This is a genomic window from Paenibacillus aurantius (genome assembly GCF_032268605.1).
Classification (GTDB): domain Bacteria; phylum Bacillota; class Bacilli; order Paenibacillales; family NBRC-103111; genus Paenibacillus_AO; species Paenibacillus_AO aurantius.
Genome location: NZ_CP130318.1, coordinates 1,484,222 through 1,539,410, shown reverse-complemented (window position 1 = coordinate 1,539,410; position 55,189 = coordinate 1,484,222). Strand labels below are relative to the sequence as shown.

Below are 55,189 nucleotides of genomic sequence, written 5' to 3'. Positions count from 1 at the left end.
CGGTGGAAGAAGAACTATTGCAGCTCCGAGCGGAGAATGCGTTGCTAAAAAAGCTTATCGAACTGCAAAGGGGGGAAGAGAAGAACAACGTCAAACGTACCAAGCCATTGAGGAACTAGCTCCGTCCTATCCGATCACGCTGCTTTGCCGGCTGGCAGGCGTAGCCCGAAGCAGTTACTACAAGTGGGCAGCGCGCAAGCAACACCCTACAGCCAAACAGATCCAGGACGACGAGCTGAAGGCGAAGATCATGGAATGCCACACGCATGTAAAGGGGATCTACGGGTATCCCCGTGTTCGCACATGGCTGAAGAAGACCTATAATCTCCAAGTCAATCACAAGCGAGTTTACCGGCTCATGAGGGAACTCGGCATCCGATCACGGATTAGGCGCAAGAAGCCCTACTTCGGCTCCCGGGAAGCCACCGTTGTGTCTAAGAACGTGCTTAACCGGAAGTTCAGCGCAGCAGCCCCGAACCAAAAGTGGGCAACCGATGTTACCTATCTGCCGATCGGTTCCCGATTCCTATACCTATCGGTTATTTTTGATCTCTATAACAACGAAGTGGTGTCCTACCAAATCGGCCGCCACAACAACTTAAAGCTTGTACTGGATACCGTCGAAGCAGCTGTACACAAGCGCAATGTGAAGAAGCTTTTGCTTCACAGCGATCAAGGGTTTCAATACACCCACAAGCATTACCATACGCTGTTGAAGCGCAAGAAGATAAAGCCAAGTATGTCGCGCAAGGGCAACTGTTGGGACAATGCCTGCATTGAAAGCTTCTTCGGGCACCTCAAGTCGGAGTGTGTTCGCCTACAATCCTTTGCATCTGAAGATGAACTAACAGAGGCCATTGGAAGCTATATTCACTTTTACAATAACGAACGTTTTCAACAGAAACTAAACAACCTTAGTCCGGTTGAATACCGGACCAAGGTCGCTTAGTGGCTTGATATTTACTGTCTACTTGACGGGGGTAAGTTCAATTTCCAGCAGCAGCTTTTATATGGGACAAATATTCAACATCAATAGGTTATAGAGAAATAGGCCCGTTAACGGAACAAGCGGCCGATGATGTCGGCCGCTTGTTGTCGTTACGATATCGTGTCGGTTGGGTTAAGTCTGGGAGTTCAGCGTTTTATCTTGTGCCGACAATGATACATTTGATTTTCTTCGAGTCCACATAACGACAGGTATAAGCAAAAGGGCAAGGCCCCCTCCGGCAAGCGACAGAGTGGAATAACTTGAATGAGCGACGACCATACCGGACAGCGCCCCGCCCGATGCGCCGGCCAACGCGATCAGCACATCGATCCTCCCTTGGGTTCTTGCCCGCGTGGCAGGCCCCGTTGCATCTACGATTATCGCCGTGCCGCTAATCAGTCCAAGGTTCCAGCCGAGACCCAGCAGGGCAAGTGCTGCCGTGAGAAGAAGCATGGAATCTCCAGGCGCAGCGGCCGCAACAAGCCCGGCAATCAGCAAAACAGCACCCGATGCGATTGACATTGCTGTCCGACCGATCTTATCGACAAGGAGGCCTGTCACAAGCGAAGGCAAATACATAGCGCCAATATGGATACCGATTACCAATCCTACATCGCCCAGGCTGTGGCCATGATGTTTCATCTGGACCGGCGTCATCGTCATAATGGCAATCATCACGATCTGCGTCAAAATCATGACGGTGGCCCCGACCAGCAAGCCCCGGGTGTTATTTGTCTTAGCCGAGGCTGCTGACGGTTGAGTCGAGAAGGAGTGGACATTAACCGCTTTTGCAACAAGGAGGGGGTCCGGCTTAAGGAAGAGCAATATGACGATGCCGGCCAGTATATAAGCGGCGGCTCCAAGGAGGAACGGTCCGGCCAAGGCCGGGACGCCGATCGATACCGCAAAGCGTCCCATCACCCCGACCAGGTTGGGTCCGGCCACTGCGCCGAAGGTCGTCGAAACCATCGCAATACTGATGGCGGTTGCCCGCTGTCCGGGCTTAGCCAAGTCTGTACCGGCATAGCGTGCCTGCAGGTTGGTCGCGCTGCCGGCTCCATACAGGAGGAGCGAAGCAAAGAGAAGAGGAATGCTTTGAATGACGGCAGACCCTACTACGCCAATAGCGCCCATACCACCTGATAGAAAGCCCGCAGCGAGTCCCAAGCGTCTGCCGTGACGCTGGGAAAAACCGCCGACCAACCAAGCGGCTGCGGCGGAACCAAGCGTGAGCAAGGCGGCCGGAACACCTGCGTAGCTTTCCGATCCCAACATATCCTGCGCAAGAAGCGCACCCACCGTTACTCCCGCGGCAAGACCTGCACCTCCAAAAATTTGGGAAAGAACGACAATGAACAAAGAACGCCTGTACAGTTTTTGCTGCATCTCCTGAGAGTGGACATAATCTTGAAGTGGATTGTCCTCATTCCGAGGTTCCTGCGTCATCGCCTAGAACCACCTCTCTGATTGTTTTGAACCCATTGCCGCTCAGTCGCCTAACCTCGAGGGGAGCTCCTTCAGTTGGCATGGGACGCTGCGTACTGCTTCCACTCATGCACACCTTCTTCCAATCGAGAGGCGTTTATGCCCTTGCTTCTGAGAAGCTCGACCGCTTGAAGCGACAAGAAACAGTAGGGCCCACGGCAGTACGCCACCATTTCCTTGTCGCTGGGCAAAGAGGATAAATGGTGCTCCAGTTCTTCCATTGGTACGGAAATGGCTCCCGGAATATGACCCACTCTGTATTCTTCCTCGGGACGGACGTCCAACAGGACAACCTCCCCTTTGTCCATCCGTTCCATTAGAGCATCAAAGCCGATGGGTTCCACATCCCTGTAATTCTGGAGAATTTCGGTCTTCAGCCGCTGAATCTCGACGAGCTGATCTTCGCTGAACCGGTGCAGGGAGACCATAAAATCCGCCACGGCCGGTTCGGCGATTTCATAAATGACGTAGTTCCCTTTCTTTTGAAATCGAACTAGCCTGGATTCATGCAGGGTTTGCAGGTGCTGTGACACATTGGCGATACTCATTCCCGTCATCTTGGACAGTTGGTCGACCGACTTAGGCCCTTGAGAGAGGATGTCGATCAGTTCCAACCGTTTTGGGCTGGATAGGCACTTCCCGATCCGGGCAAATTCCTGATAAAGCCGGTCCCTCCATTGACGTTGTATGTACATGTAATAACACCTCAACTATTCAATTAATTACTTGAATAGTTTCAATGTAAAGGCTTCTTCTCTTAGAGTCAAGAAATCTTTTTCGGGGAAAATAGACTGCCATTTACTGCCCTTTAGCAACGACAGAAGGAGCAGCTGCCGTGGCGGCAAGCTGCTCCCTGGATCGCTGAACTAACGTTTCTCTTCTTGAGGCGGAAATCGCTCCCTAGGGAGCCAGTAGCTTCCGGATGTCGGCATTGATCGCCTTCACGTCCGGTCCGGAAGGGCGGGCGTCGGTAACCCCATACTTGGCCTTCAGCTTCAGAATCCGGTAGACGGATTCGTCCAGCCTTTCCTCCGAGAGGGTCCCGTCCGCTGCGGCTTTTCGCAGGGCCTGGATGACGGTAGTCTGCTTCTCGAAATCATGCCCGACAAGGACAATGTCCCCTCCGGCCAGAATGGCTTGAACCGCCGCCTGCCCGATGGAATAGTTTTTGACGACCGCCCCCATCGTCATGTCATCCGTAAAGACCACTCCGCCGAAGCCGAGCTGCTTGCGGAGAACGTCGGTGATGACCGCCTTCGAGAACGAGGCGGGATGCTTGCTATCCAGCTTCGGAAGAAGCAGGTGGGCCACCATTACGGCGTCGGCCCCGTTCTTGACCGCCTCGGCAAAGGGCACGAGCTCCAGCTTCTTCAGCCGGTCCATGTCATACGGGACGACGGGAAGGCCGATGTGCGAATCCACCGACGTATCGCCGTGGCCGGGGAAGTGCTTCACCACGGACAGAATCCCTTCGCTCTGCAGCCCTTTCATCTCCGCCACGCCGAGCCGGGATACCCGTTCGGCACTGCTTCCGAAGGATCGGTCGCCGATGACCGGGTTATCCGGGTTGCTGTTCACATCGAGCACGGGGGCGAAGTCGGTATTAAGCCCGAAGCCGGCCAACTCCCGGCCGATCAGCTTCCCGACCTGGCGGGTGAGGTCACTGCTGTTCTTCTTCCCGAGGCTCCCCATGCTCGGAAATTTCTCGAATTCGTCCGGAAGCCGCGTCACCCGGCCTCCCTCCTCATCTACGCTCATCCACAACGGGATGGAGCTCGAGGCCCGGTTTGTATCCTTCAGGGACGTAAACAGGCGAAGAGCCTGGTCCGTGCCGGTCAGGTTGACCTTGAAGAAGATGAAGCCGCCCACCTTATAGGTGCGGATGAGCTCCTTCGTCTGCGCATTGGTCTCCCTCCCGTCCATGCCAACCAGCACGAGCTGGCCGACCTTCTCCTCCCGCGTCATGGCCCGGAGCTTCTCCCGGATGGCATCAGGCGGCGGAGTCGGCGAAACGGCAGCCGCTGTCGGGGTCGGCCCCGCAGGCGGCGTCGAGGCCGCGGACGGGGTGCTCGTGACGGAGGCGGTGGTCCCGGGCGATGATACGGGAGGCGGAGACGCCGAAGCCGCTCCGGCCCCCTGCCCTCCTCCTTTCGGCCCGCAGCCTCCGGCCGCAAGAAGGCCGGCCAGAAGAACGCAGCCGGCGGCCCTTCTCCAGGCTCTGGCTGCGTTCCTTTTGTAAGTATGATTCGTGGGATTAAGCTTGGTCATGGTATTCCTCCTATCGGCCACCGGACTGCCTTAGTGGGAAGAGGAAGTGGACTCTGCCGAGGAAAGCGCCTGCTGGACCCGGGTTACTCCCTGGGACATGGCATGCCCGCCTCCGACCGCAGCCGCCACCGCCACGGTTTCCATAATCTCCTCGGAGCTGGCTCCTTCCTGGAGCGCTTCGTTCACATGCACAAGCGTGCAGACTTCATTGTTGGCGAACAGGCTGATGCCCAGGGCGATCAGCTGCTTGGTTTTGGCGTCGACGGCCCCTTCCGCGAAGCATTCCCCGGTAAACCGGTTGTAGGCTTCGACCATTCCCGGAGCATGCTCCTGCAGATGGCCTACTCCTATTTTGTACGCCCCTACCTTCTCTTCCGTGAGGTTGTTCGGCATAATCGGTGACACTCTCCTTAACGTTAGTCTACCTTAAAGAGTTCCACCTTTCCTGCAAAATATTCCCTCCCTACTCCTCCCGAAGCCGTAGAAGCAGCCCGTGCAGAATCCGGGCGATGCCGTAGAGACCCAAATAAGCCCCGGCCAGCAGGAAAAGCTCATTCTCGAATACCTTATGTACGTTGGTCATAAAAACGGTTCCATCCCGGCGGATTTCGTAGACCGCCTGAGCCGCGATGATGCCGAAAACCACGGCGGCGACCCAAGCCAGGGCGTCGGACAGCCAGCGGTACCTCCCCGCTATCCACTCCGCGGCAAGCAGCAGAACCGGCCCGAGCACGACTCCCACGGCAAGCAATAGGCTCATTCCCTTCCCTCCCTTTCGAGCGATTGGCCATGCCAATCTATGGTTATAGATTAACCCATTTTCGTTCTTTCCTAATCTTCCCGGCTCCGTTCGTCTTATGAATCCGACTCCCAAGGAAGGGCAATCGCGATAACCACCGCCTCTGCCCATCAAAAAAACCGTCCCCCGTTCAACGACGGGCGGGACGGCTCAAGCCTTACTAACTGTATGCGGGGGGCGTGGGATGAGGAAGCTCATTCAACGGTTAGACACCAGGAAAGCCTCCCTCCTGACCTCTCCCGACCACCCGTTCAGCCATCGAAGGTCCCGTAACGAAGGGAAGGGCACACGCCCTCCCCCCTTACATCTCCCGGTACCCCGTATTCGCCTTCACCAGAATTTCATCGAATTTGGCGCTGGAGGACGGACGGCTGGAGAGCAGGGTTCCGACGATGGCCCCGAGGAAGCCGAGCGGAATGGAAATGATGCCCGGGTTCGTCAGCGTAATGAGCGGATCCCCCGTGAAAATCGCCTTGCCCGCCGGGCTCCAGACGCTCGGGCTTACGGCCACCAGCACGATGGCGCTGATCAGCCCCGTCAGCATCCCGGTCACGGCTCCGGCGGTATTGAAGCGGCGCCAGAAGATCGTGAAGAGAATGACCGGCAGATTCGCGCTGGCCGCCACCGCGAACGCGAGGGAAACGAGGAACGCCACGTTCAGCTTCTGGGCGGCGAGCGCCAGAAGGATCGAGATGACGGAGACCGCTACGGATGCCCAGCGGGCGGCGGTCATCTGCTCCTTCTCCGTTGCGTTCCCGCGGCGGACGATGTGCGTGTAGAAATCATGGGCGAACGCCGAAGCCGCGGAGAGCACGAGGCCGGTCACCACCGCTAGAATGGTGGCGAAGGCGACGGCCGAGATGAACGCGAAGAGGAAGTCGCCGCCAAGCGCCTTGGCGAGCAGCGGAGCCGCCATGTTGCCGCCCGGATCGGCCGCGGTGATCTCCTTCGCGCCGACGAACTGAGCCGCCCCGAAGCCGAGGAATACCGTCATGACGTAGAAGATACCGATCAGCCAGGTCGCATAGACGACGGAGCTGCGGGCGGTCGGGGCGTCCTTGACGGTGAAGAACCGCGTCAGAATGTGCGGCAGTCCGGCCGTGCCCAGCACCAGTGCCAAGTTAAGCGACAAGGTGTCGAGCGGCACCTTGTATTTGTTGCCGGGGTTCAAATATTTTTCTCCGAGCGGGGTAGCCGTCTGGAGCGACTGGAACATCTCGGTCACGGAAAAATGAAACTTCGCAAACACGATCAGCGAGATGATAAACGTTCCTCCCATAAGGAGCACGGCCTTGGTGATCTGCACCCAGGAGGTGGCGGTCATTCCCCCGAAGACGACGTAGAGGGTCATCAGAACCCCGACGATCGTCACGGATGTCAGGTAGTCAAGACCGAGCAGCAGCTTGATCAGCGAGCCCGCCCCCACCAGCTGGGCGATCATGTAGAAAATCGAGATGGTAACCGTGTTCAGGGCGGCGACTCCCCGCACCTTTTTGTCGTCGAAACGGGCGGCGATCATATCCGCCATTGTGTATTTGCCCAGGTTCCTGAGCGGCTCCGCCACCAGATAGAGCACCACCAGATAAGCCACGAGAAACCCTATGCTGTAGAAGAAACCGTCAAACCCCGAAAGGGCGATCGTCCCCGCAATGCCCAAGAAGGAGGCGGCGGACATGTAATCCCCGGCGATGGCAAGCCCGTTCTGGTAGCCCTTCAGCCCACCCCCGGCGGTATAGAAGTCGGAGGTGGAATTTGTTTTTTTGGCGGCAAAATAGGTAATAACGATAGTCAGCAGAACAATGGCCAGAAAGAGCAGAAAGGCGGTCGTGTTAATGGATCCCATAGGTTACCTCCCCATTCCGCGCCGGACGTCCTGCACCATCCGGTCGAATTCGGCCGCTTTCCTCGAATAAAGCACGCACAAGGCCCACGTCATCAGAAATTGGGCGAAGGCAAACACCCATGCCCACGAGACGGGACCGAAGGCCGGCTTGTTGAGAACGGTGGTGTACGAGGTGAGGATCGGCAGCGTGAAATAGAAGGCGAAGAAGAACAGCGTCCACGGCAGGATAAATCTTTTCTTGCTGCTCATCAGCTTCCGGAAGGGAGCCGACCGGGCAACCTCGGTGAAGTCAATTCCTTTTTGAGCCATGGCATACGACCTCCAGCAGTGGAATGGACGGCGGACAAGCTTCGTAAGCGCTTCCACCATCACCCTCATTATAATTCCCGTTCACCAAATCGTCAAAACTACCATTTATTCTTCCTGCCTCCAGGTCCGAAAGAATTCCGGGTGGCTTCCCCTCCTTCTGAACGGACCCTTATGCCGAGAGCCTTCGAGGGATTTCCTTTCCTAAACACACCAAAAAACCGGCCCCCCTTCGTAAAGGGAAGCCGGTATCGGTAAGCCGCGGGCTTTAGGATCTTGAACCCATACGGCGATGAATGAGGAAGACATAGACGAGCACCGAGCCGATATCCGCGGCGGCTATGACCAGTCCCATCGGCAGCGCCGTCCCGCTCCCTCCGAGCCCCACCAGCGGAGCGACCAGCGCTCCGAACAGCAGGGACATCAGTCCGAGCAGGGCCGAGGCACTCCCCGCGGTACGGCCATGATTCTGCATGGCCAGCGAGAAGCCGGCTGTCGATACGATCCCCACGCAGGAGACGACGAGAAACAACGGAGGCAGAATCCAGGGCAGCGGGGCTTTCCAGGCCAGAACGATAAGCAGGCTGACTCCCCCTAGGGCTGCAAGGAGCAGCCCGGCGATCAGCAGGCGCTTCTCTCCCACCTTGGCCGCCAGACGGCCGGTGACCTGTCCCGCCAGAATGATGCCCGCCCCGTTCATGGCGAACAGAAGGCTGAAGCCTTGGGCGGAGACCCCGTAGATCTCCTGAATGACGAAGGGAGATCCGGAAATATAGGCGAACATGGCCGCCGTCACGAGCCCTTGGGCGAGCGCGTAGCCCATGAACACCCGGTCCTTCACGAGGGTGCCGAAGGTGCGCAGCGTGTTGCCGAGTCCGGCCTCCGAGCGAAGCCCGGCCGGCAGGGTTTCGGGCAGGCCCAGCAGCACGCCGGCCAGCATCAAGAGGGAGATGACAGAGAGAACGACGAACAGGCCCTGCCACGGAATCAGCTTCAGCAACTGGCCCCCGGCAATAGGCGCCAGAATTGGCGCGGCTCCGTTCACCAGCATGAGGAGCGAGAAGAACTTTGTCAGCTCCGGGCCTTCATACAGGTCGCGGACGACCGCCCGCGAGATGACGATCCCCGCGGCGCCGGCGAAGCCCTGCAGGAAACGGAGCACGATCAGCAGGCCGACCGACGGGCTCAGGGCACAGAGGAGCGACGCGGCGGCATAGACGACGAGGCCTGTGATAAGGGGCCCCTTTCGGCCGCGGACATCGCTGATCGACCCGGCGAAGAGCTGCCCCACCGACAGGCCGAGCAGGCAGGCGGTCAAGGTCAGCTGGATGATCGAGGTTCCGGCATGAAGTTCTTGTTCGAGTGCCGGCAGAGCGGGCAGGTACAGGTCGAGCGACAGGGGACCGAACGCCGACAGCGAGCCGAGCAGGATCGCCATCCAAGTACGGCGTGAGCGGGCACGCTCTCTGTCGTCGGGTAGAGGTAGGGATTGGGAAGCCGACATGGTGTAGGTTCAAACCTTTCTGAAGAGCATGGCTCCTTAAGTTAGTCATTTTACGTTTCACAGCATACCTCAAAAAACGCCCGAACGGAAGGCCTTCTCCTTCTGTCGGGCGCAAGCGGGATGCTGTTTCTTTTTCCGGTTAGGGTGCCAGCCACCGTTCCTTATTCTGATCGGCCATCTCTTCCATTATGCCGGTGATTCCATACGTTAGCTTCCAATCCGGATAATGGGCTTTAAATTTAGATAAATCCGTTACATACCACATGTGATCTCCTTGCCGGCTGGAATCGGAATATTGATAAGCCATGGGGTTACCCGAAATCTTCTCCGCCAGCTGAATGGCTTCCAGCAGGGAGACGTTGGATTCTCTTCCCCCTCCTAAATTATAGACTTCTCCCCCGCGTCTCGGGCTGCTGTAGAAAGCGTGGAACGCCCTTACCACGTCACGGGAATGAATGACGTCCCTCACCTGCTTTCCTTTATAGCCATAGATGGTATAGGGGGTTCCGGTAACCGCGCATTTCATTAGATAATTGACAAATCCATGGAGCTCCACGCCGGCTTGACGAAACCCGGTCAGCACGCCTCCCCGGAAACAAACCGTTTTGAAATTAAAATACTTCCCATATTCCTGTACCAGCAAATCCGCAGAAAGCTTGGATGCGCCGAATAACGAATGCATGCATCCATCCACACTCAGGTGTTCCGGAATACCCATTTGATAGGGATGGGCGGGATCGATTTCCCAACGGAGCTTCTGTTCTACAAGAGGCAGCCGGTTGGGATTATCCCCGTATACCTTATTAGTCGAGGTGAAGACAAAGACCGCTTCCGGACAATGCTGCCTCATGGCCTCCAGTAAATGAAGGGTTCCCTTCGCATTCACATCGAAATCGACGACCGGATCCCGCGCCGCCCAATCGTGGGAAGGCTGAGCCGCCGTATGAATGATTAAGTCAATCGCGGAACCGTACTTCTGAAAGATTTGGTCCACCGCTTCCTTATCCCGAATGTCGGAAGAATAGTGAACATAGCTCTTCCCTAACAAGGACTCCAAACGCCGCCGGTTCCATAGGGTAGATCCTGAATCCCCGAAAAAGGTCTTCCTCATATCATTATCTATTCCGACAACGGTAAATCCGAGTCCCGCGAAATACTCCACCGCTTCGGAGCCGATTAAACCCGAGGCGCCGGTAATCAAGGCCACTGCCAATGGAACCCCTCCTTTATGTCCTTAGTTTATGTGGGACATAGGGTTGGGGTAACGCAGGCACTTACCCTAATCAGCCGTCTACGGGTGAAGTGCCGTGTCCAAAGTTCGGGTGGACCATAACCTAAACTAACCATGCTTGAAAATAGGGAAACGTAAAGGAGGTCTCCGGATTGAGTACCGAGGTCAGCATTATCATGAATTCCTACAACAAATATCCGATGAATCTATTCAGCTTAATGGCCCTTAAATACCAAACCTTCGATCCTTCCAAGATGGAGGTTATTTTTGTGGATGACGCTTCGTCTGACCGCACCCCTAAGCTTAGCCGTTTCCAAGCTCCCTTTCCTTTCCGTTACATTCGCTCCGATAAGAATTTGGGCCGATCGGCTGCCAAAAATGTCGGCATTGCCGCCGCTTCCGGAAAAATCATCATTATGCTGGATGCCGAAATGCTGGTTCACCGCCGTTATGTGGAAAGGCATTACCGCTACCATTCCCAAGAAGACAATCTTGTAGTAACCGGATGCATGGGCCACAACGGAATGTTCTCCGTCCTTCACCCGGCCTTTAACAAAAAGCAGTTTAAACATTTCTACTCCCTTATCCGCAAACGCCCTCTTCTTCGCAAAAAATGGAGATTGACCTCTTGGAGCAGAAGGAGAAACATCCGGAAGCTGACGGCTCGAATCCAAAAGAGGAGCCGGCCTGTCCGGCTTCTGAAAGAAGAGGCCATTAAGAACAGGAAATTTCATCGCTATACCTTTACCGACCCGCTCCGGCCGGAGGTCCTGCGCAAGTTCGGCAGCCGGTACGAAGGGTATCATCTGCCTTGGTATTGTGTGGTGACCCACAGTCTTTCTTTCCGGAGAAGTCTGTATGAGGAGGTCGGCCCTTTCTATGAAGGGTTCGAGGGCTGGGGATTCGAGGATTGGGAATTCGGCTACCGGTTATACAAGCATGGGGCTAAGTTCCTCGATGACGGCCGCACTCCTATTTATCATCAGGAGCATCCCACTCAACCCTACGCCTCCATTAAGAGCGACAACTACAAAAATTACCGAAAATTTTACCAGCGGCACCGTGACTTTGAAGTGGGCCTTCATACTTTGCTTCTGCTCGGCATCAGGGATTTCGTTTCCATAAACGATCTCGTCTCCGAGTACAAAGAAATGACTTCCGATTCGACGGAGAAGTACCAGGCGTTTCTAAATTCGAGTATGACTTTGTTTGAGAAGATAGCCGACCGTTTGGTAAACGAACAGCCGGTCAAGAATCTGGGCGATGTCCTCTTCGAAGATCAGCCGGGAGCCTATGAGGCTTTCCAAAATGAGCTTTCCCTGCTGAGAGAAGAAGGCCGATTTCCCGGTCTGGTTAAGTCTTTCCAGAAATTATTGGAGAGGTAGGTGATTAGAGAATGACCTTCGACGTCAGCATTATCATCCCGACTTACAACAAAAAAACGGAGGTTAGGTTAACCCTGCATTCTCTCGAGAAGCAAACCTTCGACCTTTCCAGAATGGAGGTTATTCTGGTCGATGACGGGTCAACCGATGGAACGTTAGAGAGTCTGCAAGGCTATTACCCTGCCTATTTTTTGCAGTGTCTCCGCAGCGACTCCAATACCGGACGCTCCGCCTCCCGAAACCGGGGAATTCATGCGGCAAGCGCTCCCCTGCTCATCTTCCTGGACGCCGAAATGATTGTGGAGCCGGATTTTGTCGCCAATCATATGAAATATCAGGAGGGAGCCGATAACCTGGTCGTAACGGGTGTGTTTACCGGCTTCCGAGGCCTTTACTCCATTCTTTCCCCTTCTTTCAAGTATAGCCAGTTCAAACACTGCAGACGGATAGTACGGAAATGGCCATCGATTCGGAAGCACTGCACGACCGCCCGTACTTTGAAGCGATATATAAAGCGAAGTGGCCGGCCCAAACAGCTGGTCAGGCTCGCGCATATCGATTCCGGGCAGTATAAAAAATTGTCGTTCGAGAAGTCGTTCTACTACAAAAAGCATGTCCTCGCCCATTTTGGTCCGGAGTTAAAAGGTTTTCATCTGCCTTGGATCGGTTTTCTTACAGGGAACATTTCGGTAAAGAAAGCATTAGTGGAGAAAGCCGGTTATTTCGATGAGAATTTCCAGGGCTATGGCTTTGAGGACTGGGAGCTCGGCTTCCGTCTATTCCAGAACGGCGCCCGCTTCTATGCCGGTGAAGGGATCGTGTGTTACCACCAGGAGCATCCTTTTTCGGAGTCCGCCCGCAAGGCCCAGCTTACCGGAAATTTATTGAAATTTTATGAGAAGCACCATGACCTAGGAATCGCCCTGATCGCCCTTCATCAAATGGGAAAAATAAATTATTTTGAGATCAACCGGACGATACAGGAATATTACCATTTGAAAGACCGGTTCCCGGATTCCTTCCGCTTATTCAGGGACCGTTTTGTCCGGGCTCTCCATACCCTGCTTATTAAAAGAGCCCGGGGCCGTAAGGTGACGGGCTCCCTGTTGTTCTCCAACAAAAAAAAACCTAAGCTTCTGGAGAAGCTGAGCGCTGAAAGAAAAGCGTTAAGCCGTACAGGGGACTATAAGCAGCTGGCGGCTGTTTTCGGTATCCTCCTTCGTCTATAGATCAGAATCGGCATGGCCCCGCTTATACGAAAATAAAAAGAAAAAATGGCTTGGAGGAAACTCCGAGCCATTTTTTTGAGTTACATGCCGAACCAAGCAATCTCATTACCTCTTGTTACTTCCCGAGCCCTTCATATACATAACCCCATTGAAGCATTTTCCGGGAATCCAGAACATTTCGGGTATCCAGCAAATAGGGAACCTTCATCGCCGGCCGGGCCGATTCCCAGTCCATCGCCAGGTAACAATCCCAGTGGGTGAGAAGGACGGCGGCGTCCGCGCCTGCCAAGACCTGCTCCGGGCTTTCGCAGTATTCCACGGCGAGATCCGGATTGAGCCTTCTGAACATTTCCATCCCCTGGGGATCATGGACTTTGACCCTGGCCCCCAAGCTCTCCAGCTGCCGGGCCATGACCTGAGCCTGCGTCTGCCGGGCATCATCCGTATTCGGCTTGAACGTAAGGCCGAGAAGGCCGACCGTTTTACCCGGCAGGGATTTCAACCGGGACTGAACCTTGCTTACGCAGTAAAGAAGCATGCGGTCATTGGCTTCCACGGCAGCCGCTGTGATCGATTGCTCGCATCCGTATTTGCGGCTTGTGGCAAGAAGCTCGGCTGTATCCTTCGGAAAGCAGCTTCCGCTCCAGCCGCTGGAAACCTCAAGAAATTTATGTCCGATCCGGCTGTCCAGCCCCATTCCTTTCGCGACGTCCGTGACATCGGCACCCAAGGTTTCACATAAACGCGCCATTTCGTTGATGTAGCTGATCTTGACGGCCAGGAAGGCATTGGAGGCATATTTGATGAGCTCGGCGCTTTTGGTGCCCGATTCGAACCATACTGCGGGAGGACGGGTACCCGGTGCAGGGACCGCTCCTCTCAGCATTTCATACCCTTCCCTATTCAGGACGGGTCCATAAAGCGACCTCATGACCGTCTTGGCCCTGCTGCTATCGGTGCCAATGATGATCCGGTCGGGGTAAAAAACATCCTCCACGGCATACCCTTCCCGTAAAAATTCCGGATTGCTCACGACATCGAAGTCCTTTCCGGATGTCAGCCCTGACGTCTCTTCGATAAGAGAACTTACCAGGTCGGCTGTTCCCACCGGCACGGTTGACTTGTTAACAATTACCGTGTAATGATCCGGATTCAAATGTCTGCCTATGGTCCTGGCCGCTTCCTTGACGTAGCTCAAATCCGCCGTTAAATCGGCTTTGGATGGGGTTCCGACGCAGATGAACACAACCGAGGCACGGCCTACCGCGTCGTAATCGTGAGACGCAAACAAGGTCGTTCCCGCGCATTCATGCAGAAGCTCCTGCAGACCCGGCTCATAAATCGGGCTCGTTCCGGCACGTATGGCCTCTATCTTCCGGGGGTCCAAGTCGATAACGGTGACGGTATGGCCCAGAACAGCGAAAGCGGCGGCGGTGACGCTTCCCACGTAGCCTGCGCCGATACAAACGATGTTCATAGCTCCCCCTGCCTTTTTCCTCGAAGGAGTTGGGAATAAGCCTGGATCGTCCGCTTCAATCCTTCCTCCAAAGGGACAAGAGGGCTCCAGCCAAGCACCTGCCGGGCCTTCGTTATATCGGGACGCCGCTGCATGGGGTCATCTTTAGGCAGGTCCTGATAAACAATACGGCTTTCCGAGCCGCTTACCTGTTTGACTTTCCGGGCAACCTCCAGGATGGTGTATTCTTCCGGATTGCCGATGTTTAGGATTTCACCGTCGGCCTTGGATTCCCTCATCATGAGCATCAGCCCCCTTACCGTGTCATCCACATAGCAGAAGGACCGGGTCTGAGACCCGTCCCCATACACCGTGATATCCTGTCCGGTTAAAGCCTGGGTGACGAAATTGGAAATGACTCTTCCGTCGTCATTGCGAAGCCCTGCCGAATAAGTGTTAAAAATTCTTGCCACCTTGACCGGTACCCCGAACTTCGTAAAGTACTCGTAGCAGTAGGTCTCTCCCAGTCTTTTGGCTTCGTCGTAGCAGGCCCGGGGTCCCCACGTATTGACGTTTCCCCGATAGGTTTCGGATTGGGGATGAACGGCCGGGTCTCCGTAAGCTTCACTGGTACTGGTATACAATAGCTTTGCCTTGTTTCTACGGCACAGCTCCAGCATATGGAAGGTTCCCCTCGTATTCACCTCGATCGTTTCCAGGGGATGGCTTTGGTAGAACTTCGGCGATGCCGGAGACGCCAGATGATAAATTTCATCAGCCCGTTGAAGCTCCGGCAGATCCATAACCATAGGCGAGGCGGCGTCCCCCTGAATAAACAGAAACCGTTCCGATCTTTTTAATTTCTTGATATTGTCTTTTTGTCCGGTAGACAGATTATCCAACCCGATCACAACGCAGCCTTCCTTAAGCAGCTGCACCGCCAAATGATAGCCCAAAAAACCGGCGGCCCCGGTAAGGACGACCTTTCTCATGTTACTCACCCCGCTGTGCATTAAGGAATAGTACCTCCGTCCATTATGATATGGCAAAGGCACAAGAACGACCTGTAGGTCTGTCTAACCGACTCCAAAATGGGCATGCCTGGGCAATTACCTATGGGAAAAACAAAAAAACCGGAACCCCTTGCGGGCCTCCGGCTTCTGACACGTTTAATACTATTCCAAATTGCGGAAGGCGTCGGCTGCCTTCACGTCCCCCTTCAGGCTGCCGTTCTTCTTCATCCAGTCGATGACCGACTGCCAGGAGGCTTCGGTCTGGGAGCCGAATTTGTCCTTGCCGTTGTCCATAAGCGGAAGAAGCACCTGGAGGCTCTTCTTCTCGATCTCGGGATCCAGCTCGAATTCCTTGTTTTGCTTGTCGAGCACGGTCTTTAGGGCTTTGTCCGGATTTTTGGCCGTGTACTCCTGCCCTTTGCGGGCCGCCTGCCAGAAAGCCTTGATGGCATCGCCCTTGGATTTGAGCCCATTCTCGCTCGCCGTGAGCACAAGCTCGTAATAGTCCGGCACCCCGAACTTGGCCGGGTCGAGGGCCACCAGCTTGATGCCCTCTTTCTCGAGGAGCAGCTTCTCATGGTTGATGTAGCCGCCGATAATGGCGTCAACCTTGCCGGTGGTCATGGCCGGGATGAGGTCGTAGCCCACGTCGATGAATTGAACCTTGGACGGGTCTCCCCCGTCCGCCTTCACCATGGTGGTCACTTTATCCTGGTCAATCGGGAAGGACGGGTAGCCGACTTTATGCCCGGCCAGGTCCTTGGCGGACTTGATCCCGCTCTTCTCGCTTGCGAATACCTGATTCAGCGGATGGCGGACGATGGAGGCGACGGAGACGATCGGAATGCCCTCGGCGCGCGACAGCGCCACCTGCATCTGGTAGCTGATGGCAAGATCGGCCTTGTCGGCAGCGAGCAGCTTAAGCGCATCGTTCGTGTCGGCCGGGGTCTGCAGGTTAACCTTCAGTCCGGCTTCCTTGAAGTAGCCCTGCTCCTCCGCCGCAAACAGGAAGCTGTGAACCGCATTCGGATACCAGTCGAGCAGGACCGTCAGCTCCGTCAGCGGCTTATCGGCCGGCTTTCCGGCAGGCGTTCCGGAAGCCGCCGGCTCCTCCTTCTTGGCGCAGGCCGCCAGGCCTAAGGCCAGCACGCCGGCCAGCAGGAGCGAGCCTGCTTTTTGTAAATTTTTTCTCATGGGTAACCCTCCACTTTGTATGGTTTCTATTGTCTTTGCCGTATTCCGCTGATTCTAACGCCGCATACGCTTCGTCAGCCGGGCCTCCAGCGCCCAGGCGAGAAGGAAGAGCAGCAGCCCCATGACGGAGAGCAGGAGAATGGCCGCAAACACCTGCTCCGCCCGCAGCATATTGGACGCCCGCTTGCTGAACATGCCGAGTCCCGCCTCGGCTCCGAGCCACTCCCCGATGGTCGCTCCGACTACGCTGAAGGCGGCGGCCATTTTGAACCCGGTGAAGAAGCCCGGCAGGGCCGAAGGAACCTGCAGCTTCAGGAACAGGTCCCGCTTTCGCGCCCCCATCGTCTTCATCAGATCGCGGAGGTCCGGATCGACCGTCCGCAAGCCGTCCACCGTATTGACGGTGACCGGGAAGAAGGTGAAGAGGATGACGACGGCGATTTTGCTCCAGATCGTGTAGCCGAACCACATCACCATGACGGGCGACAACGCCACGATCGGAATCGTCTGGGAGATGACCACGAGCGGGTAGACGGCCCGCCGGGCCAGCTTGGAGCTGTGAATCCAGGCCGCCACCGTCACTCCGAAGAGGACGGAGAGGGCGAGACCCGCGAGCGCCTCCCGAAGGGTGACCACGGAATGCTTAAGGAGCACGTCCCGCTGGTCCCACAGGGCGGCGAGAACGCCGGAGGGCCGGGGCAGGATGAAGTGCGGGATGCGGAAGACGACGGCCGCCGCCTCCCACGCCAACGCTAGCAGCACGAGGAAGAGCAGGGCCGGTCCGTTGCGCCGGATCATCGGTCTTCGCCTCCTTCGGTGCCCGAGCGGACCGGCTGGCTGCCGGAGCCGACGCCGTCCGGCCCGGTGCCGCGAAGCCGCTGCAGCACCTGCTTCTTAAGCTCGACGAAGGCCGGGTCGAGCGTCGTCTCGTAGGTGCGCGGACGCGGCAGCGGCACCCGCACCTCGTGCAGACGCCGGATCGGCGTCTCCTCGACGAGCAGCACGCGGTCGGACAGGAGCAGCGCCTCCTCGATATCGTGGGTGATGAACAGCACCGTCTGCCGGTGCTTCTCCCACATGGCGAGGAGCCACTCCTGCATCCCGACCCGCGTCATCGCGTCGAGGGCGCTGAACGGCTCGTCGAGCAGAAGCAGCTCGGTGCCGCCCAGCACCGCCCGTAGGAACGCGACGCGCTGCCGCATGCCGCCCGAGAGCTCGTGCGGGAGCCGGCCTTCCGTTCCGGCAAGGCCGAACGCTGGCAGCAGCTCCCGCACACGGCGTTCCGCCTCCCGGCGCGGGACGCCCTTCAGCTCGAGCGCGAGCGCCGCGTTCTGCAGCACGGTGCGCCACGGCAGCAGAGCCGCGTTCTGCGGCATGTAGCCGACGCGGCCGAGCAGGCCGGCAGGCGGTGCCGCAGCGGCACCCGAGCGGGCCGCCTGCCGCCCGGCGGAAGCCTGCGCCGGGGCGGACCCGGTCGCGCCGCCAGCGGCAGGCGGGCCGGCGATGGCCGTGCCCGCGCGGCCGCGGAGCGTGATGCCGCCGCTGTCCGGCTCAAGCAGGCCGGAGAGGAGGCGGAACACGGTGCTCTTGCCCGTGCCGCTTGGGCCGAGCAGCGAGACGAACTCGTTGGCCTCCACCTCGAACGAGAGGTTATCTATCAGCGCCGGTGCCGGGGGAAAGCGGTAGCTTACCCCCTCCACCGACAGAATCGGTTCTTTCATTCGTTACCACATCTCTTTCTTGTAAGCCATGTCCCAGAACCGGTATTCATACCGCGAAGCCGTTACGAAGAGCTCCTCCAACCTCCGGAGCGCCGGTTCAGGCAGCCCCTGGGCCAGCCGATTCATCCGGTCGATAAGCCAGTCCGTGATCTTGCCGAACTCCTCGGAAGCGTAGGTTAGAATCCATTCTCCATAGAGAGGATGATCCAGGGCCCCGGGATAGTCCTTGAACAGGACGCCCACTTCCCGGTAGCTCCACATGCAGGGCAATAAGACCGCCACCAGGTCGGCGAGGGAGCCCTTCTCCGCCACCCCCAGCATATACCCGGTGTAGCCGAGCGTAACCGCCGAAGGCTTCGTGTTCTCGAGCTTCGCCCGTGTTATACCGAAGGAGGAAGCCAGCCGGCGGTGGGCATCCATCTCCCCGTGCAGGGTCGAGTGCACCAGCTCGGCGAACCAGGCCATGTCCGCTTCCTCCTCCGCCTTCACGATCCCGAGGGCAAAAAGCTTCGCATAGTCCAGCAGATACACATAATCCTGGCACAGGTAGAAGGCGAACCGGTCCGGAGCCAGGGTCCCTTCTCTTAGTTCATACAGGAAGGCATGGTGATGGCTTTCCTGCCAGATGGGCCGGGCTGCGGCGTACAGCCTGTCCGTAAAGTTCTCCATTCGCGGTTCCCCCTGACGTATAGTAATGAACAGCCGAAAGGCGAGGTTCACATGCAGGCCAATGCAAAAAAGGCCCGCGGATAATCGCAGACCACAAGGCATGTGCAGGCACACGTCGAATTCTCTACGCTGGCATTATCCAGTTCAGATTAACGGTCAGCGACACCCGGTCGCACTCTCAGCCTGACTTCATCAAGCCCCCGCATTCCCTATTCATTTGATATCACCATACACCAATCTCCCCCTGGTACGCAAGGAGATTTTGCATCCCGTCCGGTTCACCGGGGGTAGCCGACTGCGTCCTCCCGCTTATTTCCTTCTGCGAAAAGGGCTAAAGAATTGCCGTTTTTGTTGATTTGGCGGCGGTTCTGTGTCAAGATATTCGATAGACCTTTCATTTACAGACGGAACAGGAGAACTGACTACATGGCCAAGCGTTTTTTTCGGCTGCTGACCGAGCTGTCCTCACGCAAATCGGTTTCCCAATTGACCGGGGTCTTCGCCAAATCCGGAGCCAGCCGGCGCCTTATCCCCTGGTTTGCCAAGACATACGGAATTCGGATCGAAGATGCCGAAAAGCCGGTTTCCGAATACAAGTCGCTTAACGACTTTTTCACCCGGCGCCTGAAGCAGGGGCTCCGTCCGATCGACCTGACCGCCTCCGTGCTCGTCAGTCCGGTGGATGCCCTCATTACCGGCATGGGCGAAATCCGGACAGGCCAGCTGTTTAATATCAAGGGGCAGGATTATACAGTCGATGAGCTGCTCAACCAATCCCCCCGCACCGTTAATTATAAGGACGGCTTTTATTTCGTGCTCTATTTGAGCCCCACGGATTACCACCGGATTCATTCTCCGGTGACGGGCCGGATTATCGAGAAGGAGCATATCCCCGGGAAGGTATATCCCGTCAACGAGTTCGGCCTGCGCCATATGAAGCGGGTGCTGAGCCGCAACGAACGACTCGTAACCTACCTGCACAACGAATTCGGCGAAACGGCCGTAGTCAAAGTCGGGGCGATGAATGTAAGCAGCATTCAATACGTCGAAGGTCTCGGGGATACCCTGCAGATCGGGGACGATCTCGCCTATTTTGAATTCGGCTCCACCGTCGTCCTTCTGATGGAGAACGGCACATTCGATGCCCGGGACGATCTGGATGTCGGCAGCAAGGTGCGCATGGGCGAAGCGCTCGGCCGCCTGCACGCGAAGGAATAAGGCTTCATTTTATAAGGTTAATCTCAAGGGGATGAGGGCGCTCACTCCCTTTTTTCTAAATTCAGGAGGGAAATCCGCATGTCACTTGCCGCGAACGTCCAGCCGGCCGCCAAGCCCACGCTTTACCGGATCCTTTTTGCCATCGGCCTGGTACATTTGTTCAATGATTCCATTCAATCCGTTATTACCGCCATTTATCCCATTCTGAAGGATTCCATGAGCTTGAGCTACGGCCAACTGGGCTGGATCGGCTTCGGGCTCAGCTTCACCGCCTCCCTCATGCAGCCCGTTGTCGGCATGTATACGGATGCCCGGCCTTCGCCTTATCTGCTGCCGCTCGGGATGGGTTCCACCTTTATCGGGATGCTTCTGCTTGGCTTCGCGCCGAGCTACCCGCTTGTGCTGCTTGCCGTTGTCTTCGTGGGCATCGGCTCGGCCGTCTTTCACCCCGAGGGCTCACGCGTTTCTTATATGGCCGCCGGAAGCCGGAGGGGCCTGGCCCAGTCCATCTTCCAGGTAGGGGGCAATGCCGGGCAGGCGCTCGCCCCGATTCTCGCCGTGTTCGTGTTCTACCCGCTCGGCCAGCACGGAGCCTTCCTCTTCATGATCGTGGCGGCCGCCGCGATCTTCGTGCAGCTGCAGATCGCCAAATGGTACGGGGAGCAGCTGCGGGTGAACCCGCGTGCCAAGGGAGCGGCCCGTCCCCGGACGTCCGGCACCGGTACCAAGCTGGCCGTGGCGGTCACGCTGCTGGTCTTTCTTGTTTTTGCCCGCTCGTGGTACCATGCCTGCATCTCGAACTTCTATCTCTTCTATTTACATGAACACTGGGGGCTGTCGGAGCAGAACGCGCAGCTGTTCATCTTCAGCTTCCTCGCCGCCGGTGCCGCCGGAACGTTCTTCGGAGGCCCTCTCGCCGACCGGTTCGGACGCCGGAACATCCTGTTCCTGTCCATGCTCGGAGCCGCGCCTTTTGCCCTGGTGCTGCCGTACGCTCCTCCCGTCATAGCCTTCGTGCTGCTGCTCGTCATGGGCTTCATTCTGCTCTCGAGCTTCTCGGTGGCCGTCGTCTATGCCCAAGAGCTCATTCCGGGCAAAATCGGGACGGTCTCCGGCCTGATCACCGGCCTTGCCTTCGGCCTCGGCGCCATCGGCTCGGTCTTCATCGGCAACCTGATTGACTGGACGTCCCTGCCCTTCGTCATGAAGGCGTGCAGCTTCCTGCCGTTGATCGGCCTGATGACCTTCTTCCTCCCTTCGGATAAGAAGCTGAAGGAATGGTCGGGAGAGTAACGGCCGATTTCCAATCCCAAGAACCCGCCCCGGCTGACAGCCGGAGACGGGTTCTTTTGGGTTGAACGCTAGGGTCCCCCCGCTCTTTGTTTTTGGTTCAGGCGGGCTCATGAATCACGCGAAGGATCGCCATGGTGCGAAAGAACAGAAACAGCGCGATCACCGGATGAAACGCGGCCAGCCAACCGACCTCCCCTGGCAGCATGGCGCTTAGAGCGATCAGAAGCACCATCCCGGCGAGCATCCCGGTTTGCGTCCGGATGTTGTGGGGTAGGCGGGCGGCGAAGGAGATCAGCAGCATTAAGAAAGGAAGGACGGAGATGCCTTCGGCGAACCTTCCATGGGTACTCCAGTAGCCCGCATGGTGAAATAAGGCCAGACCGGCCAGCCAAGCTTGAAGGACAAGACCGATCGCAAACAGCCAAGCCAGTCCTTTAAACAGCTTCTTTGTCATCCTGATCAGCGGCTCCTTTCGTTCATTCAATATTTGTATTAATACAAATATTAGTTATGCACAATTGTTTTGTCAATCGGTTTATATAAAAAAACAAGTCCTCTCCGGAGGACTTGTTCTTATTCGTGCGGGAAGTGCATCTTCCTCATGATGGTCAGCAGCAGACGGATGCTGGCTTCTACCTGCTCCCTCTGCTCTTCGGGAACCTGCTGCAGGATGACGGCTGACCCTTGGATCATCTTGCCGCGGATCTGCTCCAGCAGGGTGCGGCCCGTGTCCGACAGGCGAATGAGCACCTCGCGCCGGTTATCCGGGTTCAACTGGCGGTCGACATACCCGTTCTTCACAAGCGGGTCCAGCGTTCGCGTCAGCGTGGAGGTTTCAACCCCCAGTCTGCCTGCCAGCTCCCCATGCCGGAAAACGTTCTCCCCAATTTCCATGACGATATGGACCTGCTTGGGCGTCAGCCCTTCCACGAAGGACCTATTCGAAACAAGCACCGTCGATTTGATTAATACTTCATTGAAAAACTCGCCCAATAGAGCCGGATTCATCGGGATCACCTGGTTTGGTTGGATGGTGGATATTCCCTTATTGTACGGCGTAAAGATGTAAAGATGCAACAATTGCCTTTTGTAGGGATTGACAGCGAGGAGGAGTTGCCCTCATACTTAACACAATACATTATTTGTATTCATACAAATATCGAACAAGGAGAGGTCCTTCCATGATCCGCTATATCCAACCGGTCAAGGATGCTGCTTTCAAGCCGATATACAATCAGATTCAACGGGATTTCGGACTTGTCGGGGATATTTTCAAAATGCACTCTCCCTCCCCTCCCCTGCTTGCCGGACTATGGGCGGCGCTGAGGGAAACGCAGCTGGTCGGAGACGTTCCAAGGAAGCTCAAGGAAGCCGTAGCGGTCGCCGTCTCCCATATCAATCGGTGCCCCTTCTGCGTGGATGCGCACAGCGCGATGCTGACCGCCTCGGGAGATAAAGAGACGGCGGCTAGAATCCTACACAGCCAAACAGAGCTTATTTCCGATGATCGGCTGCGCGAATCGGTGGAGTGGGCGCTGGCGACACGGTCGCCCGGTTCCCTTCGGCTCCGGAATCCTCCTTTTTCCCGCGAACTCGCACCGGAAATGATCGGAACCGTCGTCATCAACCATTACATCAACAAGATGATGGATGTGCTGCTCAACCAAGCCATCCTCCTGAAGAATAAGCTGGTCCGCAGCGCCTTGTTCCGAGCTGGCGCCGTTCTGTTGGCGTCCACGGTGAGAAGAGGCAAGCAGCCGGGGGAGTCCCTCTCCTTCTTGCCGGATCGGGAAGTGCCTCTCCCCGGGAAGCTGGACTGGGCGGCGCCTCACCCTACGGTCTCCCGGGCGTTCGCGTGCTTCGCCGCGTCCGTTCAAGAAGCGGGGGAAAGCGTTCTTGACGAATCCGCACGCGCCGCCGTTCAAGCTTATCTGGAGCAATGGAGCGGGCAGGATCCCGGGATGAGCCGCCGATGGGTCGATTCCCCCACCGGGCACCTGACCGGTTCCTCCCGGACGGCCGCACGGCTTGCTCTTCTAACCGCCGTCACACCCTATCAGGTCGACGATGAGCTTATTCAGGCCTTCCGTTCGGCCTATCCCGAAGACCGCCAGCTCCTGTCCGCCTTATCATGGGCGAGCTTTTCCTCCGCCTGTACCGTCGGCTCCTGGTGCCGGTAGAAGCCGACCGGCATAAAGAAAGACGGCCTCCTTCCGGAGAACCGTCTTCATGACTTGCCATAAGAGCCTTCCGCTTAAGCTGGTGTCCCGGCTTGGTCGTTACCCTTGAAGAATCTTGGTAAACTCCTTGCATGCTTCCGGGTAATGCTCGTCCACCTCTTCGAGCAGATGCCCGGCCGGAGACAAGTCTCCGCTTCGGCCTGCCAGCTCCAAGCGCTCGAAGTAGTTGGCGAGCGATTTCAGCCCCAGGCTCGCGCTGGAGGATTTCAGGTCATGGGCGAGGGCACGTGCCTGCTCACTGTCCTGCTCCCCGACCGCCTTCTTCAGCTGATCGATCTTGTTAGGCGTATCCTGGCAGTACAGCTCGAAGAGGGCGCCCAGGATGGAACGGTCCTGGTCTTCGTTCAGGGCGATGATCTCCTCAATGATCTGCAGGTCAAGCACCGGAGCGGCATTCGGCTCGGGAGAGGCTTCCTCCTTGACAACGGCCTCGCCCGGCATCCAGCGGGAGAGGACTTCCTTCATCTTCTCCAGGTTGACCGGCTTCGTCATGTAGTCATCCATTCCCGCCTGAATACAGCGGTCCCGGTCACCCTGCATGGCATTTGCCGTCATGGCGATGATGGGAAGACGAGGCAGGCCGTTCTCCTTCTCCCATTCGCGAATCCGTCCGGTAGCCTCGAAGCCGTTCATGACCGGCATCTGGTTGTCCATGAGGACGAGGGCGAAGCTGTTCTGCATGATCTCATCCAGCGCTTCCTGCCCGTTTCCTACCGGAATAACCTTTGGAATCCCCAGCTTCTTCAGCTGCAGCAGGGCGACCTGCTGGTTAATGGGATTATCCTCCGCCAGCAGCACCGGCAGGTTCAGGTCCTTGCCTTTCAGGGAGGCGGTGAATTTCCGTCCGTCCGGTCCCTCGCCGGCGGCCCTTCGGTCTTCGTAGGTAGAGGTGACGGAATGCTTCTCCAGCTCCAGCTCGAACCAGAACGTGGACCCTTTGCCCAGCTTGCTCTTCACTCCGATTTTGCCGTTCATGAGCTCCAGCAGCCGTCTTGAAATCGAGAGGCCCAGTCCGGTCGAGCTGTATTTATGGGTAAAGGAATTGTCCGCCTGGAAGAACGGCTCGAACAGCTTCTTGACGTTCTCCTCCGAAATCCCGATTCCCGTATCCTTGACCTCAAAAAGCAGCCGCTGCTTGGCCCCCGTATCGGCCAGCAGGTCGACGTTGATGTCGATCCGCCCCTCCTCGGTAAATTTGATTGCATTTCCGACGAGGTTAAGCAGAATTTGCCGGATTCGGTCCGAATCCCCGAGCAGGTTGTTCTCAATGCCGGGATGAATCCGGTGAACGATGGCGTTGTGACGCTTGTCCGCCCTCGGCTCCATCAGCTGAATGATATGATCGATCAGCGTTTTGAGCTGGAAGCCCTTGATTTCGAGCCTCATTTGACCCGCCTCAATCTTGGACAGATCGAGAATATCGTTGATGATCGTCAGCAGCAGGTTGCCGGAATCCAGTATGATGGATACCGACTTCTTCTGCGCATCCGACAGAGTGGAATGATAGAGCAGCTCCGCCATGGCGATGATCCCGTTCATCGGGGTCCGGATTTCGTGGCTCATCGTCGCCAGGAAGGTGCTCTTCGTCTGGTTGGCCTGCTCCGCACTCTCTTTCGAAAGCTTGAGCTCGATGTTCGTCTTGGCCAGCTGCCTCTGCAGAGAGACAAGCTCATTGTTCAGCGCCGAGAACTCATCATAGGCCTTCTGCTCCTGCTCTAGCTTCTGGATCATCTCCTGGGAAAGCTTCTTGATGGTATCCCTAAGCGACACCATCTGCTGGTTGTTGATCTTCATCAACTCATCATAGAAATACGAATAAATCGAATTGTAACGGGACCCTACGACAAGGATGTTCTCCTCAAAGAGTCCTCCATTAAAATAGAACAGCTCCGTGCGCTCTCCTAAGTTAATGTTCAGCTCCCAATTGAAAATGGCTTTGTTCTCTCTAACTTCCTTCAGAAATTCCTTGAATTTCAAGGAGTTCATCTCGTCCATAATCGAATGGACTCCCCGGGTGGGGTCCAGCTTGCCGGACAAGTTCAAGTCGTCCCGTATGATATGGGCGATTCGCCCGTCATGGTCACAAAGCAGGGAAATAACGGTATCCCGATCTTCTGTCACGAATAACCTCCCATTCGATAGCCGTTCCTATGGCTTTAACCCGCGGCCCCGATCAGGCCGGTTGCGCTGGCAATCGCTTGCTTGGCATCCCGGGCAAAGCCGTCCGCCCCAACGCTTCTCCAAAGCTCCTGGTCGATGTTAAACGGCAGTCCACCCACGATAATTTTCGTATCCCGGCAAGCCTCGTGGCTGCGGATTTCTTGAATCAGGTCCTTTACCAGGTTGACGTGAAAGGTCATGGTCGCGGAGATCGCCATAACGTCGGCCTTCTTGTCGATGATGCTCTGGATAATCGAGCGCTTCGGGACGTTGGCTCCTAAATAATAAGTGTCCCAGCCTTCCATCTCAAAAAAGTCAGACACCATGCGCAGGCCGATTTCGTGAAGCTCCTCCCCTACGCAGGCGGCGACGAGATTCCGTCCCTTGCGGGCTGTGGCGAAAATATAAGGATACAGCTGCGACATGATCATCTGCGTAGCCGCCGTACAGTAATGCTCCTGGGCGACATTAATCTGATTGGTCTGCCACAGCCGTCCGATCTCATATTGGGACCGTTGAAAGATATGGAGATAGATCTCCTCCACCGTCCTCGTGCGGGCCAGCTGCATGATCAGCTCGCTCGCCGCCATCCGGTCTCCCTTGAGAAGCATCTGGGTGTACAGCTCCGCTTCCTGATGAAGCGGCGTGCCTTCCTCCAGAAAGGTCGGGCTTTCCCCAAGAGGAAGCTCTACCTGGCGGATGGCCGGGTCTAGATAGTCTTGTACGATTAGGTATACCTCTTCGTCCACTATTTCCCGGATCGCCTCCTTCATGGCTCTCAGGTTAACCGCCAGCTCCTCGGACGTCACCTTATAGCCGGCAAGCAGGGTCTTGAGCCAACTGATGTAGCTGGAGAACAGCAAGGGACTCTGCATTTGGATGCTTTCGGATAAATATTTCAGGTTATATAGCGTGTCCTGGCGGGTGCGCCTGCGGCCGTTCTCCCCGAAACGGACCATCAGGTCCGGCTGCTGCTCATACTGCATTCGGGTAACGAGATCCGCCAGCTCTTCCTTCCGCTCGGCGATGATCGACCCAGCGGTTTGATGGGCACTCCCTGTAGTCGTCTTCTCCACGGCACTCCCCCCTTTATTCTGCCCGGACGAGGAACCGGCGCACGGTCGGCTTAATATTCGCCAGCTCCTGATCCGGGTATTTCTTCTCCAGCTCATGAATTCGTTTGAAATCTTCACTGGTCACCCAAGAGACGTAAGCTTCTTTCGTCTCCCAGGTCATATGCACGGTCAGCTCCTCCGGCTTGGCTTCGTTCTGAAGCAGCTGGAAAGAAAGAAAACCCGGCTGCCGGTCGACCGAGCGGGACCGGTTCTGGTACAGACCGATCACCTCTTCGGCTTTTTCTTCCGGAACGGTAACGATCGATTGAACAATATACATGAATCCCCCTCCTTCTATGGACAGTGGGCTTTTTTTTCTTTCCTAAGACCGAAAACAGGAGGCCACTGGTTCTCTGGTCCTGCTACCTCCTGCCTGTCCTATACGTTTTTTTCACTTGCTATTATAGCATAAATCTTAAATCCGCACTTAACCACTTACCTTTCCCCCTCCCCTAACCCGTTTACTCTTCTCGGGAAACGCCGAAAAGCCCCGCCTTCCGGCGGAGCCTCTGCTTCGATGGAACCAGTGCCTTATTCGGTAACTTTGTTGGCGAGAAAGCTTCTGTAGGGCGCACGATAATCAATAGGAAAGCAGAACTTCATTTGCGGATAAGTCACTAAAGGGGTCAGGGCAGACCTTTCGTGCAGCCCGGAACGAGCAGGCAGATGCCCAGAACCAGACAAGCGGCCGCAAACAAATACGATTTCCACTGCTCGGACATGGACTTCCTCCTTGGATCGAATCGGCTGGATTAGGACCGCCAGCCCCCATGGATCAGGTCCCCGGCGGTAATCCGCAGCAAGAACGAGCTCGGTCTCACCCACGTTGGCGTCATGGGGCAAGCTCCCAGGTGTAAACTTAGTCCTCCGGGGTTCTCTCGCCGGGCCGGCTTCCGTTATTGTACGCCGTCTTGTCTTCCCCTTCCTCCGCTTCTCTTATTTTTGGACGGATCTCCCCTTTTGCTCACCGTTTGAAAACCGTTATCCGACGCTGCTTCCTCTCCTTTCCGCCGCAGAATATTTGCGGGTATGCCAGTGGACCTCCGAGTTAAATTCGGAGAGAGCCTCCTTCAACCGGGCGGCGATTTCCCCGTTCAGCTCGAAGCCGTCCTCCGTCCGCTGGATTTGGGAATCCAGGAGGAATACTCCTCCGAGGAGAGTGGGCGAGCCCAAAGCCGACAGCACCGGCTTCAGGGCATAATCGATGGCGAGCAGATGGGCGATCGTGCCTCCGACGGCGAGCGGAAGGACGATTTTGCCGGCCAGTCCCTTCTGCGGGAGCAGATCGAGAAACGCTTTAAGCACACCCGTATACGAGGCCTTGTAGACCGGGGTTGCGAGGATGACCGCATCCGCCTCCTCCACAAGCCGGTTGGCCTCCAGGATGGCCGGACTGTCGAATTTCGCATGAAGCAAATCCTCCGCCGGCAGCTCCCGGACGTGGATCCATTGGGCCGTGTGGCCGGCCTCCCGGACGAGCCGCTCGGCGTAATCCAGCACCCCCGTCGTTCTTGACGAGATAGACGGACTTCCTGAAATCAGTATCACTTTTCCCATGGTTGATCTCCTCCCGATTGTCACTTACGGCAGACGGCCATAAAAAAAGACCTACTTCCCTAAGCTTCAAGCTTAAGGCGGCAGGTCTCCGGCTGTCCGGTAGACGGAATTATTCGGTTAATAAGGCGCTATTGGCCGGCGGTACGGCCGGAAACGTCCTGCCTGGAGGCGCTGACGGCATCAAACCGCTTACGCTCCGTTCTCTCAATCTGCACGATCCGCCCTTCATGGACGATGATCTGAACGGAACCGTACTCCATCCCGGATAAGCTTTTCACAATGCGGCTCTTCCACAGATCGTCGATCTCCAGAGGCTTTGCCATGCTTTTTCCTCCACCCTGAATAGTGTTTAGCCTAAACGGCAAAGCTAATTATGATTATCCCCATCCGTTTAGGCGGATTTGAATCAAATAAAATAGCTCTGCGGAGCCATCGTGAAGCCGAGCCATTCGATGGTTTTGCCGATCAGCTGTTTGACGCTGTCTTCTGAGGAATAAGTATGATCCGCGCGGTAAATGATTTCCTTGTCGCAGTGGCCGGCAGGCCGGATCCGGAGGACCTTCTGGTACAGAAAGCTGTAGTCGACGGGAATGACCTCGTCGCTGGTTCCATGCGCAAGAAGAACGTCCCCAGGGAATTTCTTCACCTCTTGAAACGGATGATGCTTGGACAGGGATTCGAAGAAACCGGCGGTCAGGCCGTAGCCGTAATAGTCGGCTCTGCCTTTCCCGAGGACTTCCTCATAGAGAGGCCGTCCCACAATGCGGACGATGTCGTTAAACGGATTGGCTACCGGCGACCACAGCACGAGCTTGTTGACCCGGTTGTCTTCGACCGCCGTGTGGATTGCCGCCGCGCCGCCCAGACTGTGCCCGAGAAGAATAACCCGGTCCGGGTCAGCATCCGGTAAGGAAAGACCGAAGTCGATGACGGATCTCGTCTCCGCAATCAGTTCATGAAGTCCGCCGCGGCCGTAGTCACCCTCGCTTTCCCCGCAGCCGGCATAATCGAAACGGATCACCAGGAACCCGCTGGAGCTGAGGGCTCTCGCCGTCTTCACGAAGAGACGGTCCACCCCAATGCGGTTGCCGAGGAAGCCGTGACAGATGATCACAAGCGGCTTACGGGCAGGAGTTTGATTCCCCTCAGCAGGGGGTCGGTGAATGGTGGCGGCCAGCTTTCCGTTAGGGGAGGCAATGACAGCTTGCTGTTCCATAGGGATCTCCTTTCGATAGATGCAGGAGAGGGAGTTGGCCCTGTCCTTAACCTATAATTCCTATTGTCTTACTTGGTATTAACGTTATATTAGCATCTTGCACCCATGCCGTCAATTGTTTTTTCTCCCTATGGAAGAAGTATAGGCCTTCCCCTCACGTTGCATATTAGAGAAGCATTCTCACGGCTTTTTGATGCCCGCCAAGCCATTCTTAAGAAGGAGTTGAGGAGTACATGGAAGCCGGAAAAAAATGGGACCTGATCTCCCTTGCCTCGATTCCTCTTATCATGACGCTCGGAAACTCCATGCTCATCCCGATTCTGCCGGGCATCCGCAAGACGCTCACGGTTACCTCCCTGCAGGTAAGCCTGATTATAACGGTATACTCTTTGGTCGCGATCCCTCTCATTCCTATTGCCGGAATTCTGTCCGACCGCCTGGGCCGCAAAAAGGTGATTGTCCCGAGTCTGATCATCGCGGGTCTGGGAGGAGCCCTTTCCGGATACGCCGCCTGGAAGCTCAATAACGCTTATCTGTACATCCTGATAGGACGGGTCCTTCAGGGAGTAGGCGCCGCCGGGGCGGCACCGATCGTCATGCCGCTCGTAGGCGACATGTTCCACCGCCAAAGGGATGTGAGCAGCGGCCTGGGGCTTATCGAGACGTCCAATACGGCCGGGAAGGTCATCAGCCCCATTCTCGGCTCCCTCCTTGCCTCCTGGATCTGGTTCCTGCCCTTCTGGGCCATTCCCGTCTTCTGCCTGATCTCCATTCTTATGGTCCTCTTCCTGGTCCGAACCCCCAAGGACCGCGAAGCGCCGCCGGTCAGCATGGGAAGGTTCTGGAAGCATTTGAAGGCCATCTTCAAGCAAAAGGGCCGCTGGCTGTACGCGATCTTCTTCATAGGCGGAATCTGCATGTTCGTGGTCTTCGCCACGCTGTTCTTTCTGTCGGGCATGCTCGAGGAGCAGTACGGCGTCGACGGAATTCGGAAGGGAAGCATCCTTGCCATTCCGCTGGCTGCCCTCAGCCTGACTTCCTACTTCACCGGCCGGGCTATCGGCCGGAACAAGAAGAGGATGAAGTGGCTGACCTTCCTCGGGATGCTGTTCCTGACGGCGGCCGTGTCGGCCTGCGGCTTTTTTCATCCTTCGCTCTATGTGCTGATCGGCCTTCTCTGCCTGTCCGGGATCGGAATCGGACTCGCCCTCCCCTGTCTGGACGCCTTCCTTACAGAAGGAATCAAGAAGGAGCAGCGCGGCACGATCACGTCCATCTACAGCAGCATCCGGTTCGCCGGGGTAGCCGCCGGGCCGCCCGCCGCGTCCATCCTGTCCGACCGCTTCTCTCCGGCACTGATGTTCTTCGCTATTGCCGCCATGTGCCTCATCTCTGCCGTGCTGTCCCTGTTCGCCATCAAGCCGGGCCAAGCTCCCTCCGGCAAACGGAGAGCCCGCACCGTCACCCGGGGCCGGCGGACGGGCCAAGTCATCTTCACGAGCCGGACCGGCTCCTTGCGCAAGGAAGTCTTGTTTATCCCGAGACGTCCCCGCCGTTCCTGATTATCCTTGGCGGTGAACCACCATCTCCGCCGTGACAGGGTAATGATCGGACGCATCCGTCTCGGTTACCCAGGCTTTCGCGGTGATGCCGGGAGTGACGAGCACATGGTCGATCTCGCCTCCGTAAACGAGCGTCTTCATCTGACGCTGCAGATGAACTTTGGCCCAATGCTCCTCAATCGGCTTCATAAGCCGGTTGCCGGCCCCCATGTTGAAGTCGCCGAGCAGCACGGCCGGGCCTTTAACCTCCTCCAGGCTCCTCATCAGCAAAGGGACCTGCTTGCGTCTCTCCCGCTCCGCCACCCCCAGGTGGGTATTGACCACCGTCAGTTCTCTTCCCTCTACCGACAGTCTTACTTTCAGGACGCTCCTTCTCTCCGTCAAGCCGGGCATGAAAGAGAAGGACTGCTCCAGAATCGGGAAGCGGGACAACAGGCCGTTGCCGTACTGTAGGAACCTCAAGTTAAGGCTCGGGGCGAAGGCGGACTGCATGCCTAGCTCCCGGGCGAGAAGCTTGATCTGGTCCTTCCATCCGCTGCGGGGCTGGTACCGGTCCACTTCCTGCAGCGCCGCCACATCGGCTCCGGAGCGGCGGATCACCTCGGCAATGCGTCCGAGATCCGTTCTTCCGTCCATCCCTTCCGCCCGGTGTATGTTGAAGGTCATGATTTTCAAATGCACAAAGCAATCTCCTTTGCAGGCGGCAGCCGGGGGTCGTTCGGCCGTCCGTCTAATCTGTACGCAAATGGTAGCATAACCGCCGAGGAACGGGCAAATAACCGGCCTTCCCGCCCGAAACGCCCGTCCCCTTTTCCATTCCAATAATTGTGTTTGAGTCCTTTCCCGAGAGGGTAAGAATGAGGGATGGGCCAAAAAGAAAGCCCTTACTTATTGCTGACGGCAAGTGCTTGTTCCGATAAGAACGGCATCTCGCTTGTCTTGTGCTGTTTTTGTGCTGCCGGCTGATCGTAACGAACCGAACGTCAAAGGAGGAATACGGCATGTCCACCGACCGCAAGACCTTCAAGCCTTTCTTGAGCAAGCAGGACCCTTGTCCCCCGTTGAAGGAGAAGGTATACGAAACTCCTCCGAACTTGTACCTGGGCTTCCAGCCACCCGGATTGGAGCAGTACAAGCCCGAAGACGCCCTGGACAAAGGAACGCTCTGGCCCGCCTTGTTCGGCCCCTACAGCAATCCCTTCACCAAATCCAAAACAAAGGAGTCCTGATGATGAGCACTACCATCTCCACCAAATCGCTGAACCTGCTTAAAGAATTGCAGTCCACCGATTTTGTGCTTTTCGAGCTTACCCTTTACTTGGATACTCATCCCGATGATGAGGAAGCCCTGAAGCAGTACAATGAGCTGGCCGAGCAGCGCAAGGAAGTCAAGGAACGGGTGGAAGCCCAATTCGGCCCGCTGCGCCAAGGCGAACCGCAGTCCTCCACGAGCTCCTGGGAATGGAACAGCGCCCCGTGGCCGTGGCAAATCTAACCCAATCCCGACGAGCAGACTCAGACTGAAGCAGAAGACACCTGCTGTCCTTTCCATAGAGAGACCTACCAAAGAGACGCATATCCGATAGGAGGCTTGATGATTCCATGTGGGTTTATGAGAAGAAACTGATGTACCCCGTTAAGGTCAGCAAGTGCAATCCCCGGCTGGCAAAATATTTGATCGAGCAGTATGGGGGAGCCGACGGCGAGCTTGCGGCCGCGCTTCGCTACCTGAATCAGCGGTACACCATTCCGGACAAGGTAATCGGGCTGTTGACCGATATCGGCACGGAGGAATTCGCCCACCTGGAAATGATCGCAGCGATGATCTACAAGCTGACCAAGGACGCCACTCCCGATCAAATCCGGGACGCCGGTCTCGAGGATCATTACGTGACGCACGGCAGCGCCTTGTTCTACCATAACGCCGCCGGAGTGCCGTGGACCGCTTCTTACATAGCGGCCAAGGGAGATCCGATCGCCGACCTGTACGAGGACATCGCCGCCGAGGAGAAAGCCCGCGCCACGTACCAGTGGATCATCAACCTGTCCGACGATCCCGACCTGAACGACTCCCTCAAATTTTTGCGCGAAAGGGAAATCGTCCATTCCCAGCGTTTCCGGGAAGCGGTCGAGATTCTTAAGGAAGAGCGCGACCGGAAGAAGGTTTTTTGACCTGTTTGGCGGGGGTGAGGAGCCTCTAAAGCTGACCTTACTAGTATCCCCTAAAGGACCTCAAATAAAAGGACGAAAGCCGGCATTCCAGGCTTTCGTCCTTTTTGGGTCCGGTTCCGCCTGCCGGACCTTCCCTGCTGGACCGCAGAAAGTCCTCTGGGCTATCTTTCTCCTAGCGTTCCTTTTCCCGTCTTCCCGAAGGACGGATTTTCCTTCCGCACTCCGGTGACCTTCAAACGGGCTTTCCTCCAATGATACAGATTGCCGAGCAGCAGCCCGATAAACAGGTACATCAAGCCGCCGAATAGGGCATAGACCAAGGCTCCCGCGCCGGCGGCGACTACCCCGAAAACCACCTGCTCCTTCGGTTTGGCGGGGGAAGTCGGAGGGTCGGTCAGCATAAACAAGCCGAAGAACAAGGCGGCGTTAATAAAAGGCGGCCGAAGCGCGTCAGCCGCGTCTCCCGTCCCGTTCAGCCCCATCAGCAGCAGGAGCACGAAGTACGTTCCGAAGAACGCAAACACCTGCGGGTACTTGTTCACCCGGTCGGTGACCGCATAGCCTCCTGCAAGGAGAACGATAACGGTCCACGCCGGAAGATCCCCGAACGCCCCCCACCAGCTCTGCCCCGTTCCGAATAAGATGATGGACAGCAGAAGCCCGAAGGCGGCGGGATTAAAGACAGGCTTGTTCTTATAGGTAAGAAAATGCTTGGACCCTATCGCAAGAACCGCCGTAACGGCGGTCACCGCCCAGGAGGCAGTCGTGCTCAGAACCAAAGCGATAATAAGGCCGGTGATGGCCGCACCGTCCGGAGGCACGGGCTTCTTGCGGGTCAGCCTGCGCAGCACCAGATCCGCGAGCACCGCTAAGCCGACGGCCGCGATGGCGTTTCCGATCCCTTTCGCTTCCCCCGAACCGAGGGAAGCGAAAAGGAGACAGGCCGATAAGGCGGCAGTGACATATCCTTTTGGTGATCGAATCCATTGGTTGAGCGTCATGATAATCCCCTTCCTGCTTGTACGATTGATCCGTCCGAGGTAACGAGGACCGCGGCGGCTTCCGCCTCCTCCACGAGCCCCAGCCCCTCCCTCCCCATAACGAAGACGGCCGTAGCCAGCGCATCCGCCATCATGGCATAAGGGGCGATAATCGAGCAGCTGGCCCATTCCCCGGGCGACCGCCCCGTGGGGGGATCGATCAGGTGGTGGGTGCCGGGCTGAAGCGGACTTGGACGCTCATAGCCTCCGGAGGTGCAGACGGCCTGATCCGACAAGGTCATCTCCCAGATCGTGCTCTCTTGCTTGAAGGGATGCCGGATGCCGATTTCCCATGGCCGTCCCTGTTCGTTCACTCCCCCTGCATACAGGTCCCCTCCGGCATTAATCCGGAAGCCTTGCAACCCGGCAAGCTCCCGGGCAGCCAGGTCGATCGCAAACCCTTTCGCCACCGCCCCGAGGTCGAGAACCAGCGGCTGAAGCAGGGTGACGGAGCGGTCTTCCCCGTTTAACACGATGTCCCGGTAGGTGGCCGAGCCCGAAACGGCGCTCCGCATCGTTTCTCCGGTCAGATAGTGCCGGTTAAAGCCCAGGCCCTCCATCCGGCCGCCCAGAGACGGATCAAACCGCCCTCCCGTCCATTCCGCCAGCTCGAGAGCGAATTGCAGCGGCTCATAGAGCAGGGGGCTGACCGAAACGGGCGTTCCGGCCGGTGTCAGGCGGCAAATCGTCATCAGCTCGCTGTCCGGGCTGAAGCGGCTGCACGCCTGCTCCACCTTCCGGAAGGCACCGAACGCCCGCTCGATGCCGGCCGCCGCCTCCTCGGTTACTCCGCGGCCGGGTACCGCCTGGATATCGACGAACGTATCCATGTACCACTTGGTTCGTCTCGTCTTCATCAGGCGTTCCTCGCCTGGTCAAGGGCTTGCTGGACAGCCCCCCGGAAGGCTTCGGTGCTGTAGGTCGCTCCCGATACGTTCGCTACGCCGGCGCTTTGCTTCTGAAGAACCTCGCCCGGCAGGCCGACCACATCGCTTTCCGAGTAATGCATGGCGAACCGGCTGATCTCGACGTCGGTGATTTTGTCGTTCTTTATGGTCACCGCCACCTGAATGGAGCCTCTTCGGTTGCTTCCCATCCCAGTAAAGGTTCCGTCCTTGTAGGTATGACGGATGCTCCCTGCCTTGGTGCTCTTGCCGGCCGTGGATCCGCTCCCCGCCGACGGGCTTCCTTGTGCCTGCGGGGACGGCTGGATCTGCTGGGCCGCCGGCTGCTGCAGGGAAGCCTCCGTTTCCGTCGCGGCATAGCCGGCCGTATAGACGGCTGCCAGAGCCGCGGAACACAGAACCACCCATTTTTTGTTCATTTTCGCCATTGGTTTTCCCTCCTGCTGTCTGTCTTATAACCCCCGATAAGCTTCATTATAAGAGAGCATTCTTTAAATTTTCTTAAAACCAAAGGATCTGCTACAATGAACACCATATTAAGGCGAAAGGCGGTAACCGGCATGCGTGTACTTGTGGTGGAGGATGACCCTTCCCTGCTTCGAGTGATCCGGGACCTTCTCGAGAGTGAGGGCTTCCTGACCGACACCGCTTCAACGGGCGACGACGGCTATTACCTGGCGGAGCCTGCTATCCACGATCTCCTCATGCTCGACGTTATGCTGCCCGGCATGAGCGGCGTGGAGATTGTAAAGCAGCTGCGCGAACGGGGCGTCCGGGTCCCCATCATCCTGCTGACGGCCAAGGATTCGGTAGAAGACCGGGTGGCGGGCCTGGATGCCGGGGCGGACGATTATGTAACGAAGCCCTTCGCCGTGGCGGAGCTGATGGCCCGGATCCGGGCGGTGCTGAGGGGGCGCGGCGCTCTCGGTCCGCAGGGAGAGCTGACGGGGGGTCCCATCCGGCTCGTTCCGGCGGCACGGGATGCGTTCCAGGGAGAAACGCCGCTGCATTTGACGGCAACCGAATACAACCTGCTGGAGTTCTTTCTGTGCCACAAGGACCAGATTCTCACCCGGGAGCAGATTTTCGACCGGGTATGGGGCCTCGAGTCGGGTGCCGCCACGTCGGCGGTTGATGTGTATGTCCATCATCTGCGCAAGAAGCTTTCGGCCCATGACGCCGGCTCCCTCCTCCAGACGGTACGGGGGGTAGGCTACCGGTTCCGGGGAGACTCCCATGTTTGCTAGGACCCGGCGCCGGCTGGTTCTTCTGAATGCCGCCGTCTTCCTTCTAATCCTCACGGTGTTCAGCTCGTGGCTGTACGTTCACATGCGTTACCGGCTGTTCCACGAAACCGACGAGATTCTCGGCAAGGCGAAGGAGAGACTGGAATCGCTGCGCAATCCGTCCGAATTCCTGCGGGGCGATCATCTCGATCCGGGACAGGACGAGAACACGGTTTACTTATTCTGGAATGCCAAGGGAGAGCTCATCGGGCAGCAGCCCAAGCTTTCCTTCCCGGCGGAGAAAACCGCATCCTTTCGGCAGTCCGATAAGGATACCCCTTCCACCCTGGCCATAGACGGCAAAGAGTACCGTCTGCTCGCGTTCGAAGCGTCCCATCCGGGCACCAGCTCGATTGCGGCTGTCAGCCTTGTCCGGAATCTGGAGGATGTGCACAACACGCTCCGAGCTCTCCTGTGGGATATAGCCGCCGGCATTACCGCCGGAGGGGTCGTTTCCGTTCTCGCCGGCCTGTTTCTTGCAGGCCGCGCGCTCGTTCCTATCCGGCTTTCCTGGGAGAAGCAGCAGCGCTTCGTGGCGGATGCCTCCCATGAGCTGAGAACCCCGACGGCCGTTATCCATGCCCAAACCGAAATGCTGCTGCGGCATCCCGACCGCTCCATCGAGGAAGAGAGCCCGCGGATCGCTCTGGTGCTGCAGGAAAGCAAGAGGATGGGCAAGCTTCTGGACGACCTGCTGACCTTGGCCCGCTCCGATTCCAATCAGCTTCAGATTCATCCGTCGGCGCTTGATCTCGCGTCCCTGCTGGGGGAGGTGACGGAGGCGTTCCGGCTGCTGGCCGGCATCAAGGACATCGAGATGACAACCGCCGTCGAGACTCCCCTGTCTCTATGGGGAGAGGAAGCGCGCATCCGGCAGCTCATGGCCATCCTGCTCGATAATGCGCTGAAATACACCCCGCCCTCCGGGAGAATCGAAGTAGCCGGCGGGTACCGGGGCCATGCCGTCTATATCCGCGTCACCGATAACGGCAGCGGCATTTCGGAGGAAGACCTCCCTCATGTGTTTGAACGCTTTTACCGGGGAGACAAAGCCCGTACTCGGGCCGAAGGAGGGACGGGACTGGGCTTGTCCATTGCCAAATGGATTGTAGAGGAGCATGGAGGGAGCATTCAGCTGGTTTCCCTACCGGACAACGGAACCCGGGTGGAAGTGCTGTTCCCAAGATCGAAGCGTGCGGAGCCGTAAAGCCGAAGGAAGGAAAAAGGAGGAAGAAACCACCATGTCCGTCGAATGGTTCGATATTTATGACGAAGCCCGGCGCCCCATAGGAAAAGCCCCGCGGGAGGAGGTTCACCGCGAGGGGTACTGGCACCAAACCTTTCAATGCTGGATCCTAACCCGGGAAGACGGAAAGCAAGGGGAGCCCTGCCTGCTGCTTCAGCGGAGACACCCCGGCAAGGACACTTACCCGGGCCTGTTCGACATCACCGCCGCCGGTCATCTCGAGGCGGGAGAAGACGTCAGCGACGGAATCCGGGAGCTCGAGGAAGAGCTTGGACTCGCCGCCGCTTTCGGGGATCTGGTTCCGCTCGGCTGCCTGGCCGAGGAAAGCTTCATCCGCCCCGGGCTCACGGACCGGGAGTTTTGCCATGTCTTCCTGTACGCCTGCGATCAGACGATGGAGGCCTACCGGCTGCAGCCCGAGGAGGTGACCGGCCTGATCCGGGTAAAGCTCCGGGAGCTTACGGAGCTGTGGGAAGGAACACGGGAGAAGCTGACGGCCCCGGGAGTGGAAGCCGGCCCGGACGGGGTACTCCGGTCCTTCTCGCATGAGCTCGTCAGGACGGATCTCGTGCCCCACTCGGACCGGTACTACCGGACGGTTTTCGAAGGAGTAGAGCGCTTCCTGTCCGCGCCATGATTTCGGCGGCCTCGGCCAGTTCGGCTTCGCTTAGATGCGAGAACCCGAAGATGGCCGACGGCCGGTATCCCTCGAGAAAGCCCCCCTCGGTTCATCTCCATATGGGGAGAGGAAGCGCGCATCCGGCAGCTCCTGGCCATCCTGCTCGATAACGCGATGAAGTACACCCCCTCATCCGGGAAAATCGAAGTAGCCGGCGGATACCGGGGCCATTCTGTTTATATCCGCGTCACCGATAACGGCTCGGGCATTTCGGAGGAAGACCTCCCTCATGTGTTTGAACGCTTTTACCGGGGAGACAAAGCCCGCTCGCGGGCCGAAGGAGGAACGGGACTGGGCTTGTCCATTGCCAAATGGATTGTTGAGGAGCATGGCGGGAGCATTCAGCTGGATTCCCAGCCGGACCACGGAACCCGGGTGGAGGTCCTGTTCCCAAGATCTAAGCGTGCGGAGCCGTAAAACCGAATGAAAGAAAAAGGAGGAAGAAACCCATCATGTCCGTCTAATGGTTCGATATTTATGACGAAGCCCGGCGCCCCATAGGAAAAGCCCCTCGGGAAGAAGTTCACCGCAAGGGGTACTGGCACCAAACTTTCCATGCAGGATCGTCACCCGGGATGACAGGGGAGCAAGGGGAGCCCTGTCTGCTCCTTCAGCGGAGGCACCCCGGCAAGGACACCTACCCGGGCCTGTTCGACATCACCGCCGCCGGCCATCTCGAGGCGGGGGAAAACGTCAGCGACGGCATCCGGGAGCTCAAGGAGGAGCTAGGTACGGACCTATTCTTTCTATCACATTATTTGTCATCCCCTTTTTACAACTTCCCGCTTCTACGGACACGTCCCCCCTCTTATGGACCTCTCATTACGTCTTTGTGGACATTAAACAATTCCGACCCTTTATCTGCAAGGGATCCCCTCTTTAAACCTAGTAGTAAAAAATTCCGGTTAGAAAGACCCACCACCAAACCTTAGCTAGATGTGACGAAGGAAGGAAATGCCTAGGATTGAATAATGCTGGTATCCCTGGGGATAATAGGTGAAACCCTTAAGACTGAGAGGATTTCCCCGTGAAGGCTAACTCATCCATTGAAACTAACAAGCATGAACTTCTAAAATTGTTCTCAAACAGTTCCGACTTCAACACGAGTGATATCAAATCTGGTCAGAGCTCATTCCGTCTATTTTACTTAAAGACGATGGTGGATGATAAAGTCGTACAAGAGCATGTGATTCGCCCCTTGCTTCGCTACAAGGATGTCCCTGTCCGCGATGCCGTTTCGGTTTTGGACTATCAAGAAACAGATTTGCTTACGGATGCGGCAAAAGCGTTGGTCGAGGGGAAGACGGTCGTTCAAATCCACGGAAAAGCAACTTTTTATTTGCTCGACACTTCACTCAATAAAGAACGTTCGTTAAATATTCCAGTGAATGAACGGGTGCTGCGGGGATCCCAAGAGGGATTGATCGAAAACCTGCAAACCAACCTCAACCTCATGCGCAAACTCGTCGCGACCCCTGACCTCGTCGTAAAGTCATATGTTGTCGGAGTTAAATCCAATACGAATGTTACTGTACTATATATGGGTTCACTTGCGAATCAGGATATCCTTAAGGAATTCGATAAAAGGATCCGGAGCATAAACATTGATTACGTCGAAGCCCCCGGATTTCTTCAGGAGTTGATTCAAGATCAAAGATTCTCGTTATTTCCCCAAATACTAGTGACGGAAAGACCGGACCGGGTCAGGTCTTACTTGATGGACGGGAAAATCGCGATATTGACTGACGGCTCTCCTGATTGCTTGATTGTCCCCGTATCATTCTGGGCGTTCTTTCAAAGTCCGGATGATTACCAGATCGGATGGATACTCGGAAGCATGTTCCGATTACTCCGAATTATTTGTTTTATCATGGCCATCAGCTTACCCGGCGCTTATGTCGCGCTTGTCACTTTTGACCCCCGCATTCTTCCGTATGAAATCGCCCTTACTTTGCAGAGCTCCATGCAATATATCGCCATGCCTCCGGTTCTTGAAGCGGTTACAATGCTGGTTGTACTTGAAATATTGAGGGAGGCGGCAGTCCGACTCGCAAGCCCCATCGGGCAGACCATCGGGATCGTCGGCGGTATCGTTATCGGGACCGTAGTGGTTCAATCTAACTTAATTTCCAATATGATGGTCTTCGTGGTGGCTTTTACCGGTGTCGCTTCCTATATCATTCCTTCTTACGAAATGAGCAGTTCGGCCCGGCAACTATCCTATGCGTTTATCGCCTTGGCGGCGATTTTTGGGCTCATTGGGCTAGAATTCGCCTTTTTGCTGACGTTGGCTCACCTGGCGCGGTTACAAACCATGGGTATTCCCTACTTTTACCCGGCGCTGGGAAGCGCGCCGATTAAGGATACTTTCTTACGGGCTCCAATCTGGAGTTTGACTAAACGTTCCAAGGAAAGCTTGGCGCAGGACAACACCAGACTTAAAGATCCAAGGGGTTGGACTGAATGATTCATCTAAAACAAATTTCCCTAACAAGACTATTTGTCCTCGTTGTGTTGACTCAAATTGGCGTTCACGTTTTGTCGATACCGTATGAAGAATCCCGTAAATCGGGGTACGATGCATGGATATCCGTGCTGGTCGGGGGAGCGATCGCTCAAGCCGCCATACTGATTATTTATGCGCTCGGTAAGAATTATGCCGATCAGCCGTTTCCCCGATACTTGTCCTCGATCGTCGGCAAGCCATTGGCATCCATCCTCAATATCCTACTTGCGGTTTATTTCTTGGAGTCAAGCCTCTTGGTAACGGTCTCTTACACGGACGTGATCAACCGGTGGGTATTGTTTACGACGCCCTGGTTTGTCATATTTGGGTTCATGTTATTCATCGCGGCCTATATTGCATCGTCCTCCCTTCGCTCACTGGCCGTTGTCTCCCAAACCATAATGGTGATGTTTCTGATCGGATGCGCCATTGTGATATTCAGCGGTGGACTGGAAGAAGGAGACTTCCGTCATTTTCTGCCGATCGGCGCTCATGGTGCTGGGTCGATAATGTTGGATTCCTTTCGGGCATTCTGGGCGTATGCGGGATATGAACTTCTCCTTTATGTTTTCCCTTATGTAAAGTACCGAAAAAAAAGAGATGTTCTGATTGCCCTGTCGGCCGCCAACGGAGTCACAACCTTGTTTTACTTATTGATATCGGTGATTGTGTTATACAGCCTTAGCGAGAATCAGCTCAGATTCGTTCCTGAACCGATGGTTTTCATTTTGCGTCAATTCAAATGGCCGGTTGTGCAAAACCTCGATATTCTATTCATGATGCTATGGCTCTCGGTAACGTTGGTGACGGCTTACGTTTATTTGTTCATGGCCGCACGTTATCTTGCTTTCGTCGGAACCAAAGAAATTCAAAAGCATACTCTTCTTGTTTGGATTTTGGCTTTCCTTTGCTTTGCCGCGGGATTCTGGGGTTCGGACCGCCATCGTATGCTTCAATTCGCCAATTACCATAACACGTCTACAGCCATCGCAATTGTCTTGATTCCAACCATCCTGCTAATTGTTTCGAGAATACGGAGAGGACGGTAACCAGATGACAAAAGCCATTCTCGTCTTCTTGTCGCTTGTACTATTGACCGGTTGCTGGGATCAAATGCCGCTGCGAAAACTCCGCATGGTGGATATGGTCGGTTTGGATTTGGGCGAGAACGACCGAGGCGTCGTGCTCGAGAATGTTGTCACGAGACTCAAAAAAGCCGGCCAAGGAGAAGGAGAACCTCAATCAGAAACGACGGAGTTCAAAAACTCGAGTGTTCTGGAAGCGGTCGGACAGAGTGAATACGTAGAGAGCGGACCTTTCATAAACATCAATACGAGGCTGTATTTGATGAGCGACAGGTTTGCCATGCACGATCCCGTGAAAGAACTTGCCTTTTTGCTTCGGGCTCCTTATACCATAATTAACTCCCCGGTAGTCATTTTTGAGGGCTCCGTAACCCAACTTTTCAAAAAAGGTCAAACGGACACCGAAAGCCTGATCGAATTCGTCAGGTTGCTGGATAAAAACCGCATCTTGCGCAATGTTTCCATGATGAAATTGATTTTGTCAAAAGCAGATCCTTTGGAGGATCTGGCACTGCCTTTGCTCGGACCATCCGACTCCGGGGTTAAACTGCGAGGGGCACTCTTGTTCAGGCAAGGAAGGAGTACCGGAAGAAAACTGGATGATGATCAAGTTAGAATGTTGGCGCTTCTTTCAGGTGTTTACCAAGGCAGGCAAAGGTTTACAGGAAAGTTAGCGGAAAGCGACATCGGCGAACATTCAATGCAGGATCTTCCGAACAGCGTCCCCTACGGTTTTTCGGTCAAAAGAGGGAACACGAAAATCCAGATTTCCCCCCGTTCCGACGGCATGCCCAACATCACCCTGCAAATCCGGTTGCAGCTTAATGCTTTTTATCTGGGCCAAGAAGTTCAATCAATTAAAGCGGATTATGTTAGCCAAATGGAAAAGGCGCTTAGTAAACATCTGGAGAACAAGGCAATGCAAACGATTGAGAACTTGCAGAAAGCGAATTGTGATGTTCTCGGTATCGGAAACCAAATCAAGGCCTATCATCCCAACATATGGAAATCCCTGGATTGGCGCAAAGATTATTCGAAGCTGACGATCGAACCTGTCTTCCATGTGAAGATCCTTAACCCAGAGGAAATCTAATGCTTTTTACGTCAAAACCCACGCCAGCCTGGTTGCTTTTCTTACGTCGGAGATTGATAATTTTTCAATTTCTGCCCTCGTGCCCCACTCGGACCGGTACTACCGGACGGTCTTCGAAGGAGTACGGCGCTTCCTGTCCGCGCCATGATTTCGACGGCCTCGGCCAGTTCGGCTTCGCTGAGATGCGAGAACCCGAATAGGGCCGACGGCCGGTACCCCTCGAGAAAGCCCCCCTCGGTTCCGCTCCACCGGACACCCTCCTCCGCGCAAGCCCGGCGGAACGCCTCGAACTCCTCGGCGCTTCCTTTCCACCACGCAAACAGATGCAGCCCCGAGTCGGAAGGCACCGGCTCGAACAGGAAGCCGAGCCGATTCCGCAGCTCCTCCTCGAGCAGGGCGAACTTCCGGCTGTACACGCGCTTCATCCGCCGCAGGTGCCGCTCGTAGTGGCCGCTCTGGAGAAAAGCGGCCAGCGCCCGCTGCTCCAAAAGCCCCGAAGGGAACGGCTCGTACAGCTGCTTCGCCCGCACGAAGGCCTCCTTCAGCCCGGGCGGCAGCACCGCGTAGCCGATGCGCAGGCCGGGCAGCATCGTCTTCGAGAAGGTGCCGATGAAGACGACCCGCCCTTCGCGGTCGAGCAGCTTCAGCGGCTCGATCGGCCGGCCCCGGTGGCGGAATTCGCTGTCATAGTCGTCCTCGACGATGACCGCCTTCCGCCGGCCGGCCCATTCGAGCAGCTGCTGGCGGCGCACAAGCGGCAGGACGGCGCCGGTCGGGAAGTGGCGGCCCGGCGTGACGAAGAGCAGGCGCGCGTCCCAGTCCTCCACGCGGAGGCCGCGGTCGTCCACCGGTGCAGCCAGCAGCCGGCCCCCGGCGGTCCGGACGGCCGCATGAATCCCGCCGTAGCCGGGATTCTCCACGACCACCGGGTCGCCTTCGTCCACGAGCAGCTGGGTGAGCAGCGCGATGGCCTGCATCGAGCCGTTGACAATGACCACGTCACCGGCTTCGACGGTCATCCCGCGGGCGCGCCGCAGGTGGCGGGCCACCATTTCCCGAAGCGGGTAGAAGCCCTCCGGGTCGCCTTCCGGGGAGTCTGCCCGCTCCCGCACCTGGGCATGAAGGGCCCGGTTCCATTCCGCATAGGGAAAGAGGGTAAGGTCCGGCATGCCCGGCGTGAGCGAGATCCGGGCGGGATTCCCGCCGGGGCCCCACCGGTCCGGCTGGGCCGCCGCCCTCTTCCCCCAGGCGGACAACCGGATCTCCTCCCTCCGTTCCTGGGCCTGCGCCGGGTTCGATCCTTCATAAGCGGCAAAGGTGCCGCTCCCCCGCACACTCTCGACGTAGCCTTCCGCCGAAAGCATATCGTACACCTCGTTCACGGTGCCCCGGGACAAGCCGTAGAGCGCCGCCAGCTCCCGGCTCGAAGGCAGCCGCGTCCCTTTTCCGACCGTTCCTGCCGTCATCGCCTCCTTCAGCGCATGATAGAGCGCAAGCGACTTCGTCCGATGCTGTTTTCTCATGCTTTGGTAAGCGATTTGAAAATCCATAGCCTTCCCCCTCAAGTGGTCTATTCGGAAATCCCGTAATTGGTTCTTTTATCATACCAGTTCTTCCGTTATTTTAGATAGAAATCCATTAGAAAAGGGAGAACCGTCATGAGAAGAAACGAATTCGCCGTAAATGAGCTGCAGGAAATCGAGGACTTTCTGGGGGAGATGACCTTCGGCTTCCTCGCCATGGAGGGAAGGGACGGATGGCCTGCCGTTACCCCGCTCAATTATGTGTATACGGAAGAAAAGCTCTATTTCCACGGAAGCCGGGCGGGTAGCAAGATGGACGATCTTAAAGCATCCGGCCGCTGCACCTTCCAGGTGGCCAAGGAATATGCCCTGATCCCTTCCTATTTCTCGGATTCCCGGTTAGCCTGTCCCGCTACTTCCTATTTCAAATCCGTTCAGCTTCGGGGAACGGCTGCTCCGGTAGAGGATTTGGAAGAGAAAGCCCGCGCCCTGTCCGCTTTTATGGTGAAGCTCCAGCCCGAAGGAGGATACGACCCCATCTCAACGGACGATAAAAATTACCGGGCCGCGCTGAAGGGGGTGGCCGTGGTTAGACTGGAGGTAGAAGAGATCAGCGCCAAATTCAAATTCGGCCAGAACCTGAAGGAGCCCGCTCGCGAGCAGGTGGCCGGAGCCTTGGAGAACCGCGGGCTGGCGCTTGACCCGGAAACCGCCGCCTTGATGAGAAAATACTGCCCCGCCCACCGCGGAGCGGTGCTGGAGTAACCGAAGCCCGAACGGATACCGGAGGCCCCCGAATAGTGACGCGTTAACGCAGAAGTGATATAATATCACCTAATGTCACCCGGCCCTTCGGTGTCCTTTTCCCATTCCCGGAGGCGTCCGATAATCGATTGATTGGAAGGATGGAAGTCATGAATCCACTGGCGCAATCCCTGAATGAAACGATTGAACAAGGCAATCCCCACGTTTACTCCATGCTGTCTAAGCTTGGCAAGGAAATTTATTTCCCCAAGGTCGGCATCCTGAGCCAATCCGCCGAAGCGAAATCGAAAGCCAAGAAGTACAACGCCACCATCGGGACCGCTCTGGAGAACGGCAAGCCGATGCATCTGAACGTCATCCAGGAAACCCTTTCGGCTTACAAGCCGGTGGATCTGTACCCCTACGCGCCGCCCGAAGGCAAGCCTGAGCTTCGCGCCGCTTGGCGGGAGAAGATGCTCCAGGAGAATCCCTCCATGGAAGGCCGGGCCTTCAGCCAGCCGATCGTAACCAATGCGCTCACCCACGGGCTCAGCATCGTGGCCGACCTGTTCGCGGAGAAAGGCGACAAGGTCATCATTCCGGACAAAAACTGGGAGAATTACGAGCTGACCTTCGGCATTCGCCGCGAAGCCGAAATCGTGAACTATCCTTTATATAATGAAGCGGGAACCTTCAATGCTGACGGACTCCGCCAGGCGATCCTCGACCAGAAGGACGCGGGTAAGGCCATCGTGGTGCTGAACTTCCCGAACAATCCGACCGGCTATACACCCGGAGCGTCGGAAGGACGCGAGATCGTGGCCGCCCTTAAGGATGGAGCCGAAGCGGGGATCAACCTCGTGGTGGTCACCGATGACGCCTACTTCGGGCTGTTCTTCGAGAACTCTCTTCACGAGTCGCTGTTCGGGCAGCTGATCGACCTGCACCCCCGCCTGCTCCCCATTAAGGTGGACGGGGCGACGAAGGAAGAATATGTCTGGGGCTTCCGCGTAGGCTTCATCACGTACGGCGGCAACGGGGCCGGCGTTCTGTCCGCTCTTGAGCAGAAGACGCTCGGCATTATCCGCGCCACCATCTCGAGCGGACCGCACCCTTCCCAGACGTTCGTGCTGCATGCCCTCACCTCGCCGGACTTCCACGCCCAGAAGGAAGAGAAGTTCGCGATCATGAAAGGGCGTGCGAACAAGGTCAAGGACGTGCTGGACAGCGGGAAATACGACGGCGCCTGGGAGTACTACCCGTTTAATTCCGGCTATTTCATGTGCCTGAAGCTGAAGACGGTACATGCCGAAGAACTGCGCCAGCATCTCCTTAACGAGTACGGCGTCGGAACCATAGCTCTCGGAGAGACGGATCTGCGCGTTGCGTTCTCCTGCATCGAAGAAAACGGCATCGAAGAGCTGTTCGACCTTATCCATCGGGGAGTTCAGGATCTGCAGAAACGGCCGTAGTGTCTTATCCGTGAGTATGGTACGGCTAAGACACTTAGCCCTACCCTTGAAATCATAAAAGCACCTCCTGTCCGCGGGATATCCGTTGGGCAGGAGGTGCTTTTAAGTTAAGCGTCATCTTTTGTGTTTAGGACTATCTTACGCTTTAGACTTCGTCCGATTGGTCATGTTCTGCAGCTGACTCATCAGCTTATCCCGGGTTTCCTTGTTCCTAAGCAGGTAGGCGGCTCCCAGGGCGACGGTCGACAGGATCGTTTTCTTGCTTACGGCCATGGCGTTTCCCTCCTTGAGATGTCTGGTTGTAGGTTTCCCTAAACCATAATACCCCGTTTCGGGAAGCCTCAAACACCCAGGGCCTGCGTCTCAAGCGCCGTAGGTCCGGCTCTGGAGCAGCCGTTCGAGCCGGCCCAGCTCCTCCGCCAGCGCCAGCAGCCGGCGTTTCGCCTTCTCCTCCTGCCGGGTCTCCCCCTTCAGCCGGGCCTCCCGGTAAAGGTCGATCGCCAGGTTGATGGCTCCCGCCAGCGTTTCCTTCAGGAGCCGCAGCGTAAATTCATCCGTATCCTTAAGCGGTCCGTATACCCCTTCACCCGATGGCTGTCCGTCCGCATAATGCAGCTGCTGAATCCCGAATTTGGTCAGGGTAAATTTATCTCCGTTGAGCCGGGCCGCATGAATCAGCCAATCCACCAGCTCGATGAAATCCTCGTTGTCGATTCTTAAGTAATCCGCCCGGAATTGAAAGCGATTCCCCTTGCGAAACAAATAAAAGCACAGATTGCTGTCCTCCTGATCGAGGCGGATCATCGTAATTTTACGCCCCGGCTTCTCTTCCACCTGCAGGCCAAGGGTCCGGGCCGCCTGCTTCCACCGCTCCAATACCTCCGCCGGGATCTCGCCTTCCAGGCTCCGGTAAATGACCAACCCTTCCATAAGCTCCCTCCTTCCCCCCGTTTCACGAGCCTTGACTGCTTTGTTCCCAGCTTATGAAGGGAAGCGTCGGCAGGTAACGGCAGAGACGCTTCCTCCGCCCTTTCGGGCCGATGCCCAGGATGGCGCCGGGAGAGCTTGCGTTACGGCCATAGGCGGTGAAGCCAGCGGACCGACTCTGCATGGGGACGCTTGAAGGACGGGCTGTTGGGTTGGGGGCCGTTTCGGCAAGTCTATTGACCGGAGACAGCCATTTTTAGAGCCCGGCCTGTCAACGAGGCTGCGCAGCCGATGCTCTCTTTCGGTACGCCTTCAAACAGGACTTTCCCTCCTTCCTCACCCGCACCGGGACCAAGATCAATCATCCAGTCGGCTTGGCTGATCACCTGCAGATTATGCTCGATCACGATCAAGGTGCAGCCCCGCTCCACGAGACGATTCAGCAGGAGAATAAGCCGGTCCACATCCGCCATATGCAGTCCTGTCGTCGGCTCATCCAGCACATAAAGCATCCCGCTGCCTTCCAGCTCCGCAGCCAGCTTGACCCGCTGCCGCTCACCGCCCGACAAGGTGCTGAGCGGCTGCCCCAATGACAAATAACCGGCGCCGGCCTCCTGCAGTCGTTGGAGCGGCCGTACCACTTCTTCCTCGCAAAAATAGCGGAGCGCCTCATCGACGGTCATGGCCAGGACGTTGCCGATGCTTTTTCCACGGAAGCGATAGGACAGCACTTGTTCCGTATAACGCATTCCCCGGCAGGCTTCACAAACAGCGGCGACCGTATCCATAAAAGCAAAATCGGTATAAATCGTCCCCAAGCCCTTGCAGCTTGGGCAGGCCCCCTGCGAGTTGAAACTGAACAAGGAGGCGCCTACCCCATTTTCCTTTGCAAACAGCTGTCTTACCGCGTCGAAAATGTTGGTGTACGTAGCGAGATTGGAACGGTTGGACGCCCCGATTTCCCCTTGGTCGATGAAGATCGCTTCCGGGTAAAGCTCCGGAAAGACCTGATGCATCAAGGTGCTCTTTCCCGATCCCGCCACTCCGGTAACGACGGTCATGGCACCAGCCGGAAACCGAACATTTATCTCTTTCAAATTATTTCTAGCCGCCTTCTCTACAGCAAGCCAGCCGGCTGGCGGCCTGACCTCGCTTTTGAAGGCGGGCTTGCGGTTCAAGCCTTCGGCTGTCAAGGTGCCCGCTGACTTTAATTGTTCCAAGCTGCCTTCGAATACAATTCTTCCGCCGTTCGTTCCTGCTTTCGGCCCCATTTCGACGAAGTGATCGGCAATTTGCATAACGTCCGGGTCATGTTCCACGACCAGAACGGTATTGCCTTTATCTCGCAGCTGCTGCAAGAGCCGGTTAATCGTGCCGACGTCGTGCGGATGGAGCCCGATACTGGGCTCGTCAAAAATATACAGCAGATCGCTCAGGCTGCTGCCGAGCTGACGCACCATCTTGATCCGTTGCGATTCGCCGCCCGACAAGCTGGGCGTTTCGCGGTTCAGACTCAAATAGCCAAGGCCAATCTCCAGCATATGAGTCAGGCGTTTATCGATCGCTTCCGTAACCGTCCGGGCTTCCGGCTGCCGGATCCTGCGGATGAACCCGATAAGCTCGCGGATCGGCATAGCCGCGCAATCGGCAATGTTTCTGCCGTTGATCCGGCAGGACAATGCGCGCGGATTCAAACGGCCGCCGCCGCAGGAATCGCATGTCTCCTCGGCTGCGATTCGGGCTATGGCTTCCTTATACCTCGCCGCATTCCTCGAGTCCTTATTAAGAAACGTGCGCTTGATGCGCGGAACCACCCCTTCGTACAGCGATGTCGGAGGCCAGCCCTTGGTCGGATGCGGCGGCTTGAATCCGCTTTTATACAGAAGCGTATCCATCTTCTCGTCTGTGTAATTCTTCAATTTTTTGTCGTTATCGAACAGACCGGTACAAACATATCTTTTCCAACGGACGTCGCCGGGCATGAAGGTCGGGAACAGCAGGGCTCCCTCGTTCAGCGATTTCTCCCTGTCGATCAGCCGATCGACGTTGACGGTACTCACCTTTCCCAAACCTTCGCATTCGGTACACATGCCCTGCGGGTTGTTAAAAGAAAATACGTCCGAATATCCAACGAATGGACGGCCGAAGCGGGCAAACAGCAGCCGCAGAAGCGCATAAATATCCGTGACCGTCCCAACCGTGGACCTGGCACTCCCTCCGATTTTCTTCTGGTTCATGACAATAGCGGCTGGCAGATGCTCAATCGCCTCCACCTCGGGATGTCCGTATTGGGGGAGCCGGTTGCGGATAAAGCTCGAGTAAGATTCGTTCAATTGCCGCTGGGATTCCGCCGCGATCGTATCAAATACGAGGGCGGATTTGCCGGAGCCGGAAACGCCCGCGAACACCGTTATTTGTTTTTTGGGGATCGTGAGATGGATTCCCTTCAAATTCTTCTCCCTTGCCCCGACGACGCGAATGGCCTCATCCTTCTTCATCAGCTATTCCTCCTCTTGCGATTTATATTAAGAAGTATAAGCTTAAACCATGCCAATATCGGTCATGTTTAAGGAGGGGAATCACCGTGACCAAAGCCCAGCTGCTGTATAACCTGCTTATGTATGTCAATGCCAAGCGCCGCTTTACCGCTCAGGACGTTGCGTATGAATTCGGCGTATCCGTCCGAACCGCCCATCGGTATCTGGCCGACCTCGGCGAGATGGGCGTTCCGCTTTATACGGAGCCAGGCCGGGGCGGCGGTTACCGGGTGCTGGACAACCGGACGCTGCCGCCGGTCCTATTTGACGAGGAGGAAGCGTTCGCCATCTTCTTTGCTTTTCAGGCTTTGACCTATTACCATTCGCACCCTTTCGACATCCACGTCGGGTCTGTCTCCCGCAAGCTGTATGCGGGCCTGCCCGAGGAGACGAAAAGAAAGGTGGATCGCCTGGATTCGGTGCTGGCCTTCTGGAGCCAAAAGAGAACCGTCCCGTCTCCCTTTCTCAAGGAGATCCTGGAGGCTGCCTCCGAGCAGCAACTGATCCTGATGAAATACGAGTCCAAATCAGTCAATACGGTAAGGGAAGTGGCTCCGCTAGGCATCTACGCAACCAACGGCTTCTGGTACATGCCGGCGTACGACCGGGCTTACGGGGAAATCCGCTTGTTTCGAACCGACCGGATGGTGTCCGTGGAACGAACGCAGCAGCCCTTCCCGCCGCAAATGCCTCTGCCCGACTGGCTGGAGCGGCATACGAGACAAACGCCGGAAGCGCCTGTTCGTCTGTACGTGGAGCTGACCCGGGAAGGCTTGAGGCAGTGCCGCAGCCAGCCATGGCTGGAGCCTTATATCGTAGCCGTCACCCCGGAGCAGGGCTATGTGGAAATGGAGATCGACCGGAAGGAATGGGAGTTCGTGACCCAGTACTTTTTTCGGCTGGGCACTTCCGTCAAAGTAATGGAGCCGCGCGAGATGGCGGACCACATAAGGAAGCAGGCCCATGAGCTTGTTCTCCATTATGCCGCTTCGGACGGGACTCCCCCAAGATGATGCGTGCTTCCAGGCAGGCCCGCCGGGACCAAGATCCCCCGAGCGAAGCACCAAAAAAGCAGCTCCCGGCGGAGAGCTGCTTGAAGAGGCTCGCGGTTTATGCTAACGGCAACCGCTCCTTATGACTGGCTGGTCGTTTGACCGTGCTGATGGCCATAGGATGAACCGTAAGGCTGGCCGTAATGCCCGTAATGGTGCCAAGGATGGGAGTAGCCATGATAGCCGCCCGGGTAACCGCCCATTTGGCCACCGGGATAACCGCCGGGGTAACCACCCGGGTAACCCCCTGGATAACCGCCGGGATAACCGCCCGGGTAGCCGCCGGGATAGCCGCCCGGGTAACCTCCTGGATAGCCGCCCGGATAGCCAGCCGGATAGCCACCCATTTGACCGCCTGGGTAGCCGCCGGGGTAACCTCCTGGGTAGCCGCCGGGGTAACCTCCTGGATAGCCGCCCGGATAGCTCCCCGGGTAACCGCCCGGCTGGCCGATGCCGGGAATTTGGGAAACCTGGCGTTCTTCTCCCGTCTCCCCGTTCCCTTGCTGGTAAAACTCATTCTCTTGAGACATGCTGAGTTCCCCTTTCGATTTAGACATATGACACGGTATGCACGAAAGGGGAAAAGGGACACTTGCCCAATGGATAAACTTTTGGTCCGGGCTTCGAGCTCTACGGACGATCAGCCACTAGCGTAAAGGTTTTGGGGATCCCTTTGTCGTACACATCGGAGGACTTGTTGGGCTCCTCCAGCAAGAGCCGGATGACCAACCCGGCCTGCGCGCAGGACGTGACGATCTCCCCGAGCGTCCAGCGTCTCAGGAGGGTTTTGGGAAGATCCTCCTGCTTGTCCTCGGGCAGGAACTTCAGATAGGGCACCTCCACCTCGGTCAGCCCCTCATCGAAATAATCCCCCGTCACCTTGTGTTTGCGCGTCGTGTGGCGCGTTCCTTTGGAGGAGATGAGCTTGGTCGTGAACGGATGGAAGTCCTGGAGCACCAGGCGTCCTCCGGGATGGAGCAGCCGGTAGACGGTATTCATCAACGGGGTCAAATCCGTGAAATAATGAAGAATGCCGAATTCCATAAACGCCATATCGTACGATCCGTCCAGCTCCTCTTCCGGCAGCTGCGTGACGTCCGACACGAGATACCGCACGGAAACCCCGGCCGCCTCCGCCAGCTCCCCGGCATACCGCGCGTTCTCGGAGGCGATGTCCACTACGGTGACCTGAGCCCCGAGAAGAGCGAGGGCGACGGCCTTGCTGCCGTGGGAGCCGAGCAGGTTGACGGCTTTCCTGCCTTCGACGCTGCCAAGATGCTCATAGAGGCCCGACAGCCGGGCCAAGGGATCCGCCTTGATCCTTTCCGCCGCCTCGGCCGGTGTGCCGTACCGGCTGAGCCAAGCCTCGTACGGGCTGCAGTTCCAGGCTTTTTCGTTAATGCTGCTCTGTTCGTTCTGCATGATGGCCTCCTGGCGCCTGTTCAGGCACGGTTCATTTCCGAATCCTTCCCATTCTCTCATTATCGGCGGCAGCGGAGCAAGTCATCCCCCTGGGGTTGAGACGGGCTTGAGTCCGTAGGAGGCTCCCAGTCAACCAACTGAATTCGTTAACCTCTGGGCGGATGCCTGCATAGGCTGTAACCATCCAGGGCATGAGGAAGGTGGGAGACATGGCGTCCATCGTGAATATTTTCTGTATGAAGATCAACAGCATCTCGAATAACGGCTCCGTCAACATCGGGGAATCGGTTCACAGCGACCATACCGCCAACACCAAGTCCCAAGGGGTCAACTCCTCCTACGGGGACGGCTCTCCGGCCGAATCCGCCATGAAGAATGTGTTTGTCGATCCGGACTTCAACGACATGGGGGATATTCTCGACCCGACCAATGCCAACGTAGTGCAATCCTAAGGAGGGAATCCTATGCCTTTTCAAATCAACATCGCCAATTTCAAAATAAACGGCATCTCCAGAAACGGAAACATCGACGTGGGCGCCAACGTCCAGAACAGCCATACGGCCAATACCAAAATGGTAGGGGCCAACTTCTCCGTGGGCGATTTCTCGCCGGCCTTCTCCGCTATGAGCAATGCTGTGCTCGATCCGGATATAAGCGATCAGGATCAAATCGCGAATCCGTCGGCCCCGCTTGCGAATCAGCTGTAACGGCAGAGGGCAGCCGGAAAAAAGCGAAGCCCCGGTTACCGGTGCTTCGCGGCCTGCCGGACGGACCGGCGGTAATAGGAGGGCGGGACGCCGTACAGGCTTTTGAACAGCTTGCTGAAGAAATACAAGTCCGAATAGCCGACGGCTTCGGCGGCCTGCGTGACATTCATAGCGGTTTCCGTGAGCAGAACCTTGGCCCGGTCCATCCGCAGCCGGGTGATATACTCCTTCAAGGAATAGCCTGTCTGGGCCTTGAACAGCCCGCTCAAGTAGCGCGGGGAAAGACCGGCCAGCCGCGCGAGCTCACGATAGTCTACGGGCTCTCCCAAGTGCTCGCGGAGGTAAGTGATCACGCGGCGGACGTCCTGCCGCTGCTTGTACGAGAAGGCCGGCTTCCCTTCCTTGCGGGCACGGACGCGGAGCAGCTGCAGCCATAGAAGCTTCAGGAGGAGGCCGAACTCCTCCTCCCATCCCGCTTCCTGGCTCTCCCTGCATTCCAGCAGGCGATGGAAATCATGCTCAAAGGAGTACGGGTCCTCGACGGTCGTCCTCCTGTCGGGCAGCCACTGCGCCTCGGGCGACTCTTCTTCCGGTACCAAGGCCGTAAAATGCAGAAAAAGGACAAGCAGCCGGTCTTCCGGCTCCTGCTCCGCCTCCACCCGGTCGCCCGGACGAAGCAGGAAGCATTCGCCCCGCCGGGCCTCGTGCCGCTCTCCGTTAATGGTTACAAAGCCGCTTCCCTCCATTACATACCAGAGGTCGTAATCCGGAAGCGGCGGGGGCCGCCAGCTCCAGCCGGGCTCGCAGCGGGCTTTGCCGCTGCCGGCCGCGGCCCGGAAGGTCAGCCGGCCGACCGGGTACAGCTTCTCCATCGTCTCCTCCACCCCTTTTGCATCCATCGCACCCTTCTCCCCCTCATTGTAGCACAGGGAGGCGCAGGCGCTTGCCCGGCCTAAGCATTAACCTACAAATTTACGAGCGCCTCCTCCATGGCTTGGCGGGGTCCCCCATGCTACGCTAAAGGCATCAAAACCAGATCTGGCAAGGGAGGAAGGGACATGAGCGTCAATCCGAGAACCCCCGAGGAAATTAACCGGAAGCTGTACCCCCGGACGGGCCTTTACCGCGCTTTGGCGGAGGGCACGGAGATCGGGGAAGAAGAGAAACGGTTCTATCGGGAGCAGGGCTTTCTGGGCGTGCAGGGCTTTCTTACAACAGAGGAAATCCGAAATGCGGTGCAGGCCTTGGCGGAGCATATCGACAGCGACGAGACGAAGGTTAAGGTCCAGTTTACGAAGCCGAAAAGTGAGCTGAGCAGCCGCGGGGAACGGGAGCTTGCGG

59 protein-coding genes and 1 riboswitch (2 of these 60 cut by a window edge) are annotated in these 55,189 nt (G+C 56.9%); of the genes, 25 read left to right on the top strand and 34 right to left on the bottom strand.

Going from position 1 to position 55,189, the window contains the following annotated elements:
* Both MJA45_RS07470 and MJA45_RS07465 read left to right on the top strand, forming a co-directional pair.
* A protein-coding gene (locus MJA45_RS07470; RefSeq protein ID WP_315606641.1) for a transposase crosses the window boundary here: on the top strand, positions 1-119 show its 3' portion. Its footprint begins 217 nt before the window's first position; 119 of the gene's 336 nt are visible here — the last part of the coding sequence; its start codon lies beyond the left edge, outside the window; the stop codon is at positions 117-119.
* A complete protein-coding gene (locus tag MJA45_RS07465; RefSeq protein WP_315607957.1) occupies positions 17-949 on the top strand; it encodes an IS3 family transposase in 933 nt (310 codons plus the stop codon). The genes MJA45_RS07470 and MJA45_RS07465 overlap by 103 nt, the downstream gene beginning before the upstream one ends.
* Positions 950-1,120: 171 nt before the next feature.
* Here the strand turns inward: MJA45_RS07465 and MJA45_RS07460 are convergent, their stop codons facing one another.
* From MJA45_RS07460 to MJA45_RS07420, 9 genes are all read right to left on the bottom strand, one after another.
* Complete coding sequence (locus tag MJA45_RS07460; RefSeq protein WP_315606640.1) at positions 1,121-2,434, bottom strand: MFS transporter; 1,314 nt, start codon at positions 2,432-2,434, stop codon at positions 1,121-1,123.
* A gap of 71 nt (positions 2,435-2,505) precedes the next feature.
* Positions 2,506-3,168 carry an ArsR/SmtB family transcription factor gene (locus MJA45_RS07455; protein ID WP_315606639.1) on the bottom strand — a complete coding sequence of 221 codons (663 nt, stop codon included), beginning with the start codon at positions 3,166-3,168 and terminating at the stop codon, positions 2,506-2,508.
* 205 nt (positions 3,169-3,373) lie between these two features.
* Entirely contained in the window at positions 3,374-4,741 is a 1,368-nt protein-coding gene (gene nagZ / locus MJA45_RS07450) for a beta-N-acetylhexosaminidase (RefSeq protein WP_315606638.1), read from the bottom strand.
* 30 nt (positions 4,742-4,771) lie between these two features.
* A complete protein-coding gene (locus MJA45_RS07445; protein ID WP_315606637.1) occupies positions 4,772-5,134 on the bottom strand; it encodes a carboxymuconolactone decarboxylase family protein in 363 nt (120 codons plus the stop codon).
* Between the two features lie 70 nt (positions 5,135-5,204).
* A complete protein-coding gene (locus MJA45_RS07440; protein WP_315606636.1) occupies positions 5,205-5,501 on the bottom strand; it encodes a transposase in 297 nt (98 codons plus the stop codon).
* Positions 5,502-5,841: 340 nt separating this feature from the next.
* The gene (locus MJA45_RS07435) at positions 5,842-7,383 is read right to left on the bottom strand and encodes a solute symporter family protein (RefSeq protein ID WP_407083112.1); all 1,542 of its coding nucleotides are present in this window, start codon (positions 7,381-7,383) and stop codon (positions 5,842-5,844) included.
* A gap of 3 nt (positions 7,384-7,386) precedes the next feature.
* Positions 7,387-7,692, bottom strand: a complete 306-nt coding sequence (locus MJA45_RS07430) for a DUF485 domain-containing protein (protein ID WP_315606635.1) — start codon at positions 7,690-7,692, stop codon at positions 7,387-7,389.
* A gap of 265 nt (positions 7,693-7,957) precedes the next feature.
* Positions 7,958-9,127, bottom strand: a complete 1,170-nt coding sequence (locus tag MJA45_RS07425) for a multidrug effflux MFS transporter (protein ID WP_315606634.1) — start codon at positions 9,125-9,127, stop codon at positions 7,958-7,960.
* A gap of 205 nt (positions 9,128-9,332) precedes the next feature.
* Complete coding sequence (locus tag MJA45_RS07420) at positions 9,333-10,400, bottom strand: NAD-dependent epimerase/dehydratase family protein (protein ID WP_315607955.1); 1,068 nt, start codon at positions 10,398-10,400, stop codon at positions 9,333-9,335.
* Positions 10,401-10,576: 176 nt separating this feature from the next.
* Here MJA45_RS07420 and MJA45_RS07415 point away from each other — a divergent pair, with 176 nt between their 5' ends.
* Together MJA45_RS07415 and MJA45_RS07410 are read left to right on the top strand one after the other, a co-directional pair.
* On the top strand, positions 10,577-11,809 hold the full coding sequence (locus MJA45_RS07415) for a glycosyltransferase (protein ID WP_315606633.1): 1,233 nt from the start codon (positions 10,577-10,579) through the stop codon (positions 11,807-11,809).
* An 11-nt stretch (positions 11,810-11,820) separates the two neighbouring features.
* On the top strand, positions 11,821-13,038 hold the full coding sequence (locus MJA45_RS07410; RefSeq protein WP_315606632.1) for a glycosyltransferase family 2 protein: 1,218 nt from the start codon (positions 11,821-11,823) through the stop codon (positions 13,036-13,038).
* A gap of 115 nt (positions 13,039-13,153) precedes the next feature.
* On the opposite strand, the gene MJA45_RS07405 is transcribed toward MJA45_RS07410, so the two are convergent.
* The 6 genes from MJA45_RS07405 to tenA form a co-directional block, all read right to left on the bottom strand.
* Positions 13,154-14,515, bottom strand: coding sequence for a UDP-glucose dehydrogenase family protein (locus tag MJA45_RS07405; RefSeq protein WP_315606631.1), 1,362 nt, complete (start codon positions 14,513-14,515; stop codon positions 13,154-13,156).
* On the bottom strand, positions 14,512-15,486 hold the full coding sequence (locus tag MJA45_RS07400; protein WP_315606630.1) for a UDP-glucuronic acid decarboxylase family protein: 975 nt from the start codon (positions 15,484-15,486) through the stop codon (positions 14,512-14,514). Before MJA45_RS07400 ends, MJA45_RS07405 begins: the two co-directional genes overlap by 4 nt.
* 183 nt (positions 15,487-15,669) lie before the next feature.
* Positions 15,670-16,701 carry an ABC transporter substrate-binding protein gene (locus MJA45_RS07395; RefSeq protein ID WP_315606629.1) on the bottom strand — a complete coding sequence of 344 codons (1,032 nt, stop codon included), beginning with the start codon at positions 16,699-16,701 and terminating at the stop codon, positions 15,670-15,672.
* A gap of 54 nt (positions 16,702-16,755) precedes the next feature.
* The gene (locus MJA45_RS07390) at positions 16,756-17,499 is read right to left on the bottom strand and encodes an ABC transporter permease (protein WP_315606628.1); all 744 of its coding nucleotides are present in this window, start codon (positions 17,497-17,499) and stop codon (positions 16,756-16,758) included.
* Positions 17,496-18,422, bottom strand: a complete 927-nt coding sequence (locus MJA45_RS07385; protein WP_315606627.1) for an ABC transporter ATP-binding protein — start codon at positions 18,420-18,422, stop codon at positions 17,496-17,498. The genes MJA45_RS07390 and MJA45_RS07385 overlap by 4 nt, the downstream gene beginning before the upstream one ends.
* Before the next feature lie 3 nt (positions 18,423-18,425).
* Entirely contained in the window at positions 18,426-19,091 is a 666-nt protein-coding gene (gene tenA, locus MJA45_RS07380; RefSeq protein ID WP_315606626.1) for a thiaminase II, read from the bottom strand.
* A 104-nt stretch (positions 19,092-19,195) separates the two neighbouring features.
* Positions 19,196-19,305: riboswitch (TPP riboswitch) on the bottom strand.
* A 212-nt stretch (positions 19,306-19,517) separates the two neighbouring features.
* On the opposite strand from tenA, the gene asd reads away from it, so the two are divergent.
* On the top strand, positions 19,518-20,309 hold the full coding sequence (gene asd / locus MJA45_RS07375; protein ID WP_315606625.1) for an archaetidylserine decarboxylase: 792 nt from the start codon (positions 19,518-19,520) through the stop codon (positions 20,307-20,309).
* A gap of 78 nt (positions 20,310-20,387) precedes the next feature.
* The gene (locus MJA45_RS07370; protein WP_315606624.1) at positions 20,388-21,602 is read left to right on the top strand and encodes an MFS transporter; all 1,215 of its coding nucleotides are present in this window, start codon (positions 20,388-20,390) and stop codon (positions 21,600-21,602) included.
* Positions 21,603-21,699: 97 nt separating this feature from the next.
* Here the strand turns inward: MJA45_RS07370 and MJA45_RS07365 are convergent, their stop codons facing one another.
* A complete protein-coding gene (locus MJA45_RS07365) occupies positions 21,700-22,056 on the bottom strand; it encodes a DUF6220 domain-containing protein (RefSeq protein WP_315606623.1) in 357 nt (118 codons plus the stop codon).
* Between the two features lie 119 nt (positions 22,057-22,175).
* A complete protein-coding gene (locus tag MJA45_RS07360; RefSeq protein ID WP_315607954.1) occupies positions 22,176-22,610 on the bottom strand; it encodes a MarR family winged helix-turn-helix transcriptional regulator in 435 nt (144 codons plus the stop codon).
* A 173-nt stretch (positions 22,611-22,783) separates the two neighbouring features.
* Here MJA45_RS07360 and MJA45_RS07355 point away from each other — a divergent pair, with 173 nt between their 5' ends.
* On the top strand, positions 22,784-23,782 hold the full coding sequence (locus MJA45_RS07355; RefSeq protein ID WP_315606622.1) for a carboxymuconolactone decarboxylase family protein: 999 nt from the start codon (positions 22,784-22,786) through the stop codon (positions 23,780-23,782).
* Between the two features lie 99 nt (positions 23,783-23,881).
* On the opposite strand, the gene MJA45_RS07350 is transcribed toward MJA45_RS07355, so the two are convergent.
* From MJA45_RS07350 to MJA45_RS07325, 6 genes are all read right to left on the bottom strand, one after another.
* Positions 23,882-25,963, bottom strand: coding sequence for an ATP-binding protein (locus MJA45_RS07350; RefSeq protein ID WP_315606621.1), 2,082 nt, complete (start codon positions 25,961-25,963; stop codon positions 23,882-23,884).
* Between the two features lie 35 nt (positions 25,964-25,998).
* Positions 25,999-27,078, bottom strand: coding sequence for a cobalamin-dependent protein (locus MJA45_RS07345; protein ID WP_315606620.1), 1,080 nt, complete (start codon positions 27,076-27,078; stop codon positions 25,999-26,001).
* Between the two features lie 13 nt (positions 27,079-27,091).
* Positions 27,092-27,397 (bottom strand): antibiotic biosynthesis monooxygenase family protein, encoded by a 306-nt coding sequence (locus MJA45_RS07340; RefSeq protein ID WP_315606619.1) that lies wholly within the window; start codon positions 27,395-27,397, stop codon positions 27,092-27,094.
* Between the two features lie 701 nt (positions 27,398-28,098).
* Positions 28,099-28,674, bottom strand: coding sequence for an NADPH-dependent FMN reductase (ssuE, locus tag MJA45_RS07335; RefSeq protein ID WP_315606618.1), 576 nt, complete (start codon positions 28,672-28,674; stop codon positions 28,099-28,101).
* 128 nt (positions 28,675-28,802) lie between these two features.
* Complete coding sequence (locus MJA45_RS07330; RefSeq protein WP_315606617.1) at positions 28,803-28,997, bottom strand: YezD family protein; 195 nt, start codon at positions 28,995-28,997, stop codon at positions 28,803-28,805.
* A gap of 83 nt (positions 28,998-29,080) precedes the next feature.
* The gene (locus tag MJA45_RS07325) at positions 29,081-29,890 is read right to left on the bottom strand and encodes an alpha/beta hydrolase family protein (RefSeq protein ID WP_315606616.1); all 810 of its coding nucleotides are present in this window, start codon (positions 29,888-29,890) and stop codon (positions 29,081-29,083) included.
* A gap of 233 nt (positions 29,891-30,123) precedes the next feature.
* On the opposite strand from MJA45_RS07325, the gene MJA45_RS07320 reads away from it, so the two are divergent.
* Positions 30,124-31,452, top strand: coding sequence for a bacillibactin exporter BcbE (locus tag MJA45_RS07320; RefSeq protein WP_315606615.1), 1,329 nt, complete (start codon positions 30,124-30,126; stop codon positions 31,450-31,452).
* On the opposite strand, the gene MJA45_RS07315 is transcribed toward MJA45_RS07320, so the two are convergent.
* Positions 31,453-32,133, bottom strand: coding sequence for an endonuclease/exonuclease/phosphatase family protein (locus MJA45_RS07315; protein ID WP_315606614.1), 681 nt, complete (start codon positions 32,131-32,133; stop codon positions 31,453-31,455). It abuts the gene before it with no gap.
* Between the two features lie 320 nt (positions 32,134-32,453).
* On the opposite strand from MJA45_RS07315, the gene MJA45_RS07310 reads away from it, so the two are divergent.
* From MJA45_RS07310 to MJA45_RS07300, 3 genes are all read left to right on the top strand, one after another.
* Complete coding sequence (locus tag MJA45_RS07310; protein ID WP_315606613.1) at positions 32,454-32,681, top strand: spore coat associated protein CotJA; 228 nt, start codon at positions 32,454-32,456, stop codon at positions 32,679-32,681.
* Between the two features lie 2 nt (positions 32,682-32,683).
* Positions 32,684-32,947 carry a spore coat protein CotJB gene (locus tag MJA45_RS07305; protein ID WP_315606612.1) on the top strand — a complete coding sequence of 88 codons (264 nt, stop codon included), beginning with the start codon at positions 32,684-32,686 and terminating at the stop codon, positions 32,945-32,947.
* 107 nt (positions 32,948-33,054) lie between these two features.
* A complete protein-coding gene (locus tag MJA45_RS07300; RefSeq protein WP_315606611.1) occupies positions 33,055-33,624 on the top strand; it encodes a manganese catalase family protein in 570 nt (189 codons plus the stop codon).
* 161 nt (positions 33,625-33,785) lie between these two features.
* Here MJA45_RS07300 and MJA45_RS07295 read toward each other — a convergent pair whose 3' ends face one another.
* Genes MJA45_RS07295 through MJA45_RS07285 form a run of 3 tightly spaced genes read right to left on the bottom strand, consistent with a single transcriptional unit; the run spans position 33,786 to position 35,997 of the window.
* Positions 33,786-34,625, bottom strand: a complete 840-nt coding sequence (locus MJA45_RS07295; RefSeq protein ID WP_315606610.1) for an RnfABCDGE type electron transport complex subunit D — start codon at positions 34,623-34,625, stop codon at positions 33,786-33,788.
* Positions 34,622-35,521: an FAD:protein FMN transferase gene (locus MJA45_RS07290; protein WP_315606609.1), complete on the bottom strand. Its 900-nt coding sequence runs from the start codon at positions 35,519-35,521 to the stop codon at positions 34,622-34,624. The genes MJA45_RS07295 and MJA45_RS07290 overlap by 4 nt, the downstream gene beginning before the upstream one ends.
* Positions 35,521-35,997, bottom strand: a complete 477-nt coding sequence (locus MJA45_RS07285) for an FMN-binding protein (protein WP_315606608.1) — start codon at positions 35,995-35,997, stop codon at positions 35,521-35,523. The genes MJA45_RS07290 and MJA45_RS07285 overlap by 1 nt, the downstream gene beginning before the upstream one ends.
* A 132-nt stretch (positions 35,998-36,129) precedes the next feature.
* Between MJA45_RS07285 and MJA45_RS07280 the strand changes: the two genes are divergently transcribed.
* From MJA45_RS07280 to MJA45_RS07245, 8 genes are all read left to right on the top strand, one after another.
* Positions 36,130-36,816, top strand: a complete 687-nt coding sequence (locus MJA45_RS07280) for a response regulator transcription factor (RefSeq protein WP_315607953.1) — start codon at positions 36,130-36,132, stop codon at positions 36,814-36,816.
* A complete protein-coding gene (locus MJA45_RS07275) occupies positions 36,806-38,062 on the top strand; it encodes a sensor histidine kinase (RefSeq protein WP_315606607.1) in 1,257 nt (418 codons plus the stop codon). Before MJA45_RS07280 ends, MJA45_RS07275 begins: the two co-directional genes overlap by 11 nt.
* A gap of 34 nt (positions 38,063-38,096) precedes the next feature.
* Positions 38,097-38,738: an NUDIX hydrolase gene (locus tag MJA45_RS07270; protein ID WP_315606606.1), complete on the top strand. Its 642-nt coding sequence runs from the start codon at positions 38,097-38,099 to the stop codon at positions 38,736-38,738.
* 66 nt (positions 38,739-38,804) lie between these two features.
* Positions 38,805-39,197 (top strand): sensor histidine kinase, encoded by a 393-nt coding sequence (locus MJA45_RS07265; protein WP_407083148.1) that lies wholly within the window; start codon positions 38,805-38,807, stop codon positions 39,195-39,197.
* Between the two features lie 158 nt (positions 39,198-39,355).
* Complete coding sequence (locus MJA45_RS07260; protein ID WP_315606604.1) at positions 39,356-39,712, top strand: NUDIX domain-containing protein; 357 nt, start codon at positions 39,356-39,358, stop codon at positions 39,710-39,712.
* Positions 39,713-39,807: 95 nt separating this feature from the next.
* Positions 39,808-41,247: a spore germination protein gene (locus tag MJA45_RS07255; RefSeq protein WP_315606603.1), complete on the top strand. Its 1,440-nt coding sequence runs from the start codon at positions 39,808-39,810 to the stop codon at positions 41,245-41,247.
* A complete protein-coding gene (locus tag MJA45_RS07250) occupies positions 41,244-42,335 on the top strand; it encodes a GerAB/ArcD/ProY family transporter (protein ID WP_315606602.1) in 1,092 nt (363 codons plus the stop codon). The genes MJA45_RS07255 and MJA45_RS07250 overlap by 4 nt, the downstream gene beginning before the upstream one ends.
* A gap of 4 nt (positions 42,336-42,339) precedes the next feature.
* A complete protein-coding gene (locus MJA45_RS07245; protein WP_315606601.1) occupies positions 42,340-43,464 on the top strand; it encodes a Ger(x)C family spore germination C-terminal domain-containing protein in 1,125 nt (374 codons plus the stop codon).
* 41 nt (positions 43,465-43,505) lie between these two features.
* On the opposite strand, the gene pdxR is transcribed toward MJA45_RS07245, so the two are convergent.
* Positions 43,506-44,987 (bottom strand): MocR-like pyridoxine biosynthesis transcription factor PdxR, encoded by a 1,482-nt coding sequence (gene pdxR, locus MJA45_RS07240; protein WP_315606600.1) that lies wholly within the window; start codon positions 44,985-44,987, stop codon positions 43,506-43,508.
* Between the two features lie 135 nt (positions 44,988-45,122).
* Here pdxR and MJA45_RS07235 point away from each other — a divergent pair, with 135 nt between their 5' ends.
* Both MJA45_RS07235 and MJA45_RS07230 read left to right on the top strand, forming a co-directional pair.
* Entirely contained in the window at positions 45,123-45,752 is a 630-nt protein-coding gene (locus MJA45_RS07235) for a pyridoxamine 5'-phosphate oxidase family protein (RefSeq protein WP_315606599.1), read from the top strand.
* A 149-nt stretch (positions 45,753-45,901) separates the two neighbouring features.
* A complete protein-coding gene (locus tag MJA45_RS07230; RefSeq protein ID WP_315606598.1) occupies positions 45,902-47,203 on the top strand; it encodes an aminotransferase class I/II-fold pyridoxal phosphate-dependent enzyme in 1,302 nt (433 codons plus the stop codon).
* 138 nt (positions 47,204-47,341) lie between these two features.
* Here the strand turns inward: MJA45_RS07230 and MJA45_RS07225 are convergent, their stop codons facing one another.
* The 3 genes from MJA45_RS07225 to MJA45_RS07215 form a co-directional block, all read right to left on the bottom strand.
* A complete protein-coding gene (locus MJA45_RS07225; RefSeq protein ID WP_315606597.1) occupies positions 47,342-47,476 on the bottom strand; it encodes a hypothetical protein in 135 nt (44 codons plus the stop codon).
* 90 nt (positions 47,477-47,566) lie between these two features.
* On the bottom strand, positions 47,567-48,133 hold the full coding sequence (locus MJA45_RS07220) for a hypothetical protein (protein ID WP_315606596.1): 567 nt from the start codon (positions 48,131-48,133) through the stop codon (positions 47,567-47,569).
* Positions 48,134-48,363: 230 nt separating this feature from the next.
* Positions 48,364-50,628, bottom strand: coding sequence for an excinuclease ABC subunit UvrA (locus MJA45_RS07215; protein ID WP_315606595.1), 2,265 nt, complete (start codon positions 50,626-50,628; stop codon positions 48,364-48,366).
* 86 nt (positions 50,629-50,714) lie between these two features.
* Here MJA45_RS07215 and MJA45_RS07210 point away from each other — a divergent pair, with 86 nt between their 5' ends.
* The gene (locus tag MJA45_RS07210) at positions 50,715-51,680 is read left to right on the top strand and encodes a helix-turn-helix transcriptional regulator (RefSeq protein ID WP_315606594.1); all 966 of its coding nucleotides are present in this window, start codon (positions 50,715-50,717) and stop codon (positions 51,678-51,680) included.
* Between the two features lie 97 nt (positions 51,681-51,777).
* Here MJA45_RS07210 and MJA45_RS07205 read toward each other — a convergent pair whose 3' ends face one another.
* Together MJA45_RS07205 and MJA45_RS07200 are read right to left on the bottom strand one after the other, a co-directional pair.
* Positions 51,778-52,236, bottom strand: a complete 459-nt coding sequence (locus tag MJA45_RS07205; RefSeq protein WP_315606593.1) for a hypothetical protein — start codon at positions 52,234-52,236, stop codon at positions 51,778-51,780.
* Positions 52,237-52,349: 113 nt separating this feature from the next.
* Positions 52,350-53,141, bottom strand: a complete 792-nt coding sequence (locus tag MJA45_RS07200) for a class I SAM-dependent methyltransferase (protein ID WP_315606592.1) — start codon at positions 53,139-53,141, stop codon at positions 52,350-52,352.
* Between the two features lie 209 nt (positions 53,142-53,350).
* On the opposite strand from MJA45_RS07200, the gene MJA45_RS07195 reads away from it, so the two are divergent.
* Together MJA45_RS07195 and MJA45_RS07190 are read left to right on the top strand one after the other, a co-directional pair.
* A complete protein-coding gene (locus MJA45_RS07195) occupies positions 53,351-53,593 on the top strand; it encodes a spore germination protein (RefSeq protein WP_315606591.1) in 243 nt (80 codons plus the stop codon).
* A 12-nt stretch (positions 53,594-53,605) separates the two neighbouring features.
* Entirely contained in the window at positions 53,606-53,848 is a 243-nt protein-coding gene (locus tag MJA45_RS07190) for a spore germination protein (RefSeq protein WP_315606590.1), read from the top strand.
* A gap of 35 nt (positions 53,849-53,883) precedes the next feature.
* Here the strand turns inward: MJA45_RS07190 and MJA45_RS07185 are convergent, their stop codons facing one another.
* Entirely contained in the window at positions 53,884-54,747 is an 864-nt protein-coding gene (locus MJA45_RS07185; protein WP_315606589.1) for an AraC family transcriptional regulator, read from the bottom strand.
* A gap of 159 nt (positions 54,748-54,906) precedes the next feature.
* Between MJA45_RS07185 and MJA45_RS07180 the strand changes: the two genes are divergently transcribed.
* Positions 54,907-55,189 carry the start of a phytanoyl-CoA dioxygenase family protein gene (locus MJA45_RS07180; protein ID WP_315606588.1) on the top strand. It continues 548 nt past the right edge of the window, so the window shows 283 of its 831 coding nt (coding positions 1-283); it begins with the start codon at positions 54,907-54,909; its stop codon lies off the right edge, out of view.

What these genes read in the sequence shown, in the direction of transcription:
- MJA45_RS07460 (WP_315606640.1), bottom strand. Translation starts at nt 2,434, where the DNA reads ATGACGCAGGAACCTCGGAATGAGGACAATCCACTTCAAGATTATGTC.
- MJA45_RS07455 (WP_315606639.1), bottom strand. Translation starts at nt 3,168, where the DNA reads ATGTACATACAACGTCAATGGAGGGACCGGCTTTATCAGGAATTTGCC.
- nagZ (WP_315606638.1), bottom strand. Translation starts at nt 4,741, where the DNA reads ATGACCAAGCTTAATCCCACGAATCATACTTACAAAAGGAACGCAGCC.
- MJA45_RS07445 (WP_315606637.1), bottom strand. Translation starts at nt 5,134, where the DNA reads ATGCCGAACAACCTCACGGAAGAGAAGGTAGGGGCGTACAAAATAGGA.
- MJA45_RS07440 (WP_315606636.1), bottom strand. Translation starts at nt 5,501, where the DNA reads ATGAGCCTATTGCTTGCCGTGGGAGTCGTGCTCGGGCCGGTTCTGCTG.
- MJA45_RS07435 (WP_407083112.1), bottom strand. Translation starts at nt 7,383, where the DNA reads ATGGGATCCATTAACACGACCGCCTTTCTGCTCTTTCTGGCCATTGTT.
- MJA45_RS07430 (WP_315606635.1), bottom strand. Translation starts at nt 7,692, where the DNA reads ATGGCTCAAAAAGGAATTGACTTCACCGAGGTTGCCCGGTCGGCTCCC.
- MJA45_RS07425 (WP_315606634.1), bottom strand. Translation starts at nt 9,127, where the DNA reads ATGGCGATCCTGCTCGGCTCGCTGTCGGCGTTCGGTCCCCTGTCGCTC.
- MJA45_RS07410 (WP_315606632.1), top strand. Translation starts at nt 11,821, where the DNA reads ATGACCTTCGACGTCAGCATTATCATCCCGACTTACAACAAAAAAACG.
- MJA45_RS07405 (WP_315606631.1), bottom strand. Translation starts at nt 14,515, where the DNA reads ATGAACATCGTTTGTATCGGCGCAGGCTACGTGGGAAGCGTCACCGCC.
- MJA45_RS07400 (WP_315606630.1), bottom strand. Translation starts at nt 15,486, where the DNA reads ATGAGAAAGGTCGTCCTTACCGGGGCCGCCGGTTTTTTGGGCTATCAT.
- MJA45_RS07395 (WP_315606629.1), bottom strand. Translation starts at nt 16,701, where the DNA reads ATGAGAAAAAATTTACAAAAAGCAGGCTCGCTCCTGCTGGCCGGCGTG.
- MJA45_RS07390 (WP_315606628.1), bottom strand. Translation starts at nt 17,499, where the DNA reads ATGATCCGGCGCAACGGACCGGCCCTGCTCTTCCTCGTGCTGCTAGCG.
- MJA45_RS07385 (WP_315606627.1), bottom strand. Translation starts at nt 18,422, where the DNA reads ATGAAAGAACCGATTCTGTCGGTGGAGGGGGTAAGCTACCGCTTTCCC.
- tenA (WP_315606626.1), bottom strand. Translation starts at nt 19,091, where the DNA reads ATGGAGAACTTTACGGACAGGCTGTACGCCGCAGCCCGGCCCATCTGG.
- asd (WP_315606625.1), top strand. Translation starts at nt 19,518, where the DNA reads ATGGCCAAGCGTTTTTTTCGGCTGCTGACCGAGCTGTCCTCACGCAAA.
- MJA45_RS07370 (WP_315606624.1), top strand. Translation starts at nt 20,388, where the DNA reads ATGTCACTTGCCGCGAACGTCCAGCCGGCCGCCAAGCCCACGCTTTAC.
- MJA45_RS07365 (WP_315606623.1), bottom strand. Translation starts at nt 22,056, where the DNA reads ATGACAAAGAAGCTGTTTAAAGGACTGGCTTGGCTGTTTGCGATCGGT.
- MJA45_RS07360 (WP_315607954.1), bottom strand. Translation starts at nt 22,610, where the DNA reads ATGAATCCGGCTCTATTGGGCGAGTTTTTCAATGAAGTATTAATCAAA.
- MJA45_RS07355 (WP_315606622.1), top strand. Translation starts at nt 22,784, where the DNA reads ATGATCCGCTATATCCAACCGGTCAAGGATGCTGCTTTCAAGCCGATA.
- MJA45_RS07340 (WP_315606619.1), bottom strand. Translation starts at nt 27,397, where the DNA reads ATGTATATTGTTCAATCGATCGTTACCGTTCCGGAAGAAAAAGCCGAA.
- ssuE (WP_315606618.1), bottom strand. Translation starts at nt 28,674, where the DNA reads ATGGGAAAAGTGATACTGATTTCAGGAAGTCCGTCTATCTCGTCAAGA.
- MJA45_RS07330 (WP_315606617.1), bottom strand. Translation starts at nt 28,997, where the DNA reads ATGGCAAAGCCTCTGGAGATCGACGATCTGTGGAAGAGCCGCATTGTG.
- MJA45_RS07325 (WP_315606616.1), bottom strand. Translation starts at nt 29,890, where the DNA reads ATGGAACAGCAAGCTGTCATTGCCTCCCCTAACGGAAAGCTGGCCGCC.
- MJA45_RS07320 (WP_315606615.1), top strand. Translation starts at nt 30,124, where the DNA reads ATGGAAGCCGGAAAAAAATGGGACCTGATCTCCCTTGCCTCGATTCCT.
- MJA45_RS07310 (WP_315606613.1), top strand. Translation starts at nt 32,454, where the DNA reads ATGTCCACCGACCGCAAGACCTTCAAGCCTTTCTTGAGCAAGCAGGAC.
- MJA45_RS07305 (WP_315606612.1), top strand. Translation starts at nt 32,684, where the DNA reads ATGAGCACTACCATCTCCACCAAATCGCTGAACCTGCTTAAAGAATTG.
- MJA45_RS07300 (WP_315606611.1), top strand. Translation starts at nt 33,055, where the DNA reads ATGTGGGTTTATGAGAAGAAACTGATGTACCCCGTTAAGGTCAGCAAG.
- MJA45_RS07295 (WP_315606610.1), bottom strand. Translation starts at nt 34,625, where the DNA reads ATGACGCTCAACCAATGGATTCGATCACCAAAAGGATATGTCACTGCC.
- MJA45_RS07290 (WP_315606609.1), bottom strand. Translation starts at nt 35,521, where the DNA reads ATGAAGACGAGACGAACCAAGTGGTACATGGATACGTTCGTCGATATC.
- MJA45_RS07285 (WP_315606608.1), bottom strand. Translation starts at nt 35,997, where the DNA reads ATGGCGAAAATGAACAAAAAATGGGTGGTTCTGTGTTCCGCGGCTCTG.
- MJA45_RS07280 (WP_315607953.1), top strand. Translation starts at nt 36,130, where the DNA reads ATGCGTGTACTTGTGGTGGAGGATGACCCTTCCCTGCTTCGAGTGATC.
- MJA45_RS07275 (WP_315606607.1), top strand. Translation starts at nt 36,806, where the DNA reads ATGTTTGCTAGGACCCGGCGCCGGCTGGTTCTTCTGAATGCCGCCGTC.
- MJA45_RS07270 (WP_315606606.1), top strand. Translation starts at nt 38,097, where the DNA reads ATGTCCGTCGAATGGTTCGATATTTATGACGAAGCCCGGCGCCCCATA.
- MJA45_RS07260 (WP_315606604.1), top strand. Translation starts at nt 39,356, where the DNA reads ATGACAGGGGAGCAAGGGGAGCCCTGTCTGCTCCTTCAGCGGAGGCAC.
- MJA45_RS07250 (WP_315606602.1), top strand. Translation starts at nt 41,244, where the DNA reads ATGATTCATCTAAAACAAATTTCCCTAACAAGACTATTTGTCCTCGTT.
- MJA45_RS07245 (WP_315606601.1), top strand. Translation starts at nt 42,340, where the DNA reads ATGACAAAAGCCATTCTCGTCTTCTTGTCGCTTGTACTATTGACCGGT.
- pdxR (WP_315606600.1), bottom strand. Translation starts at nt 44,987, where the DNA reads ATGAGAAAACAGCATCGGACGAAGTCGCTTGCGCTCTATCATGCGCTG.
- MJA45_RS07235 (WP_315606599.1), top strand. Translation starts at nt 45,123, where the DNA reads ATGAGAAGAAACGAATTCGCCGTAAATGAGCTGCAGGAAATCGAGGAC.
- MJA45_RS07230 (WP_315606598.1), top strand. Translation starts at nt 45,902, where the DNA reads ATGAATCCACTGGCGCAATCCCTGAATGAAACGATTGAACAAGGCAAT.
- MJA45_RS07225 (WP_315606597.1), bottom strand. Translation starts at nt 47,476, where the DNA reads ATGGCCGTAAGCAAGAAAACGATCCTGTCGACCGTCGCCCTGGGAGCC.
- MJA45_RS07220 (WP_315606596.1), bottom strand. Translation starts at nt 48,133, where the DNA reads ATGGAAGGGTTGGTCATTTACCGGAGCCTGGAAGGCGAGATCCCGGCG.
- MJA45_RS07215 (WP_315606595.1), bottom strand. Translation starts at nt 50,628, where the DNA reads ATGAAGAAGGATGAGGCCATTCGCGTCGTCGGGGCAAGGGAGAAGAAT.
- MJA45_RS07205 (WP_315606593.1), bottom strand. Translation starts at nt 52,236, where the DNA reads ATGAGTTTTACCAGCAAGGGAACGGGGAGACGGGAGAAGAACGCCAGG.
- MJA45_RS07200 (WP_315606592.1), bottom strand. Translation starts at nt 53,141, where the DNA reads ATGCAGAACGAACAGAGCAGCATTAACGAAAAAGCCTGGAACTGCAGC.
- MJA45_RS07195 (WP_315606591.1), top strand. Translation starts at nt 53,351, where the DNA reads ATGGCGTCCATCGTGAATATTTTCTGTATGAAGATCAACAGCATCTCG.
- MJA45_RS07190 (WP_315606590.1), top strand. Translation starts at nt 53,606, where the DNA reads ATGCCTTTTCAAATCAACATCGCCAATTTCAAAATAAACGGCATCTCC.
- MJA45_RS07185 (WP_315606589.1), bottom strand. Translation starts at nt 54,747, where the DNA reads ATGGATGCAAAAGGGGTGGAGGAGACGATGGAGAAGCTGTACCCGGTC.